At 67.7% G+C, this 56495-nt stretch carries 57 protein-coding genes and 1 tRNA gene (2 of these 58 running past the window's edge); 35 read left to right on the top strand and 23 right to left on the bottom strand.

Going from position 1 to position 56495, the window contains the following annotated elements; translation table 11 throughout:
* On the top strand, positions 1–482 hold the 3' portion of the coding sequence (locus tag ACOGW9_RS05665; RefSeq protein ID WP_419909207.1) for a phosphotransferase family protein. Its footprint begins 589 nt before the window's first position; only the last 482 of its 1071 coding nucleotides appear in the window; the start codon falls outside the window, past its left edge; its stop codon occupies positions 480–482.
* 6 nt (positions 483–488) lie between these two features.
* A complete protein-coding gene (gene ung, locus ACOGW9_RS05660; protein WP_419909205.1) occupies positions 489–1154 on the top strand; it encodes a uracil-DNA glycosylase in 666 nt (221 codons plus the stop codon).
* Positions 1155–1169: 15 nt separating this feature from the next.
* On the opposite strand, the gene ACOGW9_RS05655 is transcribed toward ung, so the two are convergent.
* The gene (locus ACOGW9_RS05655; RefSeq protein ID WP_419909203.1) at positions 1170–1808 is read right to left on the bottom strand and encodes a VOC family protein; all 639 of its coding nucleotides are present in this window, start codon (positions 1806–1808) and stop codon (positions 1170–1172) included.
* 64 nt (positions 1809–1872) lie between these two features.
* Between ACOGW9_RS05655 and ACOGW9_RS05650 the strand changes: the two genes are divergently transcribed.
* Both ACOGW9_RS05650 and ACOGW9_RS05645 read left to right on the top strand, forming a co-directional pair.
* Complete coding sequence (locus ACOGW9_RS05650) at positions 1873–3954, top strand: cell wall-binding repeat-containing protein (protein WP_419909201.1); 2082 nt, start codon at positions 1873–1875, stop codon at positions 3952–3954.
* 16 nt (positions 3955–3970) lie between these two features.
* The gene (locus ACOGW9_RS05645; RefSeq protein WP_419909199.1) at positions 3971–4096 is read left to right on the top strand and encodes a hypothetical protein; all 126 of its coding nucleotides are present in this window, start codon (positions 3971–3973) and stop codon (positions 4094–4096) included.
* On the opposite strand, the gene ACOGW9_RS05640 is transcribed toward ACOGW9_RS05645, so the two are convergent.
* Positions 4080–5243 (bottom strand): flavin-containing monooxygenase, encoded by a 1164-nt coding sequence (locus ACOGW9_RS05640; protein WP_419909197.1) that lies wholly within the window; start codon positions 5241–5243, stop codon positions 4080–4082. The two genes, ACOGW9_RS05645 and ACOGW9_RS05640, sit on opposite strands and share 17 nt — an antisense overlap.
* 46 nt (positions 5244–5289) lie before the next feature.
* On the opposite strand from ACOGW9_RS05640, the gene ACOGW9_RS05635 reads away from it, so the two are divergent.
* On the top strand, positions 5290–6495 hold the full coding sequence (locus ACOGW9_RS05635; RefSeq protein ID WP_419909194.1) for an acyl-CoA dehydrogenase family protein: 1206 nt from the start codon (positions 5290–5292) through the stop codon (positions 6493–6495).
* 40 nt (positions 6496–6535) lie between these two features.
* On the opposite strand, the gene ACOGW9_RS05630 is transcribed toward ACOGW9_RS05635, so the two are convergent.
* Both ACOGW9_RS05630 and ACOGW9_RS05625 read right to left on the bottom strand, forming a co-directional pair.
* Entirely contained in the window at positions 6536–7759 is a 1224-nt protein-coding gene (locus tag ACOGW9_RS05630) for a CaiB/BaiF CoA transferase family protein (RefSeq protein ID WP_419909192.1), read from the bottom strand.
* Positions 7756–8517, bottom strand: coding sequence for an enoyl-CoA hydratase/isomerase family protein (locus ACOGW9_RS05625; protein WP_419909190.1), 762 nt, complete (start codon positions 8515–8517; stop codon positions 7756–7758). The genes ACOGW9_RS05630 and ACOGW9_RS05625 overlap by 4 nt, the downstream gene beginning before the upstream one ends.
* 111 nt (positions 8518–8628) lie before the next feature.
* Here ACOGW9_RS05625 and ACOGW9_RS05620 point away from each other — a divergent pair, with 111 nt between their 5' ends.
* The 3 genes from ACOGW9_RS05620 (at position 8629) to ACOGW9_RS05610 (ending at position 10268) form a co-directional block, all read left to right on the top strand.
* Positions 8629–9462 carry a PP2C family protein-serine/threonine phosphatase gene (locus tag ACOGW9_RS05620; RefSeq protein WP_419909188.1) on the top strand — a complete coding sequence of 278 codons (834 nt, stop codon included), beginning with the start codon at positions 8629–8631 and terminating at the stop codon, positions 9460–9462.
* A gap of 132 nt (positions 9463–9594) precedes the next feature.
* The gene (locus ACOGW9_RS05615) at positions 9595–9840 is read left to right on the top strand and encodes a FitA-like ribbon-helix-helix domain-containing protein (protein ID WP_419909186.1); all 246 of its coding nucleotides are present in this window, start codon (positions 9595–9597) and stop codon (positions 9838–9840) included.
* 11 nt (positions 9841–9851) lie between these two features.
* Positions 9852–10268 carry a type II toxin-antitoxin system VapC family toxin gene (locus ACOGW9_RS05610; protein ID WP_419909184.1) on the top strand — a complete coding sequence of 139 codons (417 nt, stop codon included), beginning with the start codon at positions 9852–9854 and terminating at the stop codon, positions 10266–10268.
* 73 nt (positions 10269–10341) lie between these two features.
* Here ACOGW9_RS05610 and ACOGW9_RS05605 read toward each other — a convergent pair.
* Positions 10342–10414 (bottom strand) — tRNA-Ala (locus ACOGW9_RS05605).
* A 100-nt stretch (positions 10415–10514) separates the two neighbouring features.
* Between ACOGW9_RS05605 and ACOGW9_RS05600 the strand changes: the two genes are divergently transcribed.
* A complete protein-coding gene (locus ACOGW9_RS05600; RefSeq protein ID WP_419909182.1) occupies positions 10515–10901 on the top strand; it encodes a pyridoxamine 5'-phosphate oxidase family protein in 387 nt (128 codons plus the stop codon).
* A gap of 70 nt (positions 10902–10971) precedes the next feature.
* Here the strand turns inward: ACOGW9_RS05600 and ACOGW9_RS05595 are convergent, their stop codons facing one another.
* Positions 10972–11985, bottom strand: a complete 1014-nt coding sequence (locus ACOGW9_RS05595) for an LLM class F420-dependent oxidoreductase (protein ID WP_419909180.1) — start codon at positions 11983–11985, stop codon at positions 10972–10974.
* Positions 11986–12002: 17 nt separating this feature from the next.
* Positions 12003–13049, bottom strand: a complete 1047-nt coding sequence (locus ACOGW9_RS05590) for a phosphotransferase family protein (protein ID WP_419909178.1) — start codon at positions 13047–13049, stop codon at positions 12003–12005.
* Positions 13050–13140: 91 nt separating this feature from the next.
* On the opposite strand from ACOGW9_RS05590, the gene ACOGW9_RS05585 reads away from it, so the two are divergent.
* The 4 genes from ACOGW9_RS05585 to holA are packed head-to-tail and all read left to right on the top strand — an operon-like array spanning position 13141 to position 17779.
* Positions 13141–14298 (top strand): MFS transporter, encoded by a 1158-nt coding sequence (locus tag ACOGW9_RS05585; protein WP_419909176.1) that lies wholly within the window; start codon positions 13141–13143, stop codon positions 14296–14298.
* A gap of 10 nt (positions 14299–14308) precedes the next feature.
* Entirely contained in the window at positions 14309–14989 is a 681-nt protein-coding gene (locus ACOGW9_RS05580; RefSeq protein WP_419909173.1) for a helix-hairpin-helix domain-containing protein, read from the top strand.
* The gene (locus tag ACOGW9_RS05575; RefSeq protein WP_419909171.1) at positions 14976–16826 is read left to right on the top strand and encodes a ComEC/Rec2 family competence protein; all 1851 of its coding nucleotides are present in this window, start codon (positions 14976–14978) and stop codon (positions 16824–16826) included. Before ACOGW9_RS05580 ends, ACOGW9_RS05575 begins: the two co-directional genes overlap by 14 nt.
* Positions 16808–17779, top strand: a complete 972-nt coding sequence (gene holA, locus ACOGW9_RS05570; RefSeq protein ID WP_419909169.1) for a DNA polymerase III subunit delta — start codon at positions 16808–16810, stop codon at positions 17777–17779. Before ACOGW9_RS05575 ends, holA begins: the two co-directional genes overlap by 19 nt.
* A 39-nt stretch (positions 17780–17818) precedes the next feature.
* On the opposite strand, the gene rpsT is transcribed toward holA, so the two are convergent.
* Positions 17819–18076, bottom strand: coding sequence for a 30S ribosomal protein S20 (gene rpsT, locus ACOGW9_RS05565; RefSeq protein ID WP_419909167.1), 258 nt, complete (start codon positions 18074–18076; stop codon positions 17819–17821).
* A gap of 101 nt (positions 18077–18177) precedes the next feature.
* On the opposite strand from rpsT, the gene lepA reads away from it, so the two are divergent.
* The 5 genes from lepA (at position 18178) to hemW (ending at position 23809) form a co-directional block, all read left to right on the top strand.
* The gene (gene lepA, locus ACOGW9_RS05560) at positions 18178–20019 is read left to right on the top strand and encodes a translation elongation factor 4 (protein WP_419909165.1); all 1842 of its coding nucleotides are present in this window, start codon (positions 18178–18180) and stop codon (positions 20017–20019) included.
* 173 nt (positions 20020–20192) lie between these two features.
* Entirely contained in the window at positions 20193–21248 is a 1056-nt protein-coding gene (gene hrcA, locus ACOGW9_RS05555; RefSeq protein ID WP_419909163.1) for a heat-inducible transcriptional repressor HrcA, read from the top strand.
* A gap of 11 nt (positions 21249–21259) precedes the next feature.
* A complete protein-coding gene (gene dnaJ, locus ACOGW9_RS05550) occupies positions 21260–22423 on the top strand; it encodes a molecular chaperone DnaJ (protein ID WP_419909161.1) in 1164 nt (387 codons plus the stop codon).
* Between the two features lies 1 nt (position 22424).
* Positions 22425–22715 (top strand): helix-turn-helix domain-containing protein, encoded by a 291-nt coding sequence (locus tag ACOGW9_RS05545; RefSeq protein WP_419909159.1) that lies wholly within the window; start codon positions 22425–22427, stop codon positions 22713–22715.
* The gene (hemW, locus tag ACOGW9_RS05540) at positions 22712–23809 is read left to right on the top strand and encodes a radical SAM family heme chaperone HemW (RefSeq protein ID WP_419909157.1); all 1098 of its coding nucleotides are present in this window, start codon (positions 22712–22714) and stop codon (positions 23807–23809) included. The genes ACOGW9_RS05545 and hemW overlap by 4 nt, the downstream gene beginning before the upstream one ends.
* Positions 23810–23815: 6 nt before the next feature.
* Here hemW and ACOGW9_RS05535 read toward each other — a convergent pair whose 3' ends face one another.
* The 9 genes from ACOGW9_RS05535 to ACOGW9_RS05495 all read right to left on the bottom strand — a co-directional run bounded on the left by ACOGW9_RS05535 (position 23816) and on the right by ACOGW9_RS05495 (position 30446).
* On the bottom strand, positions 23816–25057 hold the full coding sequence (locus tag ACOGW9_RS05535) for a hypothetical protein (RefSeq protein ID WP_419909155.1): 1242 nt from the start codon (positions 25055–25057) through the stop codon (positions 23816–23818).
* A 73-nt stretch (positions 25058–25130) separates the two neighbouring features.
* Positions 25131–25610, bottom strand: coding sequence for a hypothetical protein (locus ACOGW9_RS05530; protein WP_419909153.1), 480 nt, complete (start codon positions 25608–25610; stop codon positions 25131–25133).
* Between the two features lie 10 nt (positions 25611–25620).
* Positions 25621–26073 (bottom strand): hypothetical protein, encoded by a 453-nt coding sequence (locus ACOGW9_RS05525; RefSeq protein WP_419909151.1) that lies wholly within the window; start codon positions 26071–26073, stop codon positions 25621–25623.
* A gap of 10 nt (positions 26074–26083) precedes the next feature.
* On the bottom strand, positions 26084–26482 hold the full coding sequence (locus tag ACOGW9_RS05520; RefSeq protein WP_419909149.1) for a hypothetical protein: 399 nt from the start codon (positions 26480–26482) through the stop codon (positions 26084–26086).
* A complete protein-coding gene (locus ACOGW9_RS05515; RefSeq protein ID WP_419909147.1) occupies positions 26482–26790 on the bottom strand; it encodes a hypothetical protein in 309 nt (102 codons plus the stop codon). Before ACOGW9_RS05515 ends, ACOGW9_RS05520 begins: the two co-directional genes overlap by 1 nt.
* 63 nt (positions 26791–26853) lie before the next feature.
* The gene (locus tag ACOGW9_RS05510) at positions 26854–27405 is read right to left on the bottom strand and encodes a type II secretion system F family protein (protein WP_419909145.1); all 552 of its coding nucleotides are present in this window, start codon (positions 27403–27405) and stop codon (positions 26854–26856) included.
* A 170-nt stretch (positions 27406–27575) separates the two neighbouring features.
* The gene (locus tag ACOGW9_RS05505) at positions 27576–28433 is read right to left on the bottom strand and encodes a type II secretion system F family protein (RefSeq protein ID WP_419909143.1); all 858 of its coding nucleotides are present in this window, start codon (positions 28431–28433) and stop codon (positions 27576–27578) included.
* Entirely contained in the window at positions 28430–29734 is a 1305-nt protein-coding gene (locus ACOGW9_RS05500; protein ID WP_419909141.1) for a CpaF family protein, read from the bottom strand. Before ACOGW9_RS05500 ends, ACOGW9_RS05505 begins: the two co-directional genes overlap by 4 nt.
* A gap of 19 nt (positions 29735–29753) precedes the next feature.
* Entirely contained in the window at positions 29754–30446 is a 693-nt protein-coding gene (locus ACOGW9_RS05495) for an RcpC/CpaB family pilus assembly protein (RefSeq protein ID WP_419909139.1), read from the bottom strand.
* 217 nt (positions 30447–30663) lie between these two features.
* On the opposite strand from ACOGW9_RS05495, the gene ACOGW9_RS05490 reads away from it, so the two are divergent.
* The 3 genes from ACOGW9_RS05490 (at position 30664) to cysS (ending at position 33301) form a co-directional block, all read left to right on the top strand.
* Complete coding sequence (locus ACOGW9_RS05490) at positions 30664–30957, top strand: helix-turn-helix domain-containing protein (protein ID WP_419909137.1); 294 nt, start codon at positions 30664–30666, stop codon at positions 30955–30957.
* A 155-nt stretch (positions 30958–31112) separates the two neighbouring features.
* Positions 31113–31784, top strand: a complete 672-nt coding sequence (locus ACOGW9_RS05485; RefSeq protein ID WP_419909136.1) for a type II CAAX prenyl endopeptidase Rce1 family protein — start codon at positions 31113–31115, stop codon at positions 31782–31784.
* 86 nt (positions 31785–31870) lie between these two features.
* Positions 31871–33301 (top strand): cysteine--tRNA ligase, encoded by a 1431-nt coding sequence (cysS, locus tag ACOGW9_RS05480; RefSeq protein WP_419909134.1) that lies wholly within the window; start codon positions 31871–31873, stop codon positions 33299–33301.
* A 33-nt stretch (positions 33302–33334) separates the two neighbouring features.
* Here cysS and nudC read toward each other — a convergent pair whose 3' ends face one another.
* The 3 genes from nudC to ACOGW9_RS05465 form a co-directional block, all read right to left on the bottom strand.
* Entirely contained in the window at positions 33335–34156 is an 822-nt protein-coding gene (gene nudC / locus ACOGW9_RS05475) for an NAD(+) diphosphatase (protein ID WP_419909132.1), read from the bottom strand.
* Positions 34157–34262: 106 nt separating this feature from the next.
* Complete coding sequence (gene lexA, locus ACOGW9_RS05470; RefSeq protein ID WP_419909130.1) at positions 34263–34919, bottom strand: transcriptional repressor LexA; 657 nt, start codon at positions 34917–34919, stop codon at positions 34263–34265.
* Positions 34920–35033: 114 nt separating this feature from the next.
* On the bottom strand, positions 35034–35762 hold the full coding sequence (locus tag ACOGW9_RS05465; RefSeq protein ID WP_419909128.1) for a dihydrofolate reductase family protein: 729 nt from the start codon (positions 35760–35762) through the stop codon (positions 35034–35036).
* 182 nt (positions 35763–35944) lie between these two features.
* Here ACOGW9_RS05465 and ACOGW9_RS05460 point away from each other — a divergent pair, with 182 nt between their 5' ends.
* A complete protein-coding gene (locus ACOGW9_RS05460) occupies positions 35945–38770 on the top strand; it encodes a vitamin B12-dependent ribonucleotide reductase (RefSeq protein WP_419909327.1) in 2826 nt (941 codons plus the stop codon).
* Here ACOGW9_RS05460 and hemH read toward each other — a convergent pair.
* A complete protein-coding gene (gene hemH, locus ACOGW9_RS05455) occupies positions 38767–41139 on the bottom strand; it encodes a ferrochelatase (RefSeq protein ID WP_419909126.1) in 2373 nt (790 codons plus the stop codon). The two genes, ACOGW9_RS05460 and hemH, sit on opposite strands and share 4 nt — an antisense overlap.
* A gap of 126 nt (positions 41140–41265) precedes the next feature.
* On the opposite strand from hemH, the gene ACOGW9_RS05450 reads away from it, so the two are divergent.
* The 5 genes from ACOGW9_RS05450 to era all read left to right on the top strand — a co-directional run bounded on the left by ACOGW9_RS05450 (position 41266) and on the right by era (position 45414).
* The gene (locus ACOGW9_RS05450) at positions 41266–41517 is read left to right on the top strand and encodes a DUF3039 domain-containing protein (protein ID WP_419909124.1); all 252 of its coding nucleotides are present in this window, start codon (positions 41266–41268) and stop codon (positions 41515–41517) included.
* A 160-nt stretch (positions 41518–41677) separates the two neighbouring features.
* Positions 41678–42652: a PhoH family protein gene (locus ACOGW9_RS05445; RefSeq protein ID WP_419909122.1), complete on the top strand. Its 975-nt coding sequence runs from the start codon at positions 41678–41680 to the stop codon at positions 42650–42652.
* On the top strand, positions 42645–43166 hold the full coding sequence (gene ybeY, locus ACOGW9_RS05440; protein ID WP_419909120.1) for an rRNA maturation RNase YbeY: 522 nt from the start codon (positions 42645–42647) through the stop codon (positions 43164–43166). Before ACOGW9_RS05445 ends, ybeY begins: the two co-directional genes overlap by 8 nt.
* The gene (locus ACOGW9_RS05435; protein ID WP_419909118.1) at positions 43163–44521 is read left to right on the top strand and encodes a hemolysin family protein; all 1359 of its coding nucleotides are present in this window, start codon (positions 43163–43165) and stop codon (positions 44519–44521) included. Before ybeY ends, ACOGW9_RS05435 begins: the two co-directional genes overlap by 4 nt.
* A gap of 14 nt (positions 44522–44535) precedes the next feature.
* The gene (era, locus tag ACOGW9_RS05430) at positions 44536–45414 is read left to right on the top strand and encodes a GTPase Era (RefSeq protein WP_419909116.1); all 879 of its coding nucleotides are present in this window, start codon (positions 44536–44538) and stop codon (positions 45412–45414) included.
* Positions 45415–45423: 9 nt separating this feature from the next.
* Here era and ACOGW9_RS05425 read toward each other — a convergent pair whose 3' ends face one another.
* Positions 45424–47373, bottom strand: coding sequence for an ATP-dependent DNA helicase (locus ACOGW9_RS05425; protein WP_419909114.1), 1950 nt, complete (start codon positions 47371–47373; stop codon positions 45424–45426).
* A gap of 41 nt (positions 47374–47414) precedes the next feature.
* On the opposite strand from ACOGW9_RS05425, the gene uppS reads away from it, so the two are divergent.
* Both uppS and recO read left to right on the top strand, forming a co-directional pair.
* Entirely contained in the window at positions 47415–48137 is a 723-nt protein-coding gene (gene uppS / locus ACOGW9_RS05420) for a polyprenyl diphosphate synthase (protein ID WP_419909112.1), read from the top strand.
* A 72-nt stretch (positions 48138–48209) separates the two neighbouring features.
* The gene (gene recO / locus ACOGW9_RS05415) at positions 48210–48926 is read left to right on the top strand and encodes a DNA repair protein RecO (RefSeq protein ID WP_419909325.1); all 717 of its coding nucleotides are present in this window, start codon (positions 48210–48212) and stop codon (positions 48924–48926) included.
* A gap of 73 nt (positions 48927–48999) precedes the next feature.
* Here recO and ACOGW9_RS05410 read toward each other — a convergent pair whose 3' ends face one another.
* Positions 49000–49434, bottom strand: a complete 435-nt coding sequence (locus tag ACOGW9_RS05410; protein ID WP_419909110.1) for a hypothetical protein — start codon at positions 49432–49434, stop codon at positions 49000–49002.
* A 107-nt stretch (positions 49435–49541) separates the two neighbouring features.
* Between ACOGW9_RS05410 and ACOGW9_RS05405 the strand changes: the two genes are divergently transcribed.
* The 6 genes from ACOGW9_RS05405 to ACOGW9_RS05380 form a co-directional block, all read left to right on the top strand.
* Entirely contained in the window at positions 49542–50891 is a 1350-nt protein-coding gene (locus ACOGW9_RS05405) for a glycine--tRNA ligase (RefSeq protein ID WP_419909108.1), read from the top strand.
* Between the two features lie 178 nt (positions 50892–51069).
* Positions 51070–52554: a putative PEP-binding protein gene (locus ACOGW9_RS05400; RefSeq protein ID WP_419909106.1), complete on the top strand. Its 1485-nt coding sequence runs from the start codon at positions 51070–51072 to the stop codon at positions 52552–52554.
* Positions 52555–52700: 146 nt separating this feature from the next.
* Positions 52701–52964, top strand: coding sequence for a hypothetical protein (locus ACOGW9_RS05395; RefSeq protein ID WP_419909104.1), 264 nt, complete (start codon positions 52701–52703; stop codon positions 52962–52964).
* 11 nt (positions 52965–52975) lie between these two features.
* A complete protein-coding gene (locus ACOGW9_RS05390) occupies positions 52976–53374 on the top strand; it encodes a hypothetical protein (RefSeq protein WP_419909102.1) in 399 nt (132 codons plus the stop codon).
* Between the two features lie 74 nt (positions 53375–53448).
* Positions 53449–55581, top strand: a complete 2133-nt coding sequence (gene dnaG, locus ACOGW9_RS05385) for a DNA primase (protein ID WP_419909100.1) — start codon at positions 53449–53451, stop codon at positions 55579–55581.
* A gap of 84 nt (positions 55582–55665) precedes the next feature.
* A protein-coding gene (locus ACOGW9_RS05380) for a RecQ family ATP-dependent DNA helicase (RefSeq protein ID WP_419909098.1) crosses the window boundary here: on the top strand, positions 55666–56495 show its beginning. It continues 3670 nt past the right edge of the window; 830 of the gene's 4500 nt are visible here — the first part of the coding sequence; the start codon lies at positions 55666–55668; its stop codon lies off the right edge, out of view.

The raw sequence follows: 56495 nt of genomic DNA, 5'->3' as shown, positions 1-56495 counted from the left end.
CCCACGAGCTGCACGACTTCCTGCTGGAGCGCAAGCCAATCCAGGGCCCCGCCCGAGTGGTGCACGGCGACTACGGGCTGCACAACTGCCTGTTCAACCCCGCCGGCGAGCTGCAGGCGGTGCTGGACTGGGAGATCTCCACCCTCGGCGATCCGCTCGCCGACTTCGCCTATGCGCTCAACAGCTGGACCGAGCCCAGCGACGACATCCTGGAAGGCTCCGACCCGCCGACGCTGGTGGACGGCTTCGTCGGCCGCGCCGACCTCATCGAGCGATACGAGCAGCGCACGGGTGCCGATCTGTCAGACCTGGCGTACTACGTCAGCTTCAACCACTGGAAGTCGGCCTGCATCATCCACGGCGTGTACGCCCGCTACATGCGCGGCCAGAAGCCTGCCGACGATGTCGACTTGGACCTGTACCGGGCACGCATCGGCCGGGGCATCGAGCTGTCGGCCGCTGCCGCCGAGACGATCTCCTAGCGGGGCATGCCGCGCACCGACTGGAACCCGATCCTCCGGGGGGAATTCGACAAGCCGTACTGGCCGATCCTGCAGCAGTTCGTGGCCGACGAGCGTGCCCAGGGAGCGGTGTATCCGCCCCACGACCAAGTCTTCGCAGCGCTGCACCTGACGCCCTACGCCGAGGTGAAGGTGTTGATCCTCGGCCAGGACCCGTACCACGGTCCCCGCCAGGCGCACGGGCTGTGCTTCTCGGTGCCCCATGGCATCCAGCAGCCGCCGTCGCTGCAGAACATCTTCGCCGAGCTGCGCGACGATCTCGGGATCGAGCCGCCGTCGCACGGGAACCTGGAAGGGTGGGCGCGCCAGGGGGTGCTGCTGCTGAACGCGTTCCTGACCGTGCGTGCCCGCCAAGCTGCCTCGCACCGTTCGGCCGGCTGGGAGACGTTCACCGACGAGGTGATCCGGGCGGTCAGCGCCAAGCCCGAGCGAGTGGTGTTCATCCTGTGGGGCGCGTTTGCCCGTCGCAAGAAATCGCTCGTAGACCTCACGCGCCACGTGGTCATCGAGTCAGCCCACCCGTCGCCGCTCAGCGCCCACAGCGGCTTCTTCGGCAGCAAGCCCTTCAGCCGGGCCAACGCCGCCCTCGCGGCCGCCGGCCGCCAGCCGGTCGACTGGCGCCTGCTCGACTGATTCAGCGCTGAGTGCTCAGCGCAGTGTGACGCACCCGTTGGGTGTGTCGAGCACGGCTTCGACGCTGACCGTGTCGCCGGCTTCAACAGCGACGTCGATGCCGATCGAGCGATGCAGCGCCCGGATGTGATCGGGGTCGGGATGGGTGCCTGACATCGAGACCAGGGTGCAGCCGGTCGGCGTGACCGTCGCCGGATGGGTGGTGTCGCCCCACTCGATGACGAACGGGGCCAGCCCGGCCCCTGCAGCGAGGCCGGCGGGGGACAGCGTCAGCGACCAGTGGATTTCCTCGCCGTCGGGCTTGACACGGCTCATCGAGATGATCTCACCCGGGTCCTCGCCGCAGGAGCACATCGCGGCGACCACGTCCTCGATGGTCTCGCCGTCAGAGGCATGAATGGCGAACGTCACCAGCTTCGGCCCGTCCAGGCTGTCGATGCCGAAGGGCCGCGGGTTAGCCGGCTCGGGCTGGTCGGGGTCGGGAGCGATGATCTCGAGGTACACGTCGTCGCCGAGCGACATGAGCGTGTTGCGGGTGCCGACACCGGGATGGGGCCCGCCGGGCGCGGCCCGCATGCCGACGAGTTCTTCCACCGCGGCAGTCCCGGCCTCGAGGTCGGGCGCCGCGACGACGATGTGATCGATTGCAGCCATGCGGGCACGTTAGCCACGACGGGCCGGTCGGTAAGCTCGCTGTGTGCGCGGATCGTCACGATTCATGGACGACGCGAGTCGGCCGCGGATGCGTCGCCTCGGTCTGGCAGTGCTGGCCTCGCTGGTGACGTTCGGCAGCGCGGTCGTCTCGCCGACGAGCCCAGCAGCAGCGGCTGAGGACGACGGCTCGAGCAACGGCGCGGACGTGTCGGTGACGCGTTATGGCGGCGCGGATCGCTATGAGACGTCGTTGCAGATAGCCGAGGCGGTGGCTGCCGACGCCGGCGGCTCGCTGGAGTGGGTGGTGCTGGTCTCGGGCGAGCGCTGGACTGACGCCGTGGTGGCCGCGCCGTTGGCGGGCGCGCTCGGGGCGCCGGTGCTGTTGACCCAGCCCGATGAGCTGCGGGCCGACGCGCTCGATTTCCTGCGGCGAGTGGGCATCTCGAAGGCGCTGGTGGTAGGGCCTGACGCGGGCGGAGGCGCGCACGGCCCTGGCCGTGGTGTGGGTGCCGAGGTGCTTGAAGCGCTGGGCAAGGCCGGCATATCGGCAGAACGCGTCGCCGGCGATGATCGTTATGGCACCGGGGTGGCGGCCGCTCGGCGGGTCACGCCGGGCGTTGTGGGAGTGCTGGGCCGCACGGCGGTGATCGCCAGCGGGGAGGCGTTCGCGCATGCTCTGGCGGCGGGTCCGTTCGCAGCCCGTGGCGTCTATCCGGTGCTGCTGACGCCTCCAGATGAGCTGCACGTCGGCGTGGCGGACTATCTGGACGACGCCGGCATCGAGAACGTCGTGCTGATGGGCGGCACCGCGGCACTGTCAGACGGGGTGGAGCAGTCGCTCGAGGATTTGGACGTTCCTGTCGTCCGTTTCCGAGGCGTGAACCGCTATGAGACGGCGGGCACGACTGCCCTGGTTGTCGGGGCTCGCTTCGGCGAGCTTCCTGACCGGCCATGTTTCGCCTCTGACACGATCGGGGTCGCCAGCGGCCAGATGCCCTTCGACGCATTGAGCGCTGCGCCGCTGCTGGCCAGGCTGTGCGCCCCGCTGCTGCTCGCGGAGCCAAACGAGATCCCCGACGACACTGCATTCTGGCTCGACGCTGCACGTGAGGTGCACGATGGCGTGAGCTTGCGGGTATTCGGCGGCGACGCAGCAGTCTCGGGGGCAGCAATCGACGCCTATCTCGCCGACCAAGCACTGGACGCCGGCCAAGAACCCGACGCCATGCAAGAAGAGACCGCCGGCGAAGGCGCGGAGACCGCAGAGCCCGACGAGATCGGGCCTGGTGTGCTTCCCCCAGGCACGTGCGGGGGCCCCATCGACGATGAGCCAGTCCAGCTGGTGGCTCACACCAATGCCGAGGACCCGGCGTGGTCGCCCGATTGCAGCCGCCTCGTGTACACCCAGGACGGCTCGCTGTGGACAGTCGGCAACAACGGGGCCGATGCCCGCAAGCTGCTGGACAGCGACGGTGCCTACCTGTACTCCGCCGTGTGGTCGCCCGACGGCACGCGGATCGCCTATGTGCGCGGGCGCAACGACGAGAACGGCATTTGGGTCGCGCACATCTGGACGGTCAACATCGACGGCAGCCACAACAATCAGCGCACCGAGGGCGAGGTGGTCGATCGCTGGCCTACGTGGTCGCCTGACAGCAAGTGGATCGCGTATGAGCGCTCGACGATCAGCGGCCGCGACGAGTACGGCCACGTGCAGCACGACGATCGACACATCGTGGTGATGACGTCGTACGGCAACAAGCCGCGGGCGCTCAACGAAGGCGGGCCGTGGGAGCACAGCCCTGCGTGGTCGCCCGACGGCAGCGAGCTCGCGTTTCAGCGCGACGGGTTCTTGATGGTTTCCGACATCCATGGCGACAAGGCCCGCCGCGTGCGCGCTGGGGTGTATTACGACGGCGGGCTGTCATGGTCGCCTGACGGCACACGCATGGCGTTCGTGCGCGGCGACGGGATCACGACATCGATTGTCATTGCTGATATGGAGGGCATCGACAAAGAGGTGATCTTCGACGAGGGCCTGCGCACGCTCGCTCCACGGTGGTCGCCCGACGGGCAGCTCGTGGCATTCCACACCATCGACGACGAGGGCAGGCACCGCACCTATGTGACCGGGGCCAGCGGCTAGCGATGCGCCAAGTCTCGTGCGAGCCTCGGGACCGGAGATCGAACTCGCATCCGAGCGCTTGTCGGGCACGAGACTCGCCCGGATCGGCGCCGTCGTCTTCGTGGCAGTAGGTGTCATCACCATCATCACCGCCGCTCGGTGATGTGAGGCGGCGTCAGCGCACCTCGAACGCATCGAGGTGAAGGTCGCGCATCTCGCGACGGAAGCGGGCCCAGCTGCCGGGGAAGAACGGCAGGATGCGACCGTTGCGGTCGCGGTACCAGCCGGGGCAGTCGCCCGCCCAGCTTGTACCCGATGCAGAAGATGACGATGTCGACATCGACCTCGGTGCCGTCGGCGCTGACCACGCCGCTCGGGGTCAGCGCGGTGACGCCGTGCGGAACGAGCGTCACGTGATCCAGCGCCAGGGCGGGGTAGTAGTCGTCGGAGACCAGGATGCGTTTGCACCCCGGGTCGAACGAGGGTGTCAGTGCGGCGATCGTGTCGGGATCGGAGATCGCAGCGTGCATCTGGTCCATGACCTCAGCGCGCAGCTCCTCGATGGCATCGGTCTTCTTCTCGAACGCCCGTTGCCACAGCATGGTGTCGCGGTACTGCTGGCGCCGAGCACGGTGCCAACCCTCGTCGGTGGCCAGTTCCGCCTTCTCCTCATCGGTGTAGAAGCGGTTGCGGCGAGGGCGAACCCAGTTGGGCGTGCGCGAGTACACGAAGACCTCGGCCGCGTCCTTCGCCACCTCGGGAACGACCTGCACCGCGGCCGCTGCGCTGCCCACCACCGCGACCCGACGCCCGGCGAGTTCGACGTCGTGGCGCCACGACCCGGCGTGCCACACCAGGCCTTCGAAGGAGTCGAAGCCGTCGAGGGTGGGGTAGTGGGGTTCGGTGAGGCCGCCGGTGGCTGAGACGACGAAGCGGTGGCGGAGTCGTTCGCCCTCTGCCAACTCGAGTTCCCAGCAGGTGTCCTCAGGCTGCCACGATGCCCGTTCGACGGTGGTGTTGAGCCGGATGTGGTCGGCGATGCCGTACTTCTCGGCGCACGACCTGATGTAGGCCTGAATCTCGGGTTGGCCGGAGAACACCATCGAGAAGTCGGGGTTGGGCTCGAAGCTGTAGCAGTAGATGTGCGACGGGAGGTCGCAGTGCAGTCCGGGGTAGGTGTTGCGCAGCCACGTCCCGCCGACATCGGACTGCTTCTCATAGACGACGAAGTCGTCGATGCCCAGACGCTTGAGCTGGATGCCCATCACCACGCCGCTGAGGCCCGCGCCCAAGATCCCGACTAACGCCACGGCACTAGTGTCTCAGCGGAGGCCGCGGGGACGGGCAGGCTCGAACATGACGGTCTACGACGAAGCGCACGAGTGGTACTCGACTCACTGGGATGCCGAGATGCCCGTGGGGGACTGGTGGCGGCTCATCGCCGAGTCCGGATGGGGCTACCCGTTCTGGCCGGCCGATCGGTTCGGTCGCGGCCTCAGCCACGTCGAAGCCACCGAAGCCGATCGCGCCCGAGATGACGTCGGGGCGTTCGGGCCTCCGAACGGGGTGTCGGTGACGCTGGTGGCGCCCACACTGTTCGAACACGGTCCCGACCTGCTCCTCGATCGCTACCTGCCGAAGATCGCCACAGGTGAAGAGCTCTGGTGTCAGCTCTTCTCCGAGCCCGGCGCCGGATCGGACCTAGCAGGGCTGCGGACCACCGCCGAGCGAGATGGCGACGAGTGGATCATCAACGGCCAGAAGGTCTGGACCACTGCCGCTCACACGGCCGATCGGGCCGTCGTGATGGCGCGCACCGACCCCGACGTGACCAAGCACCAGGGCATCTCGTTCTTCTGCATCGACATGGGCCAGCCCGGCATCGAGGTTCGCCCCTTGCGAGACATGACCGGTGATTGCGAGTTCAACGAGGTCTTCATGGACAACGCCCGCGTGCGTCACGACGATGCGATCGGCGGGCTGAACAACGGCTGGCGGGCGGCCATGACGATGCTGGCCGTCGAGCGCGAGCTCGATGCCGTGGGCCACGACGGTGGCGGCGACGTCGTCAACAACGTCGACCTCTCGGCGCCTGTCGGGGTGGTCCAGCATGAGCAGGCCACCAGCACCGGCATCTCGGGTTTCAGCTACACCACAGGCGCCATGAAAGACCGGGTCGTCCGATCGTTGCTCGACGACGAAGATCGAACCGATCCGCTGCTGCGACAGGCGTTGGCCAACGCACACATCGAACGAGCCGTCCTGGACTGGAACGGCGCCAGACAGGTGAATCCGTCGCTCGGCAAGCTTGCCAACTCGCTGTTGTGCCGCACCCTGCGTGATCTGGGCTTCTCCGGCAAGGGCATGCCCGCACAGCTCGGCCGCGACGATCAGCCCGACGGCGGCCACTTCCTGAAGACGGCACTGTTCGCCCAGGGCATGGCCATAGCCGGCGGTACCGACGAGATCCAGCGCAACCTCATCGGCGAGCGCGAGCTCGGTCTTCCCAAGGAACCTGATCCAACCCGGGGTCTGGCGTTCAGCGAACTCCCCGACCAGTAGGACGTGATCGCCACGCCGCTGCGGGCCGCCGCTTCGCCGGTCAGCTGAGGCCCGATGGCACGCCGTCGATCATCACGCCGGTGTCGTGCAACTTGTCGATCTGTTCGTCGGACAGCCCCAGCTCCGCCAGGACCTCGCGGTTGTGCTCGCCCTGGAACGGCGCCAGGCCTGCGGGGGGAAGCTCGCCCGCGCTGAACTTCCAGGGCGGCGATGGGACGCGAGCGGTGCCCCCGGCACGGTCGTCCACCTCGCGGATGGCTCCACGCTCGGTGGCCCACTCGGACTCGGCGATCTCCGACACCGTGCGGATGGTGCCCACCGCTAGCCCAGCCTCACTGACCTGGGCCTCGAGCTCTTCGATGGTGCGGAACGTCAGCACCCAATCGCGGATCTCGGCATGCAGCTCGGCCCAGTTCTCGCGCCGGAATTCGGGGGTGATGAACCGGATGTCGAGCAGCAGGTCGTTGCGGCGCATCATGGCGCAATAGCGCTGGAACACGAACGTGGCGACGGGGCTGGCCGCAATCGTGATGAGCTGGCCGTCGGGGAGCTCGAACACCGGCGATTCAGGCGCGCTGAGGGCCAGCGGTTCTCCTTCGACGTCGATGTCCGACAGCTCGTAGCTCACGCGGTCGTTGACAGCGAGCATCGAGTGCACCATGGCCACGTCGACGTGTTGCCCTTCGCCGGTGCGGTCGCGGTGCGCCAGCGCGGCCAGCGTGGCGATCACGCCCTGGAGGCCGGTGTAGACGTCGGCGTGGTTGTACGCGTCGTTCTCGACCGAGGTCAGCGTGTCGCCATAGTGGCGCGAGATGATCTCTGTGAACCCCGACTCGGCCTGCACCGTCGGGGCGAACGCCGGCCGGTTGCGCCACGGACCGGTCTGGCCGTATCCGCTGATCGACACCATGATCAGCGTCGGGTTGACGGCGAGAAGATCCTGGTATCCGAGGCCGAAGCCGTCGAGCGTGCCGGGCCGGAAGTTCTCCACCACGATGTCGGCCTCGGCCACCAGCTGGCGCACGATGTCCTGGGCTTCGACGAAGTTGAGGTCGAGGCTGATGGCGCGCTTGCCGCTGTTCTGCTGGGCGAAGTAGAGCGACATCGGTCCGACGTGGGGCTGGCCGCTTCGGCCCGTGTCCGGTGCGGGGGGCTCGATCTTGACCACCGATGCGCCCAGGTCGCGCAGTTGCTTGGTGCAATGGGGGCCGGCGAGCACCCGGGTGAAGTCGACGATCTTGACGCCGTCCAGCGGGGCGGTCATCGGCCCTGGAAGATGGCGGTGCCGGGACCGGTCTCGGCGAAAGCGGTCATGCCGGTCTGGAGGTCTTCTGAGGCCCACACGGGCTTCGCGGCCTCGTCCTGGACCACATCAGCGGCTCGCACACCCTCGCTGGTGGTGATAGCAGCTAGGCGTTTGATGGCGGCGTAGGAGACGTTCGGGCCCGTCGCCAGCTGGCGGGCCCACGACAGAGACGCGTTCTCGAGTTCGTCGTCTTCCACCACGACGTTCACGATGCCCCACTTCTCGAGCAGCACAGGATCGTGGCGGCGAGCGAACATTGCGATCTCTTTGCCGCGGCTGGCGCCGGCTCGATCTACGACGCGTTGCACTCCGCCGAGCAACGGCATCAGGCCCAGGGTGGCTTCCACGAGTCCGAGCCGGGCCGACGCCCCGCAGATGATGAAATCGCAGGCCAAGGCGACCTCGAATCCGCCGCCGAGCGCGAGGCCCCCGACGGCGGCGATGGTGGGAAGCGGCACGCCTTCGAGTCGTTCGAGGACGGCGGCCGCGTCCTGGGCACGGCCTTCTTCCGATCCGAACCCGTCGACGTCGGCGCCGGCGGAGAAGTGCTTCATCTCGCTGCGGAGCAGGATCGCGCGGCCACCGGCGTCTGCTGCGCTCTCGAAGGCCCCGATCAGCTGGCCGATGAAGGCGCCGTTGAGCAGGTTGTGCGGTGGCTTGGCCATCGTGACCACGGCGACGGCGCCGTCTATCTCGAGCCGGACATGGTCGGACATGAGCCAAGTCTGCCCGACGCTCGGCTGTCCCCGCAGAACTTCGAAAACCATGCTGCTGGGGCCGAAACACCTCAGTACGGTCGTTGAGGCGATCCTGATCGGAACACGGCCATGCCCAAGAGCTCCCAAGCCCCCGTCTCGACTGACATCGCGACACGGCGCGAAGTCGGTCCTCGGGATCGGCAGGAGGATCGCGTTCGCACAGTCGTGAACGGCGACGGGTCATGGTTGATGGCGGTGGCAGACGGACTGGGCGGTCACCCGTTCGGCGACGAAGCGGCGCAGGCGGCGGTGGATGCGTTGCCGGAACGGATCAGCAGCCCCGCCGAGATGGCGGAGGCGTTCGGTGCGGCCAACGCGGCGGCGTGGGCGCTGCATCCGGAGATGAGAAGCCCCGACGAGGATCTGTCGTCAGTAATCGCATTGACAACGTTGGTGGTTGCTGCGTGGACTCCCGAAAGCGGCCTGTTGGTGTCGTGGGTGGGCGATTCGATGGCGTTTCTGGTGCCGGTTTCGGCCGGGCCGGGCTGGCACAGCACGCCTCACGGCGGCCCGATGGGATTCGTCAGCCGCGGCATCGGCATGTTCCGCGCCAGCCGCGGCGGCAGCTACGAGCTGCCGCCGGGACATCTCGAAAGCCTCAGCGACGACGTGCCCGCCGAGCGAGTCGATGGCTGGATCGGCAACCAAGGGCTGCTGGTGGTGCTCGCAAGCGACGGGCTGTTCGACCCGGTTTTGATGGCTCACGACCGAGGCTGGTTCGGCGATGATCCCGATGACTTGAGCCTCGGCTTCGCGTTGCCGCCCGACCATCGGGGCTCCGCCGACGCCGCGGCCGACACGCTGATGGACACTGCCCAATTCGCTGGCCTGATCGACAACACCACCATCGCAGTGGCCCGCATCACCCGCCACCAAGCAGCGTCAGCGGCGGGGGAGGGCTGAGATGCTTCGCTGGGAGCTATCGCGGCTGCCGGTCGCCGAGGGTTCGGGAGCCGAACGCATCCGTGACGGCGCAGTGCTGATTGCAATGCTGTCATTGCATACACTGACTACTGAAAAGGTGCGGGAGGCCCGATGGCAAGCATCACGGTTCGGAATCTTGATGAGCGAGTGAAACGGCGATTGCGCATTCGAGCAGCTGAGCACGGTTGTTCCATGGAGCAAGAGGCCCGTGACATCCTCGCGGCGGCATTGGATGACGAAACCGCCTCGTCGGGAGATCTGGGCACCGCCATCCATGAACTCTTCCGACCCTTCGAAGTCGAACTTCTGCAGGTCCCGCCCAGAGAGCCGATGCGCGAAGTTCCTGACTTCGATTGAGGACGGCAGCGGTGTTCATTCTCGACACGAACGTCGTTTCTGAGATCATGCGCGTGCAGCCGCATATCGGCGTCGTGGAGTGGATCGACCGCCAGCCGAGCGACAACCTCTACGTCACAGATGTGACCGAGGCGGAGATCCGTACGGGCATCGCCATCTTGCCGGAAGGCGAAAAGCAGCGTGGTTTGGCTGCCGCGGCTGACCAAGCGTTCGATGTGCTCTTGGCAGGACGCGTCCTGCCGTTCGATAGCGACGCAGCACGCATGTACGCGGCGATAGCCGCCGCACGTCGGTCCAGCGGCCATCCGATCAGCCATGCCGACTGTCAGATCGCCGCCATCGCTCGGTCGATCGGTGCGTCAGTCACTACGAGAAATGTGAACGACTTCGAGGGGTGCGGCGTCGAGGTGGTCAACCCCTGGACCTGAGGCTGTAGCAATCACTTGCCCGGATTCTGCGTCCCTCTCTTGGCCAACGCGAGATCCACCTTCGGCTGGAGCGTGGAGCTAAGGGGAATTGAACCCCTGACCTCTTCCATGCCATGGAAGCGCTCTACCAACTGAGCTATAGCCCCGAGGCCTCACGACGATACCAGCGCGCTGCTCAGAACTGAGAGTGGATCGAGGGGCCGATCCGGCGCGCGAACGGTGCGGGGCGGGCATATCGTCGGGCACATGAGCATCCCCGTGGAGCCCGGCGACATCGGCAAGCAGATGGAGCAGTTCGGCAACGCTGCATACGTGCTGACGGTGCGCGACGACGCCACGCCGCACATCGCCCACTTGGCGATGCGGCTCGACGGCGAGGTGCTGCGGTGCGGCGCCAGCCGATCGGCGGCGGCCAACGTGGCGCAGCGCCCGACGATCTCGGTGCTGTGGCCGCCGTACGAGCCCGGCGGTTACTCAATGATCGTGGACGCCGTGGCCCGCACGGTCGACGGGGCCGACGGGCTGGAGCTGGAACTGCGGCCGACCAATGGCGTCCTGCACCGGCCTGCGACGCCGGCCACCCCGGCTACGAACCCCAACTGCGGTTCAGACTGCGCGCCGCTCAGCGCCTGAGCCAACGGGGGCTAGCTCTGCGGGTCGTTGCCGTGTTTGATGCTTCAACGACGCTTCGAGCTAGCGGGCGCTAGCTCTTCAGGTCGTTGAAGATCGTCTCCCAGCGGGAGCGGTCGCCCTTGTAGGGGGCATAGAAGCTGACCCGGTCGACCACGTCGTCGAAGCGGCGCTTCAGCTCGGTGGCCACCTGCTCGGGCTCGGCCACCACGGCGAACGCATCGAGGATGTCGTCGTCGACCAGGTTGGCCATCTCGACCCAGCGACCCTCCTTGGACATGGCGTTCAGCTCGGTCTGCATGTCGCCCCAGCCATGGCAGTCGAGCACTGGCCGGTACGCGGGTGTGGAGCCGTAGAAGGCCACCTGCTGCTTGGTGGCGTCCTTGGCCTTGGCCATGTCTTCTTCGGTGTTGCCGGTCACGATGAACGACGGGCCCGAGATGGTGATCTCGCTGGGATCACGGCCGGCCCGCGCCGCACCCCGCTCGATCGCCGGGATCGTCTCCTCACGCAGGTACTTCTCGGTGGTGAAGCCGTGGCACAGGAAGATGTCGCAGGTCTCGCCCGCCACCTCGGTCATGAGCGGGCCCACGCCGGCCAGTGCCATCCGTGGCGCGCCGTAGGGATTCGGCCCCGGATCGAAGAACGGCGTCATCAGCGTGTGCTCGTAGAAGTCGCCGCGGAAGTTCAGCTTCTCGCCGTTGTTCCAGCAGTCCCAGATGGCCTTGATCGCCATGATCATCTCGCGCATGCGAGCCGCCGGCTTGGACCACTCCATCGAGAAGCGCCGGGTGATGTGCGGGCGGATCTGGCTGCCCAACCCCAGGATGAACCGCCCTTCCGACAGCGTCTGGATGTCGTTGGCGCTGTAGGCCAGCGTCATCGGGTTGCGGGCAAAGCCCACCGCGATGTTCGTGCCGAGGTCCACAGTCTCGGTCGCGTGCGCGATGAGCGGGAGCATCGTGAACGGATCGTGGCTGGTCTCTGGCACCCACAAACCGTCGTAACCCAATGCTTCTTGTTCTCGACTCGACTCCATCAGGTTGTCGAATCCGCTTGTGACTCCGAGGCCGCCGTCTACCTTCATGGCCGGGAGAGTAGCGGCTAGAGGTTTGCCAGCACCGACTCGGCTCGCTCGGCCAGCGACACGATGCTCTGCGGGAACTCATGCACCTCAGGTGGGATCTCGGGGATCGCGCCGCCCACGTAGCGCGCATGCACGCCTTCGAGGATGCAGGCCAAGCGCCAGCTCGCAAAGGCGAAGTGCCATTCGATATTGCTGACGTCGCGGCCGGTCAGCTCGGCGTAGGCATGGGTGAGCTGGTCGCGGGTCCAGAAGCCGTCGGCAGCGGTGGCGTCGTGGCCGAGCGGGTTGAAGCCGTCGTCGGCCCCGACCCAGTAGCCGAGCAGGAATCCCAGCTCCGCGACCGGGTCGCCCAGCGTGGAGATCTCCCAATCCAGCACGGCCGCCAGGTCTCCGTCGGCGGTTGAGAGGCAGTTGTCGAGGCGGTAGTCGCCGTGGACCAGGGTGGCCTCGGTCTGCGGCGGGATTGAGGCCACCAGCACGTCGTGGACGCGTTCGATGATCGGCAGGTCTCGCGAGGTCATGGCGTTGAACTGGCGGCGCCAAACGTGGAGCTGCCGAGCCACGTAGTCCTCCGGCCGGCCGAGGGTGGCGAGCCCGGTCGCCTCCAAGTCGGTGCTGTGGATGGCGGCGAGCACCCCGACCATCCGCCGGCTCAGCTTCCCACGGGCCTCGGGGGTCAGCGCCTCGGCATCGTCAAGCGAGCGCAACACTGTGCCGTCGACAAAGTCGGTCACATAGAAGTCGGCGCCGTTCACCTCGGCGTCGGTGCACAGGCCCACCACCGGCGGCGTGGGGACCTCGGTGGGCTCCAGCGACGACAGCAGGCGGTGCTCGCGCACCATGTCGTGTGCCCCGGCCAGCAGGTGCGCCAGCGGCGGGCGGCGCAGCACCCACCGGCGCCCCGCGGCGTCGCTGACTCGGTAGGTGAGGTTGGAGTGGCCGCCGGCGATGATCTCGAACTGCAGCGGCGGGCTGAGCTCGACTCGTTCGGCCATCCAGGCCGTGACCGGTTCGGGGTCGATGCCGGCGACCGGACCGCTGGCTTCAGAGACTGCATCAGACACCGTCGCTCCCTCCTGTAGTCGACCCCGCAGCGCTCCATCATGGCCGCGGCGATGCCGCGGTGCCTGCTGCCGGCGCCAATACGCTTCGCCGGTGCTGTTCGTGACGATCTACACGACGCAGTTCCTCGTCACGGCATCGATGGGCGTCATCTTCGCCTACCTGGCGGACCTGCAAGATCGATACGGACTCTCCCACTGGGAGCTAGGCATGGTCGCCGCCGCCGGTTTCGTCGCCGGCTTGTTGGCGCAGTTGCTGCTCTCGCCGCTGGTCGACCGGGGCCACCACCGTTTCGTGGCATGGATCTCGGTGACAGCGGCAGTGTTGGGCGCTTTCGGCTTCGTGTTCGCAGAGGAGACATGGTCGCTCGTGACGAGCCGGGCCCTGGCCGGTCTCTCCTTCGGGCTGTTCGGCCTGGTGGCTCGCAAGGCGCTGATCGGACGGGACATCAGCGGCAGCGGCGCCAAGGTGGGCGGCCTGCTGTCGTGCGCTGTGGCTGGCTTCATCAGCGGTCCGGCGATCGGGGCAGCGCTCAGCAGCGTCTCGTTTGAGGCCCCGTTCCTTCTCACCGGCACGCTGATGCTGTTGCTCGGACCGGTCGCAGCCGTGCTGATCTCGAAGTCGCCGATCGCTGCGGCCGCGGTGGACTACTCGGACCTCTCGAACCTGCTCCGCCGCCCTCGGGTTCAGGCGGCCATCTGCGTGCACGTCGGGATCTGGGGACTCATCGGCATCTTCGACGCGACCGTCGACCGTTACCTCACCGACGTGGGATTGTCGTCGGGAGAGCTGGCTGTTGGGCTGCTCATCATCGGCATCCCGCTGATGGCGTTGCCGCCCTACACCGGCGCCCTGGCTGAACGCCTGGGCGGAGGTCGCGTCGCTGTGCCCGGACTGCTGCTCTTCGTCCCGGCAGTGCTGCTGTATGGCTGGATCGGGGGACTGGCGAGCTTCATCGCCGTCGGCATCGCCGAAGCGGTCACCGAGTCGTACGGCGTGATGGGTGCCCAAGTGCTCGTGCTCGAGGCCACGGGTGCCGAGCAGGCGGCGATGGGGACCGGGGTACTGGAAGCTGTCGGTCTGCTTGTCGCGGCCGGCGCCGCATTCGGCGGCCCGCCGCTGTACGGCCAGCTCGGGCCGCGTTGGCTGTTCGGCGGCTGGGCGGTGGCCTGCCTGATTCTCGCGGTGATCGCGATGTTGAGACTGAAAGCTGTGAAAATTCCACCAAAGATCATCAAAATGAGTCACTAAGTTCGCTTGAATGCGAGCGCCGGGCGCTGGGCCTTCAGCAGACGGACCTTCAGCAGATGGGCGCTCGACCGACTGGCGTTCTGTGCTGGCCGAGCTGGCGAGTGTCGCTCGTCGAGCCGGCACGGTGCCAGTGCTGGTCGCGGCCGGGGCACTCGTTGCTGTCGTGGGCGTCGGCTTCCTCGCGGGCGTGCGGCATGGTGCGCCTGCGCCGATCGAGCTGCCTGCGGCCTCAGAGGGCGCACCGCTGCCGGTCGCGACAACCCAGCCGTCGATGCTTCGGGTACATCTTGCCGGCGCCGTCGAGCGGCCGGGGCTGTATGAGGTGCCAGCCGGCTTCAGGGTGGGCGACCTGGTCGACGATGCCGGAGGGCCAGCCGCCGGTGCCGATATGGCAGCGGTCAACCTGGCCGAGCGGATGCGGGACGGCCAGCAGATCTATGTGCCGCGCGTGGGCGAGCAGCCGGTGATCGGCGCTGGCGATGCCGCCACAGGCACCGCAGGGCCGGTCGATGTCAACGCTGCGACAGCGCCCCAGTTGGAAAAACTGCCAGGCATCGGCCCGTCCCTGGCAGCGGCGATCGTGGCCTACCGGGCCGAGAACGGGCCGTTCGCGACGCTGGACGAACTCGAAGAGGTGCCCGGGATCGGGCCGGCCAAGCTGTCGCAGCTCAGGACCCGTGCGAAGGTCTGACGCGCTCGGGGTCGCGCTGGCGGCACCCCGGCGGTTCGGGGGGCTGAGCGCAGTCGACGATCGCTGGATCGTGGCAGGAGCGTTCGGCGCTGCGATCGGGGCGATATGGGCGCCCGACGTGTCGTGGTGGTGGGGAGCTCCGCTGATCGTTGCCGGTATCGCATCTCGCGCGCGGGTGCTCATACCGGTGGCAGCGCTGCTGCTAGCCGCAGCGTCGATGGGCGCTCAGCTCAACCGGCTTGACGCAGCCGTTGGCGGAGATGTCGAGGGCGACGTCGTCCTTGCGGCGGACCCTCGGTGGCGTGCCGGTGCCTTGGTCGTCCCCTTCAGCGCGACGGTCGACGGCGAACGCTTCCGGTGGGAGGGCTGGGCCCGTGGACCGGCTGCATGGGAGCTCGAAGACGCTGCCATGGGGGAGCGCTGGCGTTTGAGCGCCGCGGCTGAACCGGCCGGCGCCGCGGACCGCAAGTTCATGTGGCCGCGCCACCTCGCGGGCGGCGCGCAGATCCACACTGCGCAGCGCATCGACGGCGGTGCTGCGCCGTTCCGTGTCGCCAACCGCCTGCGAGATAGCGTTGCCGCCTCGGCAACGTCGCTGTCGCAGCGCGACGCTGCGCTGCTCGCGGGATTCGTGTACGGCGACGATCGCGGGCAGCTGCCAGAAGTGGTGCACGACTTCCGGGCTACATCGCTGACCCACCTGCTCGCCGTGTCGGGCTCGAACGTGGCGTTCGTGCTGCTGTTGTTTGCGCCGCTGATGGTGCGACTGCGTCCGTCCGTGCGGCTCGGCGCAGTCGGGCTGTTGCTTGCTCAGTTCGCCGTGTTGACCCGCGGGGAGCCATCGGTGCTGCGGGCGTGCGTGCTGGCCACCCTGGCCGTCGGGGCGCATGCGATCGGCCGGCGGGCGTCCGCGCCTCGATTGTTGGCGACGGCTGTCATCGTGCTGCTGCTTGTTGATCCACTGCTGGTGCGTTCGGTGGGCTTCCAGCTCTCGGTAGCCGCCACCGCTGCGATCGTGCTCGGCGCCGGCCGCGTCGCCGGACTGCTCCGAGGCCCTCCCTGGCTGCGACTCGCGCTCGCCGCGACCCTGACGGCGCAGGCAGGCGTGCTGCCCGTGCAGCTCGCCGTGTTCGGTTCGCTCCCGTTGGCCAGCATCCCAGCCAACGTCCTCGCCGGTCCGATCGCGGGGCCGGCCATGGTCTGGGGCCTCGTCGCGGGCCTGGCCGGCGGCGTGACCGGAGACGCAGTCGCGGCAGTCCTGCACCTGCCGACGAGGCTAATGCTGGGCTGGGTCGCCGCCGTCGCCCGCTGGGGAGCGGGACTGGGCTGGCCCTACATCGAGGCACCCGAGCTGGCGGGCATCGTCGCCGTCGCAGGCCTGTGCACGGCTGTGGCGTTGTGGGCACGCCGCCGCGGCGCAGGCTTCAGCGGCTTCGTGGCGGCGTTCGTCATCGGGGTATGGGCAGCGGCAAGCACCCACCGGGCGCCGCCGCCGCAGGGCGCGCACCTGTCCGTGCACAATGTCGAGCCTGCCGTCGTCGTGATAGATCGACCTGATGCAGCGAGGGCGCTCGACCAGCTCGCCACTGCGGGCATCGGCGACATCGACGTGCTGGTCGTCCGCTCGGCAAGCCGGGCTGGCCGCGAAGCTGTGCGGGCGTTGGCCGCACGCCATGAGATACGCAGCGTGCTCGCGCCCGAGCGCCTCGGCGGCAGGGTTCCGTACGCACCGGTGCGCGAGCCGATCACCGTCAGCGGACTGCAGATCGCACCCGCCGGCGAGCGACTCACTGCAGCACCCGCAGTAGCGTCGAAGGAGTGGCAGGCGGAACCGTGAGGCTCATCAGCGGTTCCGACGAGATCCTCACCGCCGAAGCCGTGCTCGCCGCTGTCGACGATCTGGTGGGAGACGCCGACCGGGCCGAAGTGCTCCACGAATTCTCCGGTGAGGAGTACACGGTCGAAGACCTCGCCATCGCGGCGTCGACGCCGCCCATGCTGGCCACGCACCGAGTCGTCGTGGCCCGCGGACTGAGCCGTTTCGGCACGTCCGAGCTTGCAGCTCTTATTGCATGGCTCGACGATCCATGCCCGACCACCGATCTCGTCCTGGAGTGGGACGCCGGCCGCATCCCGCGCAAGCTCGCAGAAGCAGCCGAGGCCGCCGGAGGCCAGCGAATCTCCTCGGACGTACCGGGCGGGGCGCGCAACCAGCGGACGTGGACCGCCGAACGGATCGCGGAATCGTCGGTGGATCTCGATGCCCGGGCCCGCGCGACGGTCGTCGAGCACCTCGGCTCCGACCTCAGCCGCCTGGGTTCGATTCTCGAGACGCTCGAAGCCGTCTATGGCGCTGGGATGCGCCTCGGCCCCGACGACGTGCTGCCCTACCTGGGCGCCGAGGGAGATGTGCCGCCGTGGGAGCTGACCGACGCGATTGACCGGGGCGACGTGGGCGCGGCGCTGACCGTCCTGCAGCGAATGTGGGGCGCCGGTCGTCACCCGCTGGCCGTCGCTGCGTCGGTGACCGGCCACATCACCCGCATGGCCCGCCTCGACGGCACTGCAGCTGCCAACGAGAAGGAAGCGGCGGAAATCCTGGGGCTGCGCGGTTCCACGTTTCCCGCCCGCAAGGCGCTCGAAGCCTGCCGCCGGAGGGGGAGCGACGGCATTGCGCGCGCCGTCGAACTGGCGGCAGCCGCCGATGTGGACCTGCGCGGGCGATCAGGGCTCAACCCCCGCTGCATCACCGAGATTCTGTGCGCCCGGCTCGCTGCCGGCGCTCGTTAGTGCCGGCTGGGAACCCGGCGAACGAGGGCTAGGTCGGGCTCAAGCGCCGCGAGCGGCCCGGGTCGCCAGCCGGGACTTGCGCCGCCCGGCCTCGTTGCGGTGGATGACGCCCTTGGCGGCCGCCTTGTCGAGGCGCTTCTGAGCGAGGCGCAACAGCTCGTCGGTGGGCTCGCCGGCAGCGGCTGCGCTGGCGACGGCCTTCTCGCGGGTCCGCAGCTCGGAGCGCACGGCACGATTGCGCACGCGGCGCACCTCGTTCTGGCGGTTGCGCTTGATCTGGCTCTTGATGTTGGCCACGCGGGCGAGTCCTTCTGCGAGTCGTTGCGGCAGGCGAGAGGCCTGACGAGCAGCTCCGAGCTGTCGCTGAACCGGCCCCGCAGGGTACCGTGCGGCCTGCAATGCCCAACGTGCCCCCTGAGCCGGACATTCGGCAGGGTTCCGGGGCCTCAGGATCCTCCGGCCCCGGTTCGATACGCAATTTCTCGATCATCGCTCACATCGATCACGGGAAGTCCACGCTGTCGGATCGGATCCTGGAATTGACCGGCGCGGTGGAGGAGCGCTCCATGCGCGCCCAGTACCTCGATTCGATGGATCTCGAACGCGAGCGTGGCATCACCATCAAGGCGCAGAACGTGCGGGTCGGCTGGCGCGGCCACACCCTGCATCTCATCGACACCCCCGGTCACGTCGACTTCGGGTACGAGGTGAGTCGCTCCTTGGCCGCGTGCGAGGGCGTCGTGCTGCTCGTCGACGCTGCGCAGGGCATCGAGGCGCAGACACTGGCCAACTGCTATCTGGCTCTCGAAGCGGATCTCGCCATCGTGCCGGTGCTCAACAAGATCGATCTGCCTGCGGCCGACCCGGACCTGTACGCGTCGGAGATCGAGCGGGTGCTGGGCATCGATGCCGGTGAAGTGCTGGCGGTCTCGGCGAAGACCGGCGACGGTGTCCCCTCGCTGCTCGACGCCATCGTCGAGCGCATCCCTCCGCCGAGCGGCGACCCGCACGGACCGTTGCAGGCGCTGATCTTCGATTCCCACTTCGATCAGTACCGGGGCGTGATCTCCTCGGTGCGCGTGATGAACGGCCGGCTGGGCACCGGCGATCGCCTGCGCTTCATGCATGCCGGCGGGATCCACCTTGCCGAGGAGGTGGGCGTGCGAGTCCCGGCGGTCACGCCGGCCGACGAGTTGGGTCCCGGCGAAGTCGGGTATCTCATCGCCGGCATCAAGGACGTCGCGGAGGCCCGGTCCGGCGAGACCGTGACATCTGCTGCGGCGCCCGCGGACGCTCCGCTCGAGGGCTACGACGATCCGAAGCCGATGGTCTTCTGCGGCCTGTATCCCATCGACGGCGATGAGTACCCCGAGCTGCGCGACGCCTTGGCGAAGCTGCGGCTCAACGACGCGTCGGTCTCGTTCGAGCCCGAGACTTCGAGCGCTCTGGGATTCGGATTCCGGTGCGGGTTTCTCGGCTTGCTGCACATGGAAATCGTGCGCGAACGGCTCGAGCGCGAGTTTGACCTGTCGCTCATTGCAACAGCCCCCTCAGTGGCGTACCGCGTGCGGACCAGCGACGGTGACGATGTCGAGGTCGACAATCCCTCGGACCTGCCGCCGGCGGCGCAGGTCGACGAGATCGCAGAACCCATGCTGAACGTGTCCATCCTCACGCCGAGCGCATACACGGGTGCAGTCATGGACCTGTGCCAGTCGCGGCGGGGCTCGATGTCGCAGATGGACTATCTCTCACCTGAGCGTGTCGAGCTGCGCTACGAACTGCCGCTGGCGGAGGTTGTCACCGACTTCTTCGACCAGCTCAAGAGCCGCACGCAGGGCTACGCCAGCTTGGACTACGACCACGCCGGCTACCGGGCGGAACGCTTGGTGCGGGTCGACATCCTGCTCAACAGCGAGCCGGTCGACGCGTTCTCGGCCATCTGCCACCGCGACGGGGCCTATCCCTACGGCAAGGCCATCACAGCGAAGCTGGCCGAGCTCATCCCGCGCCAGCTCTTCGACGTGCCGATCCAGGCGGCCATCGGGGGCCGGATCATCGCTCGCGAGACCGTCAAGGCCAAGCGCAAAGACGTGCTGTCGAAGTGCTACGGCGGCGACATCACCCGCAAGCGCAAGCTGCTCGAGCGGCAGAAGGAGGGCAAGAAGCGGATGAAGGCCATTGGGCGCGTCGAAGTGCCGAACGAGGCCTTTGTTTCCGCGCTGCGTCTCGACCAGTGACCGGTGCCCGCTGCGGAGGCGACGGAGCCCTCTGCTCCAGCGATCCAGCAGGTCGCAATGTCGCAGAGTTCTCCGCCGCCTCCTCCGCTGTTCCCCCTGCTGGCAGGGAGAGGCATCGGTAGCATCGCGAGGCAAGCTGCCACGGTCCGCACAGGATTGGCTGCGGAGGTGTGATGGACGAGCGCAGAGCCACGGTGCTGCGAGCGGTCGTGGAGAACTTCATCGAGAGCGCGCAACCGGTCGGCTCAGCCGCCGTGCTCTCGGGGACTCGTCTCGACGTGTCGCCTGCGACGGTGCGCAACGATCTTGCTGCGCTCGAAGCAGGCGGCTACCTGATGCAGCCGCACACCAGTGCCGGGCGAATTCCCACCGAGGCGGGCTACCGCTACTTCGTAGACGGCCTCGGACCGGGCTCGCTGGACAGCGCCGAGGTGCAGCAAGTGCGTGCGTTCTTCGCCCATGCACAGGGACAGATCGAGGAATTGCTCTCCGACACCAGCCGGTTGCTGTCGGATCTGACCGAGTATGCGGCGATGGTCGTGGCGCCCAGCCACGATCGGGACACGATCCGCTCTGCCCAGCTGGTCGACCTCGGAGGCGGGCGCCTGCTGGTCGTATTGGTGATGTCGTCGGGGGCGGTCGAGCGCACCTACGTCGACGTCTACAGCAGCCCCGAGCTGGTGGCCGCTGCCCAGGAGCCTGCGACCGGCGCTGCCTCCGCGGTCCTCAATGAGGCGCTCACCGGTCGGGCACGGTCTCGCCGGCTGGATGTCCGCGCAACCGGTGACGCGGCGACCGACGCGTTGGTGGATGCGGCGCTGTTGGCCCTCGCCGCCGACGAGCCCACCTCGGGTGAGCTCTACGTGGGCGGCACCGCGAAGATCACCGAGCAGTTCGAAGCCGTGTCGTCGCTGCGGTCGGTGCTGTCGGTGCTCGAGGAGCAGCTCATGGTGGTGACGCTGCTGCGCGGCCTGGTGGATCGGGGGCTGAGTGTGGCCATCGGCTCAGAGACCGGCATGCAGCCGCTCGCCGAGTGCTCCGTGGTGGTCGCGCCGTACCAGGTCGATGGCGAGACCGTCGGCAGCGTGGGACTGCTGGGCCCGACTCGCATGGACTACCCGAAAGCGCTCGCAGCGGTGCACACGGTGAGCCGGAGGCTGTCGGCCTCTCTCGGTGACGGCGACGGCGCTCACGTACCCGCTGACGCAGCGCGCACCGCCCCCCACTAAGCCCACGCCGGATGCCTGCCGACTACTACGAGTTGCTCGGCGTCAGCCGCGATGTCGGCGAGAGCGAGCTCAAGCGTGCGTATCGCCAGAAGGCACGTGAGAACCATCCCGACGCGAATCCGGGTGACGCCGGCGCCGAGGCCCGCTTCAAGGAGATCAGCGAGGCATACGCCGTGCTCTCTGATCCCGAAGCGCGAGCAAGGTATGACCGGTTCGGCCACGAAGGCTTGCGCGGCGGCATGGGCGGACCGGCCTTCGACTTCGATCTGAGCGACATCTTCGAGTCGTTCTTCGGAGGCAACCCGTTCGGGGGGTCCCGATCCCGCCGGCCGGCGGGGCCGCCTCGCGGCGACGACCACGAGACCGTCATCGACCTGGATTTTGCCGAGTCCGTTTTCGGAGCTGATCGTCCCATCGACATACGGGCTCAGGTGCGATGCGACGACTGCGGCGGCTCGGGCGCTGCACCGGGCACAGTGCCGACGGTCTGCAGCGTCTGTGAAGGCGTGGGGCAGGTGCGCCAGGTGCGCCAGAGCTTCCTGGGGCAGATGGTGACTTCGGCACCCTGCCCGCGATGCCGCGGGATCGGCGAAGAGATTGCCGATCCGTGCCGATCATGCAGGGGCGAAGGGCGCCGCGCCGAGCAGGTCTCGCTGGTCGTGCGGGTGCCGCCGGGCGTGGAGGGGGGAGCCACACTGCGACTGAGCGGCCGCGGCTCTGTGGGACCCCGTGGCGGACCGCCTGGCGACCTCTATGTGCACCTGCGCGTGACGGAGTCCGATGTGTTCGTGCGCCAAGGCGACAGCCTCGTGGCCGAACTGCCGGTGACGATGCTGCAGGCAGCGCTCGGCACGACCCTGACCTTCGAAACGCTGGATGGACCCAGGGAACTACGCGTGGCGGCAGGCACGCAGCCCAACGACATGATCCGCTTGAACGGGCTGGGCGTGCCGCGCTCAAACGGTCGGGGCCGGGGCGATCTGCATGTGGTCGTGAGGGTGGACATCCCCAAGAAGCTCTCGAAGGCCGAGGCTGCGAAGCTGCGAGAGGTGGCGGCCGAGCGGGGCGAGACCGTGGTGGGAGGGCCAGACCCTGAAGGGCCCTCGGAGAATGTGAATCAAGTCGACGGCGAAGCGCACGCCCGCAACCGTCGCAAGCGTCGCAGCAGACGTTGACATGATCAGTCGCCGCCAGCACATCGATGCGCTGGTCGGGGAGCGCTTGCGTTGGGCGCGCAAGCGACGTCGCATGACGCTGGGCGATGTGGAAGCAGCCTCCGGCGGCGAGTTTCGCATCTCGGTGCTCGGGGCATACGAGCGGGGCGCACGTGGGGTGGCGGTACACCGCTTGCTGCGGCTGGCAGAGATCTACGGCGTGCAGCCCGCCGAGCTGCTGCCGGACGATGATCAGGGCAGTGATCGGGATCATGCGGCATCGCAGCGCTACCCGCCCGATTCAGTGCTGTGACTGACGTCGACCGCGCGACGCCCGCATTCGGCGTCTATGTCCACGTGCCGTTCTGTCCCCATCGCTGCGATTACTGCGCGTTTGCGACCTGGACCGACCGCAGTCATCTCATGGCCGACTACATGGAATGCTGCCGGGATCAGGCACGAGCACTGGCCCCGGGCATGCCGGCGGCGACGTCGGTGTTCTTCGGCGGCGGCACGCCCAATCTGGTTGTGCCATCGATGCTTGCTGCCGTGCTCGGCGAGCTGCCGCTGGCCCCCGGCGCAGAGATCACCGTCGAATGCAATCCGGACCTGGTCACGCCTGCGGGGATGCGGTCGTACAGCGACATGGGCGTGAACCGGATCAGCCTCGGCGTGCAGTCGATGGTGCCCCACGTGCTGGCAGCGCTGGGCCGCCAGCACGATCCGTCCATGGTTGCCGCGGCGGTCGATGCCGTCCGGAGCGCCGGCATCGGCCTGCTCAATCTCGATCTCATCTTCGGCTCGCCCGCCGAGTCGATCGCCGACTGCGAGCGCTCGCTGGCTGCTGCGATCGCGTTCGGACCTGATCATCTCAGCGTGTACGGGCTGACCCCTGAGCCGGGCACGCCCCTGGGGGACGATCCTTCCCGCCACCCCGACGATGACGACATGGCCGACAAGTACGTGATCGTCGACGAGATGCTGGAGCGGGCCGGCTTCGAGATGTACGAGATCTCCAATTGGGCTCGCCCCGGCGCGCGATGCCGGCACAACCTGCTGTATTGGCAGCAGGGCTCCTACGCGGGCATCGGCTGTGCGGCGCACAGCCACCGCGACGGCCGCAGGTTCTGGAGCGTGCGCACTCCCGAGCGCTACATCGATGCGATCAGGTCAAGAGCATCGGTCGAGGCGGGAAGCGAGTCGCTCGACCCCGACGAGCGCCGGCTGGAGGCGCTGCAGCTTGCGCTGCGCACATCGGCAGGTGTTCCCGCAGAAGCGGTGCCAGACGACCTGGCAGATCTGGTCATGCCGGCCGGCGACGGCCGTCTCCGGCTGACCGTGCGGGGACGGCTGCTGGCAAACGAGGTCGCCATCCGCCTGCGCCACTCGCCGCGCGAGGCCGAATAGGACCCCTCAGGAATCGCTGCCGGGCCGGGGCGGAACGGATTGCCCAGATTCGATGCTCAGTTCGCCGTAGTGCACCACCACGACATCGCAGCTCAAGCTCGGCAGGTCACCCGCCTCGGCGAGCGACCATTGCCCGCTCGGCAGCGTCAAGAGGCCCGCGAGGGCGTCGTGAACCGGATCCGTACCCGGTTGCGTTTCTGGGCAGTCGACGTTGCTGGCATCGTCGTCACCGGTCTCAGGCGTGTCGCCTGGGGGACACTCATGGCGGGCGGTGCCGTAGAGCAGCGTCGCGCCGCTGCGGGCGGCTTCATCGGAGCTCGGCATTGTGCCAGGAGGCGCCGGAGCGCTGTGATCGGCGTCTGGTTCGGTCGGCGGCACACCGGCGGGCTCGTGCGAAGCCGTTTCGGACGCGTCGATCGAGGTGATGGGGGCGATCGGATCGTCTGCGGCTTGCAGCGTGTCCACAGCTTCGGGAATTTCCCCGCCGCTCAGCGCACGCCAGCCGATGACGGCGACGATGACGAGCGCGACTGCCACGGCCGGAGCGGCGATCCACCGGCGATCCCGCGCCGATAGGCCCCGCTCAGTCCCGAGGAGGGGGAGGCGGATGTCGGTGTCATGAGGGGCCGAACTCGCAGCGTGACGGATTGCTTTGAGGCGTGCGATCCAGGACTGCAGCGCGTCGCCGTCATGGGGTGCTTCAGCCGCCGCGGCAGCGAGATCGCGGCTCGCGATCAGGGCGTCGCCGCAGTGGCGGCGCTCTGAAGCAACCGCGAGAGCACGATCAGTGCGTGTGAGTTCCGCCTCGGCGACCGCGGCGATGCCGGCGAGGTCTGTTCCGGGCGGATGCTGTTGGGGATCGGCCGGCCCCGTGGCATCGCCGAATCCGCACAGCACGGGACGCAGGGGTCGGGCGAGCAGGACATGGTCAGGGCTGAGTGCGCCGTGACGGACGCCCCGGTGGTGCAGTTCGGCGAGAGTCGTGCCCGCGGCGATGAGCACATCGAGCACATCGGACAGATCGAGGGGTGGGTGTTCGGCGAGCGTGGCCGCTTCGAGATATTGCAAGCGAAGCTCGCAGCGGCCATCGACATCGTCGAACCCGACCGCCGTGACCACTCCCTCGACGCGAATGGTGTCGAGCAGTTCGGCCTCGTGGCGCAGCCGGGAACGTTCGACCCCCGTGGCGTGCTTCACCAGGACAGCACCGCCGGTCCCATCATCGCGGACTGTCGGACTCCTCAGCATCATGGAAAACTACAAAAAGCTATAGAACAAACTCAAATCAATTGACCAGTGATGACTTCTGTGGCGCATCCGGTCATCCCGAGAGCCGGATGCGTCCCGTTGTCTCGGCCTCGATGCGTCTCGTCGCCGAGCCTTGAACGCTCCCGATCAAACCGATGATCCGCCGTGCCGAGCCGGAGACGGAGACACGCACCGCCGCAGGGCCTGCCTGCGACACGGTCACCGTGATCGAGCCGGGCTCGAAGACTGCAGACACACGGTTGGAGATCCTGCGCTGAGCCCATGCTCGCAAGTGCCGAAGGCGGGAAGGATCCAGCCGATACACGCCCTGGAGACGCAGGGCACTCTCGTCGACGGCGAGTGTGGCCAAGTCGTTCGCGAGCGACGACGCTGCTGAAGTGGCTTCGCGCTGGGCAACGAAGGCGGCGGCGCTGTCGACGGTGATGCTCGCCAGCAGCGTCACGATCAGCACGCCGACCGGCACCAGCAGCAGGGCCGTGCCCCGCTCACAACTGCTGCTGATCGTCGTTGCGGTATCGCGTTGGACCGTCATCGCGAGTTGTTCAAGACGGCAGTCGGCAAGGCGCCCGCCCGCCGAGTCCGTGCCGGAACGGATCGACAATCTCGCTGGCGCGAGCACGCACGACAACCGGAGACCGGCGTACGTGCGGCAGGGCGAGCTGGGGGACTTCCAAGCTGGCTTCGAACGTCACCCGCTCACAGCGACGCAGACGCGGCGTGCCGACCGCAGCGATCGCCCCATCGCCGTTGATGGAGTGGCCGGAGATCGCCCGCGTGCCCGCGACGACGGCAGCGCCGGTGGCATCCGCTGAATCCCGGCCGGGGTGCTCGACGAATGTCCGGACGGCTTCGCGAGCCGCGGAGGCGGCGGCCAGCTTGGCATCCAGTGCCGCCCAGGCTTGGGCGAAAATCAGTGTGCCGACGACAAACACCAGCACCACGAATGGCAGCACTTCAGCCCCGACGACACCGGATTCGTTTCGCGACTCGGGCACCGTGCGCTGCTCACCCAGCCGGGCCGAAACGAGCCAGCTCTCGACGCATCTCGAACCGGCGCTCGATGCTCCGCAGGCTCGAGAGCGCAGTTGTGTCGAGGAGCAGGTTCGGGGGTCTCGCCACCACATCCAGCGCGACGACGTCGGGGGTCGTGGTCCACCGGATCGACTCGATGTCCATTGACGATCCGATGCGGGATCGCAGCCATCGTTCAGCATCCGCGAGGGCTGCTGGGCTCCCGCCATCGAACGCGGCACGGCGCGTTGCCTCGTGTCCCGTTGCGGTGACGATCGAAGTGGCATAGAGGTGCACCGCGACCTGGACCGCGAGCATCAGGAACGCGCCGAACGCCAGCACGCTCCAGGGCAGCGCCACGAGCCCGACGCCGTCTTCGCCGCGGGACCGCATCATTTGCCGATCTTGGCGATCTCGGAATTGGTGGTCTCCTCGGCGCTTTCCCAAAGCGTCTTGAAGCCGACCCACATGAGGGCGCCCAGCGAGGCGATGATCAGCACGGCGATTGCCGCCGAGATCACCCCCTCCCCGTGTTCATCGGGTCCAGGTTTGCGGCGTCGCCACAGCAAGGTGGGTGTGCTGTGGACCTCGAACACGCAGAGGCCGCTGCTGGCACACACTGCGCTCAGCGCGGCGAGGCCGTATTCGGGCGCAATCGCGAGCGCGGCTTGCCCGAGAATGGTCAACAATGTCACTTCCATCACATGTCCTTTCGCTGGAAGCCGGTACTTGAGCCGGCCGGAGTCGGCATGGCCTGGTGACCGTCACAGCGCCGCATAGCCGCGCAGGGCATCGCTGAAGGGAATCGCCAGCAGGACCGCTCCAGGAACCAGCGCTGCAACCGTGACGGGAATCCACACCTGCTCATTGCGGCGCTCGATGCGCTCGACGAGGCGACGGTGGCCCTCCATGCGGGCGGAACGGGCCTCGTCCGCCACCAGTGCGGCGATGTCCGTCGCATCGGAGTGCAGGGTGAGCACGCCGACGAATCTTCGGATCTCGGCGGAGCCGGCGCCGTCTGCCCATTCGGCCAACGCCATCTCGACGGAGCTGCCGCCCGTCACCCGGGCGGTGACCCGCTCGAGATCGACAGCGCAGAATCCCTCGCCGCGCCGAGCTGCCGCTCGCAGGGCGCCGGTCAGCGACATGCCGCTGGCAAGCAGCATGCCGATGTGCTCGGCGACGATCGGCAGCTCCTCCGTGATGTGCGCGCGCCGGGCTGCTCCCTGCGCATTCAGACGCTGCTCAAAGATGACATACGTTGCGCCGCCGGCTGTCAGCGCGCCGCCCAGGGCGAGGGCAGCGCTTGCGCCCACAATGCCAAGCCCTGTCGCGCAAGCTGTGAGCGCCCCGACGGCGCCGCCGAGCTGCCGTGCGCGAAAGCTTGCTGGAGTCCGCGAGAGACCCGCCGCCGACAGCCGGGAGGCGAGTTCGGCATCCGCGTCGAACAGGGCGGCGACTCGTCGGGGGAGTTGCTTACGGGCGGTCACTGCAGGAACACCCGTTTGCGCAGCGGGATCGCCATGATCCGGCCCGCCCACCACCAGCAGCCGACCACGGCCAGCACGCTGAGCGCCGCGAGCCACTGGCCGTCGGGAGCCTGATAGGCCTCTCGACCGCGCCCGATGCTCAGGCCGATGACGGCCATGAACCCTGGCACCAGGGCAACGAAACTGCGCGCAAAGCGAGCACCGGCCTGCTTGGCACGGGCATCGGAGCGGGCAGCAGCCTCAGAGTGCGCGGCCTCAGCCAGGGCACGCAGGCGAGCATCGAGTCGCACCCCGCCGATCTGGTGAGCGGCCAGCAGCGTCTCGCAGATGGCGTCGGCGGTCGGGTCTGCGAGCGAGTGCTTCAGAACACGCAGCGATGCCTCGAAGTCGGTGCTCAAGGCCCACGTTCGAGCCGCTTCTTCGAACGCCGCGCGCATGTCTGCGGGGGCGTGGGCCCCTGCGGCGAACAGCGCTGAGGGGATGGACTGATTCCGGTGTGCCACGCCGATGCGGATCTCTGCGAGCAGGCGCGGCCACGACTGTCGAGCATTCGCGGCGCGACTCCGGCGGCGATCCGCCATCGCGCGTCCAGGCAGTGCAGCGCTGCAGGCAGCAGCGAGTGTCGGCGCCATGAATCCTCCGAACAGTGCCCAGGTCGCGGTCCACCCAGCCAGTGCTGCCGCGATAGCGCCGAGCGCACCCAGCAGCAGGCGCCGCGGCGTCGCGTCGCTGGCCCCAGCGGGCGAACCCGGAGCCTGAGATCTTCGGCGCGGACCAAGCGGCACGCCCGCATACGCGGCTGTCAGGAGCCACAGACCCAACGCGCCGCAGACCACAATCACAATCCCGGTCACGACATCGTCCGTGCCGGCGCATTGCGCCGGCCATCGGCACTCGCGAAGTTGAAGCCGACGGTCCCGAGTTGTGATGCGATCCGCCGCGGCACATTCTGCGTACGGCTCGCCGGCTCGCCAGGCCGCTCGCTGGCGTACAGCAGTGTCGTCTCGAAGCTGACTGCACCGTCGCTGCCCTGGGGGTCTTCGGTCGCCGCGATCTCGCTGACATGCACCCCGCGCGGACCTCGTCGCGTGTGCACCACCAAGTCGATCGATTCGGCCACGAGGTGGGTGATCGCGGCCACCGGCATGTCGCGCACCTCCGGGGCGAGCTGACACATGAGCCGGAGCCTGCCAAGTGCCTGGCGGGCCGATCCTGCATGGATGGTGGCGTAGCCCGTCACGCCGCTGGAGAGCGTCAGCAGCAGCGGGACGGCCTCGCGGTCTCGGACTTCGCCCACGATCGCAACGTCTGGCGCCATGCGGAGAAAGCCGGTGACCAGACGCCTCAAATCCACCGGCGCGCGCTCGACGTGTCCGGGTCGGGTCTGCATGGCAGCGACGTTCGGCAGTGGTATGTCGAGCTCGAACACCTCCTCGGCGGTGACGACGCGCAGATGCGGTTCGAGTTCGGCGGCGCAGCAGCCGAGCAGCGTCGTCTTGCCGCTGCCGGGTGCCCCGGCAAACAGGATCGATGACCGGGCTCGCACCGCAGCGCCCAGGAATTCGGCGATGTCACTGCTCAGCGTGCCGTTGGCCGCCAGATCCTCCAGGCTCGAGAACGGGATCCCGGTGAACTTCCGGATGTTGAAGATCAGGTTGCCGCCGCGGCCGATGTCGGGGTGGACGATGTGGAGCCTCGCGCCGTCGTCGAGCTGCGCGTCCTGGAGTCCTTCCCCCGGATCCAGCTTGCGATGCGACGCAGTCGCGTCGTCGATGATGCGCGTCAGCGTGCGCCGGACGTGCTCGCTGTCGTGGAAGACCTCGCTGTGGCGACCGGAGGGTCCGTGGTGGCGCTTGACGAAGACTTCGTGCGGCGCATTGACCATGATCTCCCACACATCGGCATCGTCGAGCAGCGTTTCGAGCGGTCCGTACCCCAGCAGGTCGCGCCGTACACGCTCGGCGAGAGCATCGGCGTCGGTCACCGCGCGGCTGCGGACACCGCGCTTGAAGTCGAGATTCCACTTCCGGATCTCCTCATGAGCGAGCGACCTGATCGCTGCGTCTGCCCCCGGCGCGCGGGGATCCACCCCGGAGTGGCGAGCCCGTTCCGACACCGAACGCTCGATCTCCGCAAGCGACTCGAGTTCTGTCATTGCGCGAATGCCTCCCGGATCACGGGATGCCCCAGGTCCGGATCAGGGTGATGGCGCCCGCGTCTGCGGCGGCGACCACATCGGTCGCAACCGAGAGATCGGGCACCTGCAGCGTGACGATGAGGGTGGCCGCGAGATGCTGCGCGTCGGAGCGATCGTCGACATCGAGCACTCTGGCATCGCTGGCCACGACAGTTGCACCGAGCGACTCGGAGGGATGGGTGGCCACCACGTCCACCCGCTCGCCCGGTCCGAGCAGGCCGTTGAGTGCGCGAGGGCGGTCGAGTTCGACAGAGACGGCGTAGCCGCCCTGCGCGGCCTGCGCGAAACGAGGCGAGGTGACATCGCTGCGCGCCAGCAGTTCGCCGGGGCGCACGGTGCCCACGATGAGACTGCCGACGACATCGTCGGGGTTGTCGAACACCGTGGCCGACACCTCGGCCGGCAGTCGGATCGGCGCGAGCGCAACGTCGGCGGCATCGACGATGACGCCGGGCGCGAGTTGCGTGCGTGCTATAGCAAAGTGCGTCTGGGGCTCGGCCGCGGATTGCTCGAACGCCCACCACAGGCCGATCGCTGCGACCCCGCAGAGCGCGCCGCCGGCGGCGACTCGCGAGCGGACGGCGCGTCTCGATATGCCGCTACCGCCCCCTGGCTCTGTCGCGCCCATCCCGGCGTGGCGACTGGCCGACGGCAGGGGTTCGCGAGACACACCGAGAACATAGCTAAGTTAGAATGAAACTCCAAGAAATTTATTGAAATAAATAGAAATTATGCCAATATGTTGCATAGATATGGCGATACAGCACGCAATATCAATGATCCATGTCGAAATGCACGATGCCCCGAAGCGTGCCCACTAGCGTTGCCGTCAGGAGATCGGCAGTGTTCCGGCAATGTCGACGGCCAAGGGACTGCAAGGAGCGATCATGCCCGACGAGCCGGAGGAGCCAGACGACAACGGCGGAACGAGCCAAGTCGCGTATGAGGACATCACCTGGCTGTCCACGCTGAAGGCAGCGGATCGCATGGGCATCACGACGCGGACCCTGTATCGCTTCATCGACCGCGGCGACCTGCCCGCCTACCGCTTCGGGCGCGTCATCCGCTTGCGTCTGTCCGATGTTGACGAGTTCATCGAACAGTGCAGGGTTGAACCGGGAAGCCTCGAGCATCTCTATCCCGAAGCGCGCCCGGACGATCCTGACGAAGACGACGAGTAAGTCGGGTAGGTCGACGGCGATTGAGCAACCCCGAGCTTCCACCCGCTGACGCCGGCGCGCCAGGGGGCGTGTGGAGCACGATCAGCCCGCGATTCGCACTGCGACCCGATTGGCACCGTTCGGCGGCCCCACGCCTATGGCCGGCCGGACTCGCCGTGCTCTTCTTCATCGGCCTCGGCGGTTCGATCGTCCTGCTGATGGTCTCATTCGCGGCGGGAAGCGTGGGCTTCGAGAACACGCTGGCGGACGAGCTGCTCGAACGGTCCGTGATGGAGCAGTTCCTTCTGGTGGCGCTCTTCGCGCCCGTGCTCGAGGAATTCCTGTTCCGGCTCGCGCTGGTCGGCCGCCTTCGATTGGGGATGCTGGCGGCCGTCGGCGCGGTCGGCTTCGTCAACTTCGTGTTCGGCGACGGAGCGGTACTGGCCGTCGCCGCGCTGTTTGGCGCCGTCGCGATTGCGTCTGGTGTTCTGTGGATCCAGTCGCTGATCGTCGGTGTGGCGCATGCCGATCGCGACCGCGACGCCGCACCGGCGAATCGCGCGTGGCGCGATGGAGCCGCCCGCTGGTGGGCGTCGCACCCGCGCTGGCCCATGTGGATCGCATTGGCGGCGTTCGGACTGGTGCACCTCAGCAACTACGACGTGAACTGGTCCGCTTCGGCGGTCGTCGTGGTGCCGCTCGTCGTCAGCCCGCAGCTATGGCTGGGCCTGATGTTCACGATCGCGCGGGTGCGATACGGATGGTGGGCCGGCTTGGTCCTGCACGCAATCCACAACCTGGCTGTTTGGGGCGTCTCGAGCTTGCTCAGCGAATTCGAGCTGTCGTAGTCAATTCACCACGTCCTGGGGAAAATCTGCAGCGTCGCCGCCCGGACCATCGGTACCCTTGCAGCGCTATCGGGACCCTCGGCACATTGCAGATCTTCGACACGATGACGCGGCGCAAGACCGCCTTCGTCCCGCGAACGCCGGGCGAGGTCTCGATGTATGTGTGCGGGCCGACGGTCTATGACGTGCCGCACCTGGGCCATGGCCGCACTGCGCTGACCTACGACATCATCCGGCGGTACCTGGAGTGGGCAGGGTTTGCGGTGACGTTGGCTTCCAACGTCACCGATATCGACGACAAGATCGTGGAACGCGCCCAACGCGAAGGTCGCACGGAGGAGGCCGTGGCGACGGAGTTCACGGCCGCATACGACGCCCAGATGGATCGGCTCGGCGTACTCCCGCCTGATTCTCGTCCCCACGCCACCCACTTCATCGACCAGATGATCGAGGTGATCTCCGAACTGCTGTCCATAGGAGCCGCGTACGAGGTGGCGGGCAAGGGCGTGTACTTCGCGGTGGACTCGGCCCCTGGATACGGACAGCTCGCAGGCCGCACCTTGTCCCAGCTCAACGCCGATGCCGGCGCGCGCATCGACGTCGACCCCGACAAGCGCTCGCCGCTCGACTTCGCGCTGTGGAAGGCGGCCCAGCCGGGTGAGCCCCGCTGGGATACCCCATGGGGGGAGGGACGGCCCGGTTGGCACACCGAGTGCGTGGCGATGTCGCTCAGCGCGCTCGGACCCGGCTTTGACATCCACGGCGGCGGAGACGACCTGGTCTTCCCGCATCACCAGAACGAATGGGCGCAAGTGACGGCTGCAGGCGAATCGTTCGCCCGCTACTGGGTGCACAGCGCCATGGTGAATGTCGGCAGCGAGAAGATGGCCAAGTCCCTCGGCAACTACACGCAGCTGGCCGACGCGATCGACGCAGCCGGCGCTCGCGCCGTGCGACTGCTGGTGCTGCAGACGCACTACCGCAGGTCGATGGAAATGGGCCCAGAGGCGCTCGACGCGGCCCGCAGCGCCGTCGGCCGGCTCGACGCGTTCGCTCGCCGAGCCGCCGCAGCGGGCATCTCGACCCAGCGGTGGGCCGAGGCACGGCGGCCTGGCATCGAGAGCGGGGCTGCGGTGGGGCTGGACGTCGAGGCCGCACGTGCATTCGCCGCGGCGATGGATGACGACTTCGCTACGCCCACGGCGCTCGATGTCGTCTTCCGCTTGGTGCGCCGTGCCAATGCTGCGCTCGATGCTTCCGGAGACGGCGCGGCACGTGATGCCGCCACGGCGCTGCACCTGCTCGGAGTCCTCGGCCTCGAGGCCGGCGAAGAGGGCCCCGAGACTGCCACGGTCGACGGGCTGACCGATGTCGAGGTGGAAGCACTCCTCGAAGAGCGGGCAACGGCGCGCGCTGCACGAGACTTCTCGACAGCTGATCGGATCCGCGACGAGCTCGCCGCGAGCGGCATCGTGGTGTCCGACAGTCCCGATGGGGCGACCTGGCACCGAGGCTGACGCGTGCTGGCCAGATGGGCTGTTTGACGGCCCTCAGCCGGCACCCATGCGTTCGAGCCAGTCCTCGATGAGCCAGCCCGAGATCGACATGCCGCCGCGCGGCACCGGCGGCAGGCTGTCCGCGGTGTACCAGCCGGCGTCGACGATCTCGTCAGGATCAGGGTCGATCTCACCGGCCTCCCAATCGCAGGTGAAACCGCACATCAGCGAATGGGGGAACGGCCACGGCTGGCTGCCGAAGTAGCGCACGTTGCCGACCGTGATGCCGACTTCCTCGCGAACCTCACGGACGACGGCGTCCTCGAGGCTCTCACCGGGTTCGACGAAGCCGGCGAGCGCGCTGTAGAAGCGACCCGGGAACTGCCGGCCCCACGCCAGCAGCACCTCAGGACCTCGCTCGACCAGAACGATCATCGCGGGACTGAGCCGCGGGAACGCCATGTGCCCGCACTTGTCGCAGATCTTGGCTCGGTCCGAAGCGTTGGTGCTGGTCGGGCTGCCGCAGCGCCCGCAATAGCGGTGCGTTCGTTCGAACTCCACGATCTGCGCTGCACGCCCTGCGATCTGCCAATGCTCGTCAGGAATCCGGCCGTAGAGCTTCCGCAGCGGGACCGGTTCGAGGTCGCCTTCGTCCAGCGGCGGGCCGTCGGCAGGATCCAGATCGACGGCCCAGACGCCGTGTCCGTCGAGCACGCCCAGAAACGCCCCTTGGGCCGCAACGTCTCCGACGGGTGAGACTGCGTCACGCCACAGGCCGCCGCCGGGCTCGGTGTACACCGTTCCCGAGCGGATCGGGATCCACACGTTCAACGTGTCGTCGAGGTCTGCGGGCGGCTGCGTCATGACCGTGAACACGGGTCAAGTTGAGCACACGGCCGCGGTCCCGGCCGGGGCCGCTACAAGCGCCGCTGTGTTTGATGCTCCGTCGCCTAGAGGCGACGCAGTGTCTGATGGTCCGGCGCTACAAGCGCCGGATCACCGTCACGACCTTGCCGTAGATGGTGACCTCGCCGGCGGCGCAGACGATTGGGCGATGATCGGGATTGGCCGGCTCGAGAACGATGTCGTCGCCAGAGAGCCGGAGCCGCTTGACCGTGCCCTCTTCGCCATTGATGCCAGCGACAACGATGTCGCCGCTCTCGGCGTCTGGCTGGTGCCGAGCGACGACGTAGTCGCGGTCCCAAATGCCGGCGTTGATCATCGAGTCGCCCCGTACTCGCAACATGAACAGTTCGCCGCTGCCGGTGAAGTCCGCTGGCAGCGGAAGGAGTTCTTCGACGTTCTGCTGGGCCAAGACATCGGTTCCCGCCGCCACGTCGCCGATGAGGGGAACGTGCCGCGTGGGCCTCCGTTCTCCCTTGACCCCCGTCTGCCAGTCGAAGTTGACGATGAGCGCCCTCGGCCGTGACGGATCTCGCCGGATCCAGCCATCTGCCTCCAGCGCCCGCAGATGCCGGTGCACGGTTGCAGGCGATTTGAGATCGACCTCCTCGCCGATCTCACGCACCGACGGGGGATAGCCACGCTCGCGCTGTATCTCGTCGATGAACTCGAGCATGGCGCGCTGGCGTTCTCCCAGATGCGCGACTCGCTGGTCGGCAGCGCTGGCATTTCTCATGGTGATCCTCCTGGGGTGCTGCTGGTTGCAGCGGAGCGTCGGGCGGATGGAACCCTCGTTCCGCGCACTACACTAGCAACAAGTGTTCGATATTACGAGCATTTGTTCGGAACCTCAGTCGCGGGCGCGAAGCCACCGCACGAAGAGCACGCCCTCGTGCGTGACGACTTGGGTCAGCGCGAACGCTCGCGGGGTTGACTTAGCCGCTCCGGTCGTCAGCCCATCGACGATGCGTGGCGCCGCGGCACTGATTGCCAGCGGAGCGTGCGTGAGATTGATCTCGTCGACAAGGTCGCAAGCCAGCAGGCCCGCATTCAGCGTCGGACCGCCCTCGCACAGCACCACGCGGGCGCCGCGCGCGCCGAGTTCGGCCAGCGCAGCCCGCAGGTCGACGATCCCGTCTCCTGCGCGTAGCAGTTCGGCGCGGCCCTCGAATCGTGCGGCACACGAGGCATCGGCGCTGCCGGTCGTCACGATCAGCGGCAGCGGCACCGTCGCAGGCTCCGCGTCAGCTGCGAACAGCGGCAGCTCCGGATCGACGCTGAGCGATCCGCTGACGACCGCGATGCGAGCACCCGAACGTCGAGCCCGTCCATACCGTTCGGCATTCGCCGTGCCAGCGCCGACGAGGATGACGTCGGCTCGAGCTCGCAGCGCCGCGAACATCGCTTTGTCGGCTGCGCCAGAGAGTCCTGCGGACAGGCCGCCCAATGCTGCGGCCCCGTCGATGCTCGCCACCATGTTGAGCAGCACCCAAGGCCTGCTGGAGTGCGGCGAGCGCGGCAGGCTGGCAGCTTGGTGGGGGTCGACAGTCTCTGCCGGCGACGGGAACAGCCGGTGCACGCGACGAGTCTGCCACCGTGGGCCTCAGAGCAAGCTCTGCATGACGGCATTTGCCCACAAGGGCTGTGGACAACTTGTCCACAGCCCTGCACAGTTGTACACAGGAATATCCCCATGAACGCCTCGATGTCGACCCCTTTTGTTCCACAGGGCCGAAGCCATAAGGTCGCGGGCTCGTGGCGATGACAGAAGCGCAGCGGGTGCAGGGCCCCAGCCCCGGCAGCGGGCCTCTGGGCGCGCCGCTGCGGCTGCGCCGGCACTTCACGACGGCCGGCACGCACCCGTACGACACGGTGACGTGGGAGCGCCACGACGCCTCGATCACCAACGCGACCGACGGCACGGTGGCGTTCGCCCAGCCCGACGTCGAATTCCCGGCCGACTGGAGCCCCACGGCGGTCAACATCGTGGCGCAGAAGTACTTCCGCGGCACGCTCGGCACACCTGAACGCGAGCGGTCGTTGCGACAGGTCATCGACCGCGTGGCAGGCACCATCACCCGCTGGGCGTCCGACGACGGCTGTTTCTCCTCGCCCGACGAGGAGGCGATCTTCGAGGCCGAGCTTTCATGGCTGCTGCTGCATCAGCGCGTCGCCTTCAACAGCCCGGTGTGGTTCAACATCGGCGTGAATGGCGTACCGCAACAGGCTTCAGCGTGCTTCATCCTCGCGGTCTCCGACGAGATGGAATCCATCTTGGAGTGGTACGTCACCGAGGGCCGCATCTTCAAGGGCGGCTCCGGCGCCGGCGTCAATCTCTCGCTACTGCGGGCGTCGTCCGAACCGCTGTCAGGTGGCGGCACGGCCAGCGGACCGGTCAGCTTCATGCGCGGTGCCGACGCGTCGGCAGGCACGATCCGCAGCGGCGGTAAGACTCGGCGCGCCGCCAAGATGGTGCTGCTCGACGCCGACCACCCTGACATCGAGGCGTTCGTGTGGTGCAAGGCGCGTGAGGAGCGCAAGGCACGAGCCCTCGCCGCGGCCGGCTTCGACATGGATCTCGACGGTGCCGATTCGTTCTCGATCCAGTACCAGAACGCCAACAACTCGGTGCGGCTGTCCGACGAGTTCATGGCGGCGGTGGAGAACGACACCTCGTGGGAGCTGCGTGCGCGTACCGGCGGCGAGATCACCTCGGTGGTGGGGGCGCGTGAGCTGCTCCGCCAGATCGCCCAGGCGGCGTGGGAGTGCGCCGATCCCGGCGTGCAGTTCTCGACCACGATCAACGACTGGCACACCGCGCCGGCTCATGGCCCGATCAGTGCCAGCAACCCGTGCAGCGAGTACGTCCATCTGGACAATTCGGCCTGCAACCTGGCCAGCGTCAACCTGCTGCCGTTCTTCGGGGAAGGCGCGGGTCCCGAAGGTGGCTGCGAGTTCGACATCGAGGGCTTGCGTCAGGCGGTGCGCATCACGTTCATCGCCCAGGACGTGCTGGTGAGCCACGCGGACTACCCGACAGCACTCATCGGCGAGACGTCTCGCAACTTCCGCCAGCTCGGCCTGGGCTTCACCAACCTGGGCGCGCTGCTGATGGCCGCCGGCGCCCCTTATGACTCGCCGCCGGCCCGGGCACTTGCGGCAACGGTCACTGCGCTGATCTGCGGCGAGGCATACGCCACCTCCGCCGATCTGGCGGCGCGTCTGAGCCCCTTCGACGGCTTCGCTGCGAATGCCGGGGCGATGGCCGGCGTCCTGCGTCGGCACCGTGGTGCGCTCGAGCGCATCGAGCCGATCTCGGCCGAGATCGGTGCTGTCCCGACGGCGTCCGGCTTGGGCGCTCTGACCGAACAGATGCGCTCTGCTGCACGCGAGCGTTGGGATCACGCCGTGGCCGGATGTGATGCCCACGGTGTGCGGAACTCGCAGGCGACGGTGATCGCGCCCACGGGAACAATCTCGTTCATGATGGACTGTGACACCACCGGCATCGAGCCCGACCTCGGCCTGGTGAAGCACAAGAAGCTGGTCGGCGGCGGCGACCTGCGCATCGTCAACTCGACGGTGCCGGTGGCTCTGGGGCGCCTGGGCTACTCCCTGTCGGAGATTGCCGACGTCGAGGCTCACATCCTCCAGAACGGTCGCATCGCCGGGGCCCCTCACCTTGCGGATGACCATCTCGCAGTGTTCGCCTGCTCGATCGGCGACGACGCGATCTCACCCCGTGGCCATGTCGCGATGATGGCTGCATGCCAGCCGTTCGTCTCGGGCGCGATCTCCAAGACGGTCAACTTGGCAGAGGACGCCACCGTCGCCGACATCGAGGACCTGTTCATCGAATCGTGGCGGCTCGGGCTCAAGGCCGTGGCGATCTATCGCGACAACTGCAAGGTATCCCAGCCGCTGTCGGTCGGGCCGGCGGCATCGGGAGCCGATGCTCCCGCAGCGGCTGCTGCGGCGCTGCAGGGGGCGGTGGTGCCGCCGCGCAACCGGCTGCCTCGCAGGCGCCGGTCACGCACGTTCTCGTTCCGGGTCACCGACTGCCATGGTTTCATGACCGTCGGCGAGTACGACGACGGCCGGCCCGGCGAGATCTTCCTCACCGTGGCCAAGCAGGGCTCGACGCTGGCCGGGATCATGGATGCCTTCGCGATCTCGGTGAGCCACGGCTTGCAGCACGGGGTGCCGTTGCGCTCCTACGTCGAGGCGTTCACCAACATGCGATTCGAGCCCGCCGGGCTCACCGACGATCCCGAGCTGCGGATCGCCACCAGCATCGTCGACTACATCTTCCGCCGTCTCGCGCTCGAATACCTGTCGTTCGACGAGCGCAGCGAGCTGGGGGTGCTCAGCGTGGACGAACGTACCGATCCGCCGCTGCCCGGCCTCGAGAGTGCCTCGGTCCCCACAGCCATCGGTGCTGAGCCCGCACCCGATCCGCCGTCGCAGCCTCCCGAGCCGGCCGGGCACCGCGATGCACCGCTGTGCATGACGTGCGGCGATCGGATGGTGCGTGCCGGCTCGTGCTTTGCCTGCCGGTCCTGCGGGGCAACTAGCGGCTGTGGCTAGCTGGCTGGCTGGCTAGGGACACAGCATCCGGGGGCGCAGCTGTCAGGCCGCGGGCCGAGACGTCCGACCGCGGGCCGATCGCTGCGCAGACCGGCTGTCTCCTCGACGAGGTCGACGAGTGCCTCGACGAACAGCGGGTGGGTGCCGACCGTGCGGGCACGCACCATGGTGATGCCCGCCCGCGCTGCGGCGAATCGTGCCCGGGTGTCGAGGTCGACCAGTACCTCCATGTGATCGGAAACGAATCCGAGCGGCACGGTGAGGACCGAACCGACCCCCTCGGACCCAAGCTCGACCAAGCGGTCGCTGACGTCGGGCTCCAGCCACGGCACCTGCGGCGGGCCGCTGCGTGACTGGTACACGATCTCTGTCTCGCCGGTGAGCCCGGCCGCAGCAGCAACGGATTCGGCCACATCAGCCAATTGGGCTTCGTAGTCACACGCCGCCGCCATCGGTACAGGCACGCTGTGCGCGGTGAACAGGGTGTGCACGCCGTCGCGCAGGTGCGCGCCGTCGACTGCCTCGCGAATGCGCCCGGTCATGGCGTTCGCGAATCCGGGGTGATTGCCGTAGACGCGGACCCGTGTGAGCCTCGGTGCCCCGTCCACCTCGGCAGCGGCTCGGGCCAGATCCTCGTGGTACTGGCGGCAGCCCGAGTACGAGCTGAATGCGGAGGTGACGATGACGGCTGCGTTCCGTCGGCCCTCGGCGGCCATCTGGCGGACTGTGTCGGCAAGGTAGGGGTGCCAGTTCCGGTTGCCCCAGTAGCAGGCGAGCGGTGTACCCCTGCGGGCGAGCTCTCCCGACAGGGCCGCCAGCAGTGAGCGGTTCTGCTCGTTGATCGGGCTCACGCCGCCGTGACGCAGGTACTGCTTCTCGACCTGTGCGAGCCGCTCGGGCGGAACATCGCGTCCGCGGGTCACATTCTCCAAGAAGGGCCGGACGTCGTCGGGGCCTTCGGGGCCGCCGAACGACAGCAGCAGCACCGAGTCGATCGACGCGGGCCCCAGTGCCGCCTGGGCTGGGGCAGCCCGCATCGGCTGCACCGTCACCGGCTTGCTGGGTCTGACTGTCGCCGCGGGCATCGCATCGCCCGGCCGAGCCGCAGGCCCAGATGCGGGCCGCGTGCGAGGCGCCGCTGGGGGAGATGCTGCGCCGCCGCCGACCGTCGCGAGCGGAACCGCGTGGGCTCTCGATGCGGCAATCAGCAACGGCACAGACGTGAGCGCAACGATCATCGCCGCCACGATGGTCACGCGAAAGCCGGCGTTGTCGATCAGCAGCCCGGCCAGGGGAGGCCCGGCGAGCCCCCCGACGCCGGCTGCGGTATACAGCGCGCCCAACACGCCGCCGAGACCGGCGAGTCCGAAGAGCTCGGCGGCGACCGCGGGGGACAGCGCGATGAACCCGCCGTAGCTGCAGCCCATCACCAGCGTGTAGATCACGAGGACCGTGTAGTTGTCGCCGGCGAAGAGCCAGATCAAGTAGCTCAGCCCCATGATCGTGAAGGCGAGCTGGTACAGGCGCATGAGCGGCAGCACGGCCCCGAGCGCTCCGAGCAGCAGCCGTCCGAGCAGCGACGCGAGGCCGATGATGCTGATCAGCCACTGACCGCCGGGCTTGCCGAGGTCGTCGAGGTAGTCCTTGATGTAGATGATCGGGACGAACAGGCTGGAGCTCAGCAGCATCATGGAGAAATAGAGCAACGTGTAGCGCCGGTTGTGCATGAGCCTGCGCAGCGACGGCATCTCGCTCTGGGGCGCCACGTGGGGCGGTCGCCGAGCGGGGATCGCAGCCATGATGAGCAACCCCGTGGACGCGACAGCCAGCACTTGGTAGGTGTCCCGCCAGCCGTAGAGGTCGATGAGCCGTTCCGCCCCCCAGGCCCCGGCAAAGTGACCGAGTCCGATCCCGGCCACAGCGACACCCAGTGCTGCAGTGCGGTGGCGCTCGAACCATCCGCCGACCACCGAGACCATCGGGACATATGCGCACGCCACGCTGATCCCGACGCCTGCCACGTAGGACGTCATCGCTACCCACAGGCTCTGAGCCACGCTCGCAGCCCACAGGCCGGCCCCGAGGGCGATGGCGCCGGCAATCAGAACACGTCGGGGTCCGTAGCGATCGCCGAGGCGACCGGTGAACACACCGAGCACGAAGTAGAGGAACGTCGGAATCGCGAAGAGCAGCGAGGCCAGGCCGGTGCCGATGCCGAACTCGTCCCGGATGGAGCCGAGCACGACCCCGAAGCTGTAGGCCACGCCGAAGACGGCGAACGTCGCGAGCGATGCGGAGAGCGCGACCGTCCACCCGGCCGCTGAGTCCAGCCGGCCGCCGGGGGCGGGTGTGGAATTCGTCGTGGCCATGCTGGGTGTGGGCTGCCCTTCGGCGCACGCGTCGGCTGTCGATTCAGCAGCGGCGCGAGTGGGCAGATTACTGCCGTACCGTTGGCCCTGGCAGAAGCCGATGCCGTACTGAACGGGAGCAGCGCAGTGGCCGTACAGACTGTCGCCAGCAGTGGATCGGGTGCTCCCGATGTCATCGAGCGGCCCGACACTCGCGAGACCGAAGGCGATCACGATCGCTTCTCTCACTACGTCAACAAGACCGCGCTGACTCGCTCGGCCGTCAGCGGCGAGGCGGTCGTGGCGCTGTGCGGCAAGAAGTGGGTGCCCACCCGCGACGGCGAGCGCTTTCCGGTGTGCCCGGCGTGCAAGGAGATCTACGCCGGCCTGCGTTCGTAATGCGCGAAATTGGGCCGCGCGAAATAGGACAAGGACCGATCACCGGACGCGACTAGCCTTGAAGCCATCGTGACCGAACCAACCGTCGGCAAGCCTGATTGCCGTCTGTGCGCCATCGATTCATGAGCGCTGCGCCCCCGATTTACTGCGCCGGAGCCCAGTGACCGACACCCAGGTTCGGATACATGTTCCGGGCAATCACCTCATGGTCGGGGTGCTGGGCCAGCGCGATGAGCACCTGCGGCTCGTGGCCGATCATTTCGCAGATGCCGACATCCACGTGCGCGGCAACGAGATCACTGTTGCGGGACCCAGCGCCGCGCTCGTCGGACAGGTCTTCGAGGAGATGGTGCAAGTCCTCGAAGCCGGCCAGCGCATCGAGCCCGAGATGCTCGACCGCGTCATCGACATGGTCGAGGCCGATGAGAGCCCGAGCGACGTGCTGTCTGCCCCGATCGTGCGCGCTCCCAACGGCAGGGTGGTGAGGGCAAAGAGCGCCGGCCAGAAGCGATACGTGGAGATGATCCGCTCCAACATCGTGACGTTCGCGGTCGGGCCGGCCGGCACCGGCAAGACATGGCTGGCGGTGGCGCTTGCGGTCGACGCGCTGATGTCGAAGGCCGTGCGGCGCATCGTGCTCACCCGGCCTGCAGTGGAAGCGGGCGAGCGGCTCGGCTTCCTGCCGGGCGACCTGATGGCGAAGATCGACCCGTACCTGGCCCCGCTGTACGACTCGCTGTACGACATGCTCGACGTGGAGACCGCCGCCAAGCTGCTCGAGCGCAAGACGATCGACGTGGCGCCGCTCGCGTTCATGCGCGGCCGCACCCTCAATGACAGCTTCATCATCCTCGACGAGGCGCAGAACACCACACCCGAGCAGATGAAGATGTTCCTGACCCGCATCGGCTTCGGCTCCAAGGTGGTAGTGACCGGCGACCGCACACAGATCGATGTGCCCGGCGGCAAGAGCGGCTTGATCGACGTCGAACAGTCTCTGGATGGCATTCCCGGGCTTGCATTCGCGCGCCTCGGTAGGCGGGACATCACCCGGCATCGCATCGTCGGCGACATCGTGGCGGCATATGACCGGCGTGATGCACAACGCAACGGCAACGAGCGAACGCGTGACTGATGGCAGTGTCGTCGCCGACGGCGTGCTCATAGCGGATCGTCAGAACGACGTGCAGCTTGATCCGGGGCGCTACCGCGCACTGGTGCGGCAGGTGCTGGAAGCCGAAGGCGTGCCGCCGGGCACCGAGACCGCGGTGACGTTCGTGGGTCGCGACGAGATGGCGGAACTGAACGAATCACACATGGGCCACGCCGGGCCGACCGATGTGCTCGCGTTCCCGCTGGATCTCGTGCCGGGTCTGCGGGCGCACAACGATCCGAGTACTGGCACCGATCCGACTGGCCCAGCCCTAGCGGGCGACATCGTCGTGTGCCCCGCTGTCGCTGCGGTGAACGCTACAGCCAGCCGAGGTTCCCGCCCGGGACACGACGGCACCGTCACCGCGGAAATCGACCTGCTCGTCGTGCACGGTGTGCTGCACTTGCTCGGAATGGACCACGACGAGCCCGTGGCGACCGCTGCCATGCGCGCCCGCGAGGCTGAGCACTTGCGCAGTCTGTGGAGCCGCTCATGAACTGGGTGCTGGGCGCTGTCGCGGCTGCGATCCTGCTCACGGCGGCCATGTTCCTGCGCCTGATCGAGGCAACCTTCGTACGGCTGGGTCGAGCGCGCGCCTCCGGTCTGGACGAGTCCAACGGAAACGGCGAGCGTCACAACGGCGACCGCGACAACGGCCATCCGAGCGCCCCGCCGAAGGCCTCGCTGGAAGAGCTGGTTGAAGACCGCGAAGTCGTGCTGGGTCCCGTCTCGCTGCTGCGCGTCCTGACCCAGGTCACGCTGGTGGGCGGTGTCACCTGGGTCACTGCGAGCACCACCGGAACAGCCGGCATCATCGCAGCCATCGCTGTCACCACGGTGGCGCTCTTCGTGGTGACCGAAGCGCTGCCTCGCCGCTGGGGAGTCGAGGCGAACGACCGCATGGCGCGGGTGCTCGCGCCGGTTGCACGTGTCCTGAGCCGCGCCGCGCCGCTGGTCTGGCTGGCTCGTTTGCTGACCGCCCCCGCACGAGCGCTCGGCCCCGCAGCAACAGAGAGCGACAGCGGCGAGATCACCGAGGACGAGCTGGTCGCACTGGCGTCTGCCGCAGCGCAGGCCAGCCTGATACGCGACGAAGAAGCCGCGTTGATCGGCCAGATCATGGAGCTGGACGACACGATCGTGCGCGCCGTGATGGTTCCACGACCTGACATGGTCACCGTGAGCTTGGACGACAGCGTTGCCGACGCTCTCGAGACGATCATCGACTCCGGCTTCACGAGGCTGCCCGTGATCGGCGACAGCGTGGATGACCTGCGAGGCATCGTGCTGGCGAAGGACCTGGTTGCGGCCCACCTGCACGGCGTGGCCGCCCCCGGATCAGCGCAGCCCGGACTGGAGCGGCCCGAAGGCATCGCACAGCACGACGATGAGGCGGCAACCTGCGCGCATGTGCTGCGCCCCGCCAACTTCGTTCCCGAAACAAAGCGGGTCGGCGATCTGATGCGTGAGATGCAGGAATCGAAGTCTCATCTGGCCATAGCCGTCGACGAGTACGGCGGCGTGGCAGGGCTGGTCACGCTGGAGGACATCATCGAGGAGCTAGTGGGCGAGATCGCCGACGAGTACGACGTCGACGAGGCGCTCGTCGAAGAGGTCGGCGACGGCGCGTTCATGTTCTCGGGCCGGCTGCCGGCGTCCCGGCTTGCCGAGGTGCTCGAGCTGCGCCTGCCCGAGGGCGACTGGGACACGGTCGGAGGGCTCGTGCTGGACCGAGCCGGACATGTGCCCGTGCCAGGCGAGACCGTCGAGCTCGACGGTTGGTGCTTGTCTGCTCTCGAAGTCGAGGGCCGGCGCATCAATCTCGTCGGGGCCCGCCGCGGCGCTAGCTAGCCGCCCTTCCAGCGATGCGCTCGGGCTTCGTGACCTTGGTCGGCAGGCCGAACGCAGGCAAGTCCACATTGCTGAACTGCCTCGTGGGCACCAAGGTCAGCATCACCTCTGACAAGCCCCAGACCACACGCTTGCGTGTGATGGGCGTGCGGCACCTGCCTGATGCCCAGATCGTGTTTGTGGACACTCCCGGCATCGGCAAGCCGGTCACGTCACTGGGCGAGCAATTGAATGAGACAGCCCGCACGGCGATCGCCGAACTGGAACCGCCCGACGTCATCTGCATGGTCCTCGACGCGACCGCGCCGCTGGGCCGAGGCGATCGTTTGATCTGGGAGTCACTGCCGGCGGGTGCCAAGACGGTGGTCGCCGTCACCAAGTGTGACCGGGCGTCGAAGGCGCAGATTGCCGAGCAGCTGGCCGCTGCCGCAGAATTCGACGCCGGCGCGTATTTCCCGGTGTCGGGACGCACAGGCGAGGGCACTGATGCCCTGCTGGAGCACTTCGTGGCAGGTCTTCCGGAGGGGCCGGCCTATTTCGGGCCCGAGAGCATCACCGACCTGCCCGAGGCGTGGCGCATCTCTGAGGCGGTGCGCGAGCAACTGCTGGCGCGGCTCGGCGATGAGCTCCCGTACAGCATCGCGGTGCGCGTCACCGAGTGGGAACCGAAGCGCATCCGCTGTGACATTGCTGTTGAGCGTCATTCCCAGAAGGGCATCGTGATCGGTTACCGAGGGGCCATGCTGCGTGAGGTCGGCACGGCGGCGCGGCGCGAGCTCGGCCTCGACGGCGTGTACCTGGAACTGCGGGTCCGTGTCGAGCCAGACTGGCAGCGCACCCCTGATGCAGTCGCCCGCATGCTCGCACCGGAGGCGCCCTTCAGCCCTGAGTAATGGGACGGCTCAGCTTCGGGTGATCTGCTGAGCCCGGATGGAAGCGAGGAATTCGATCGCTTCGGCCTGATCGACGCTGCGGCGCATAGGCGGCAGGGGATCGAGCAGGCGCGATCGGTAGCCGGCAGTTGCGAGCCGCGAGTCGAGCACCGCCACCACCCCGCGATCAGCAGTTGTGCGGATCAGCCGGCCCACACCCTGGGCCAGCATGTCTGCCGCGTTCGGCACGTCGACGGTCATGAAGGCATCGCTGCCGGCGGCCTCTCGCCGGGCTGCCGCGAGCGGCTCGTTGGGCCGCGTGAACGGGAGACGGTCGATCGCCAGCAGTGACAGGGCCGGTCCGGCGACGTCCACGCCCTGCCAGAAGCTCATCGTGCCGCACACCACCGTCGCGGCATCGTCGCCGAGCGCGTCGAGCAGTGCAGCGTTGGACAGTTCGCCTCCCTGGCGCAATACCCGGATGCCGCTGAATCGTTCGGTGAGCGCATCCGCCGTGTCATTGAGCGCTCGCCAGCTTGTGAACAGTGCGAGCGTGCGCCCGCCCACAGCGGTGACGAGTTCCGCCAACTCGTCGACCGCCGCTGCCCGGTAGGCATCGGAGGTGGGTGCGGGCAGATGCCGGGCGCAGTACAGCAGCGCGTTTGCGCGGTAGTCGAACGGGCTGTCCACCGAGAGATACGTGTGGTCAGCAGTGGGCACGCCGAGTCGCCCGACGACGTGCGGGCCGAGCGTCGCGCTGGTGAGAATTGACGATTGCCGTCCCCACAGCCGGCTTGCGAGCAGGTCTCCCACATCGAGCGGGGCGAGGCGGAGCCGGCCGCGGCCTTCGACCAGGATGACCGTTCCCTGCGGAGGGTCCAGCGCAGTTCGCAACGCGTTGAGCGACTCCGCTGCGAGCCGCCCGACGCGCAGTCGTTCCAGATCCGCTGCGTCGTCATTGTCCGTCGACCGCAGCTCCGTAGCAAGATCGGCGACCCTGCTGTCGGCGGCTTCGAGCAGGCTGGCCAGGTCACCGGTGATCGCCCCCAAGCGCGTGTCGCGCAGAGGGCCGAGCTCCTCGGCCAGACGGTTCGACACATCAGCGACGGCATCCGCAGTTGTGCCCGCGGCCCCCACCGCCCGCGCTTCGGTGGCCAGTCGCGTGAAACCCGCGGGTGTGATCTCGAATCCGGCCACTTGGGTGACGACAGGTTCGAGCTGGTGGGCCTCGTCGAAGACGACGGCGTCGTGCGGCCCGAACAGGTAGCCGTCGCCGAACAGGTCGATGCAGTACAGATGCTGGTTGGTGACCACGATCCCGGCCCTCGCTGAGCGGGCCCGGGCATCCTCGGCAAAGCAGCGGTGACCTTCGGGGCAACGGTCGGCGCCGATGCACTCGGTGCTGGTCACCGACACTGACGACCACACGCGCGCGTCGGGCGCGACCACCAGCTCCGAACGGTCGCCGGTACGCGTTCTGGGCACCCATTGCTCGATCTCGGCGAGTTGCTGCCGCCTGGCCAGCTCTGCGGCGGTCGCGACACCGCCCTCGAGCTCGAACTGCTGCTGGGCGTGCTCGCCGAAGCGATGGCGGCAGAGGTAGTTGTTGCGACCCTTGAGGACTTCCCAGCGGACGGGGCGTCCGAGTCGTTCGCTCATCCCGGCAGCCACGAGCGGAAGGTCCTTGCCGACGAGCTGATCCTGCAGCGCCAGGGTCGCGGTGGCGATCACGATGCGCTTGCCGCCAGCGGCAGCGAGCGCGGCAGGAATCAGGTAGGCGAGCGACTTGCCCACACCCGTGCCCGCCTGGCATAGCAGCGTGCCCCCGCCGCCCATCGCCTCACCCACCGCGGCTGCCATCTCGGCTTGGCCGTCGCGCCGCTCACCGCCGCCGGGAAGCCCTGCGATGACCTCGCCGAGTGCCGCAGCGGCATCGTCGGCGTCGGCTGCAGGGGCAAGATCCCATGGTTCGTCGGACATCTGCCTCCCTCCTTTCGCGCTCTGGTTCTACCCTGCGCAGTGTGAAGCGAGGTGCGGGAATCGACGTGTCGTGTCTGCCGACTCACGTGGCCTGTGTGATGGACGGCAACGGGCGCTGGGCGCAGGCGCGCGGGCTGCCGCGCACCGAAGGCCATGCTGCGGGCGAGGAAGCCCTGATCGACACCGTCGAGGGTGCGGCCGAGATCGGCTTGCCATGGCTCACCGTGTACGCGTTCAGCACCGAGAACTGGCGTCGCCCGCCGTCCGAGGTGCGCTTCCTCATGGGCTTCAACGAGTCGTTGCTGGTGCGTCGCAGCCATGAGCTGCACGAGAAAGACGTGCGGATCCGCTTCGTCGGCCGGCCTGACGCCCGTATCCCGCGTCGAGTGCGGGCACGCATCGACGAGGCCGTCGAGCTGACAGCGGCCAACACGGGCCTCACCTTCACGGTGGCGTTCAACTACGGCGGCAGGGCGGAGATCGTCGACGCTGCGGCCGGTCTGGTGCGCGCCGGCATCCCTGCAGACGAGGTCGACGAGGCTGCGCTCGTCAAGCATCTCTACGACGCCGAGATGCCCGAGGTCGACCTCATGATCCGGACCTCAGGCGAGAACCGGCTGTCGAACTTCCTGCTGTGGCAGATGGCCTACAGCGAGCTGGTGTTCACCGACACCCTCTGGCCGGACTTCCGGCGGGAGGACTTGTTCGACGCAATCTGCAAGTACCAAGCGCGTGACCGGCGATTCGGGGGCCTGAACCGCTGAGGTCGGGCGACCAGGGCGTCAGTCCGGCGCTCGCCGGCATTGAGGCACGATGACGAGGGGGTGTCCCCCCAAATGCAGTACCGGGATCGAGGAGTCGTGCTCCGCACGATCAAGCTCGGCGAAGCCGACCGGATCGTCACGATCATCACCTCGGGGCACGGCAAGGTTCGTGCGGTCGCAAAGGGAGCGCGGCGCACTCGAAGCAAGCTGGCCGGTCATGTCGAGCCGCTGCGGCATGTCGACCTGCATCTGTACCGGGGGCGCGGCGAGCTCGACATCGTGACCGGCGCGCTGACGCTGGACCGCTGGGGGAGCCTGCGTGACGATCTCGGCCGTCTGGGCACTGCGATGTCGCTGGCCGAGGCAGTCGATCAGATCGTGCACGACCGCGGCGAGGACCCGGTGCCGTACCAGATGCTGGTGGGGGCGCTGGGCCGCCTTGACCGTGGGGGTGCCGAGATGCTGCTGCCGGCATTCCTTCTGCGCCTCTTGGCTCATGAGGGCACCGCTCCGATGCTCGACGAGTGCGTTGTGGGCACCGGCTGCGACGGCGGCGCCATGGTGGCGTTCGATCCGGCGCTCGGCGGCGTGACCTGTGAGACCCATCGGCGAGGCCGCCCGCTGTCGCCCGGTGCGCTTGAGCTGTTGCGCTCGATCATGTCCGGGCAGGTCAACGCAGTTCTCGGAGCGCCGCCATCGGCAGACTCCCACGAAGCCGCGGCCGTCGTTACTCGCATGTGGGAGTACCACACGGACCGGCGCCTGCGGAGCACGGACCTGCTCGGCTGAGGCTCAGGCTGGCGCCGGTCCCAGGGAACTCAGTCCGGCGCCTGCGGAGCACGGACCTGCTCGGCTGAGCCGTCTAGCGGAAGATCCGGGGGCCGCCCTGGGGGTTGTTGACGCTCTCGTGGAGCCGCTTGAAGCGCTTTTCTGCACGTGTGCCAGCGGTTGAGCGCCACCACCTGCGGCCACGCCAGAATGCCCCGGCCAAGGCGAGCAGGGCCAGCACGACCTGCGTGCGAGCCAAGCTGCCGCACAACGGATGGCGGCTCTCAGGCGGGACATAGCGCTGGCCGCTGGCGAGTTCCGTCGCTCGGGCATCGGCGACTGCATCCCGCACCTCGTCAATGTCCACGTCGGGCGGGGCCAGGCTCAGCAGCGGGGTCGAGCAGGTCCAGTCGACCTCGCCCTCGCGAAGATCCTCATACGGCCCGTTCAACACCGGCAGCGGCAAGAACAGCACCGTTATCCCGAGGAACGCACACAGGCAGACCACTGTCGTGTCACGCAGCCTCATGGCCTTGATCCTAATGAGCGTCCTCATGGGGGCGTGCAGCCGCCGCGGCGTCCGCTTGGCGAAATTCGCCCCTATGCCTCGGCAGCCCGTCAGTACCCTTGCCGCCCGTGACGAGTACCTCCGGCGCCGAAGCCGAACAGCCGGACACCGATCCCGCGCTGTTCGACAAGATCGTCAATCTGTGCAAGCGCCGCGGCATCGTCTTCGGCTCCGCCGAGATCTACGGCGGTTTCCGCAGCGCCTACGACTACGGCCCGATCGGTGTTCAGCTCCTGCGCAACGTGAAGGATGCGTGGTGGCGCTCGATGGTCCAGTTGCGCAGCGACGTCGTGGGCCTGGACGCGTCCATCCTGGGCCCGCCCCAGATATGGGAGGCCTCGGGGCACCTCAAGAACTTCACCGACCCGCTGGTCGACTGCACCTATTGCAACACCCGCCACCGCCAGGACCAGCTCGACGACCCGGACGTGTGCCCTACGTGCGGCCGACGCGGCACGTTCACCGAGGCGCGGGCGTTCAACCTGATGTTCCGCACTCAGGCGGGGCCGGTCGAGGGCGCCGGTGCCGAGGTGTACCTGCGGCCCGAGACCGCCCAGGGCATGTTCGTCAACTTCAAGAACATCCTCGAGACGAGCCGCAAGCGCCCGCCGTTCGGCATCGCTCAGGTCGGCAAGTCGTTCCGCAACGAGATCACCCCGGGGAACTTCGTGTTCCGCACCCGCGAGTTCGAGCAGATGGAGCTGGAGTTCTTCGTGCCGCCAGACGACGCCCCGCAGTGGTACGAGTACTGGCTGGCCGAGCGGCTCGAGTGGTACGCCGACTTGGGGATTCCCACCAACCAACTGCGCCTGCGAGCCCATGACGCCGACGAGCTCAGCCACTACTCCAGCGGCACCAGCGATGTTGAGTTTCTGTTCCCGTGGGGCTGGGGCGAGCTGGAGGGCATCGCCAACCGCGGCGACTACGACCTGCGCCAGCACGCCGAGCACTCGGGTCAGAAGCTGGAGTACTTCGACCAGGCCAGCGGCGAACGGTACGTGCCGCACGTCATCGAGCCCGCGGCCGGCGCGACGCGAGCGCTCATGGCGTTCCTGCTCGCTGCGTACCGCACCGAGACCGTCAACGACGAAGTCCGAACGGTGCTGGGACTGCACCCGCGCCTGGCGCCGTACAAGGTTGCGGTGCTGCCGCTGTCACGCAAAGAGCCGCTCCCCGGGCTGGCAACCGAGGTGCTCGGGCTGTGCCAACCGCACTGGATGTGCGACTACGACGAAACCCAGGCCATCGGGCGCCGCTACCGCCGCCAAGACGAGATCGGCACGCCGCTGTGCGTGACCGTCGATTTCGACTCCATCGACGACCGCTGCGTGACCGTGCGAGACCGCGACACGATGGCCCAGGACCGTGTGCCGATCGGCGCTCTGGTCGAACATCTGACCGACCGCCTGGATCTCTGAGCGCCATGGCGGAAGCACGGAGGCTGCGCCGGCAGGCGAAGCCGTGGCCCGAGCGGCCCGTGAGCCCGTGTCCAATTGAATTCGGGAACAAGAGCGGCAAGTAATGGCGGCCCAGCAGCTGGGTGATCCGAGCAGCGCACGCTCGCGAGCGGGGCTGAGCGCTCGCCAGCAGCAGGCCGTGGACGAACTCAGCTTTGAGGAGCTGACCGCGGCTCTGCACCCGACGTTCACGGGCGGTGGCGGAGCGGTGCTGACGACCGGTCTGGCGGCGTCGCCGGGCGCAGCATCGGGGCTTGTGGCGGTCGGCTCGGACGTTGCGCTGGATTTCGCCGCGGCAGGCAGCACGGTGATCCTGGTTGCCACCGAAACAACGCCCGCCGATGTGGCTGCGATGGGTCTGTCGGCGGGGATCCTGACTTCTCGGGGCGGCATGGCGAGCCACGCTGCGGTGGTGGCACGGGGCTGGGGCATTCCCGCCGTGTGCGACGCCCGCGAGATCACGGTCGAAGCTGACAGCTTCGTTGTCGGCGAGCGGCGCATCGCAAACGGCACGCCGATCTCGATCGATGGGTCTACCGGCGAGGTGACGCTGGGAGACCGTGCGATCGCCGGGTCGGCTGTCGGCGAGGTCGGGGAAGGCTCGGGGCCGGTCTCTGCCCTCCCGGCGGAGATCGCTGAGGTGCTCGATTGGGCGGATCAGGTCGCGGCCGGCCGGTTCGCCGTGCTGGCCAACGCGGACACGGCGGCTGATGCGACGACGGCGCGGGCGCTCGGGGCGCAGGGCATCGGGCTGTGCCGCACCGAGCACATGTTCTTGGAGCCGGACCGGCTGGAGATCGTCCAGCACGTCGTGCTGCGAGGCCACGACGAGCATGTCGACGAGCTTGCAGCGGCCCAGCGAGCAGATTTTCGGGAGCTGCTGTCGGCCATGGACGGGCTGGCGGTCACCGTCCGGCTGCTCGATGCGCCCATGCACGAGTTCCTTGCCGGCGCAGATCCCGACGAAGCCGCACAGTGGCACGAGCACAACCCGATGCTCGGCGTGCGCGGCGTGCGGCTGGGTTTGCTCCGCCCCGAGCTCTATGCCGCGCAGGTGGAGGCGCTCGCAGGCGCCGTGTCCGATTGCCGTGCCGCAGGTGGCGATCCCCGCGTCGAGATCATGGTGCCCCTCGTGTCTACCGCTGCCGAGCTGACGGCCGCGGTCAACGCCGTACGTTCAGCGTGGGAAGGCGCAGATGCCGGCGGGACACCGCCGATCGGCACCATGATCGAAACGCCCCGCGCCTGTCTCATCGCTGGCCAGTTGGCAACCGGCGTATCGTTCGCCAGCTTCGGCACCAACGACCTCACCCAGATGACGTTCGGCTTCAGCCGCGATGACACGGCGGCGCAAGTCATAGCGCCCTACATCGCGGACGGACTGCTGGAGACCGATCCGTTCACCGGGCTGGACCGAGCCGGCGTCGGCGAGCTCGTGCGCATTGCCCTGGTGCGAGGGCGCGCAGCCAATCCAAGCCTGCGTGCCGGCATCTGCGGCGAGCACGGCGGCGACCCGGACAGCATCGATTTCGTTGTGCAAGCAGGGCTGGACTACGTGTCCTGCTCGCCCTACCGCGTGCCCATCGCACGCCTCGCCGCCGCCCAGGCGCTGCTTACCGCGTAGGCAGCGGCCAAGGGCGACCTGAGGACGACATTGCATTGTGCTGCAGCGAGAAATCGTGCGCCAGCAACCCGAGAATCCGTCCCCATCGGTACAAGAAATTGTCGTGCGTCGGGAGGGCAGCTGTGCCAAGGTGTGGATGTCGGCATGTGCCCGACGCGGAGCTGCGTATGCCTTCCCAAGCGCTGTCAAACCATGACGCCTACCAGCGCTTCCATCGTGAGCAGATGGAGGCCGACCACTTCGGAAAGATCGCCCTCCTGCACAACGGTGACGTGGTCGGTGTCTACGAGGACAGAGAGTCCGCCTACTCAGTTGGCATCACGCAGTACGGGCCGGGCGAGTTCTCGTTCGAAGAGATCGGCGCTCAGCCCATCTTCGTGAGCCTGCCCATGGTGGGCCAGGAGCGTTGAATGGACTGACAGTGGCCGTTCAGAACCGGCAGGTTCTGACCGAGACGCTCGTCGCCGCCACTCCCGAGGCCCAGGGCCGTCGATTCTTGGGGCTCGTTGACACGGGAAGCCAAAAATCAGCCGTGTCTGAGCGCGTCATCAACGCGGTGGAATTTGCGGGGAACCCAGTTGAGTACCTCGACGTAGGTGGAATTGGCAGCTCTGCCCAGTCGACACCCGCGTTCTGGCTCTGGCTGGGCAGCGAACTCGACCCGGGACACGGCCAGGTGGTCCCGCACGGTCGGCAACTTTCCGTGTGGCAACTGCCGCCGCCAGCGCCGCCCAACTTCGACGTGCTGCTGGGTATGGACTTCCTCAGCCTCTTCGAGCTTGTGCTCAACGATCGGACGTGCACGTTCAAGCGGAGCTAACAGATCATGTTGCTCGGCCGTGGTCACCTCCATCGCCCGAACGTGTCACAGGCGCTCACTAGCGTCATCATCAGATGAGTATTCGGGACTCCGACGTGCAGCGTGTGCGCGAAGCGACCGATCTTGTCGCGCTCATCGGCCGCCGGGTGAGCCTGAAGCGTGTCGGCAGCCGCCATGTGGGGCTGTGCCCGTTCCACACCGAGAAAACACCGTCGTTCAGCGTCGACCCTGCAAAGGGCTTCTACTACTGCTTCGGCTGCAAAGCCTCGGGCGATGCCATCACCTTCTTGCGTGAAACTGAGCACCTCGACTTCGCCGACGCAGTCGAGCAGCTCGCGGCAGCAGCGAACATCGAGCTCACCTACGACGCTCCCAGTGCGCAGCGCGCCAACCAGCGCCGCAAGGAGCTTCTGGACCTGCTCGAGCGCGCCGCCCGCTTCTATCACGAGCGCCTGATGAGTAGTCCCGATGCGGGTGAAGCGCGCGCCTACCTGCGACGGCGGGGCTACGACCGCGAGACTGTCGTGAAATGGAGATTGGGCTACGCGCCGCCACTGCGGGAGGAGTTGTGCCGGCACCTTGGTGCGCCAACAAGGCAGATTGTGGCGGCCGGGCTGGCCTATGCGGACGCACGGAACACGAGTGAACCGTCTCATGGCGTCCGAGCAGACTCCGAGGAGGAATTTGAGCCTGCCAACGCGTCTAGCGGTGCAGGAACCGAATACGCAGGCGCAGGGTCCGATTTCTTCAGGGACCGAATCATGTTCCCGATCTGCGATGCCAGCGGCCGGGTGGTGAGCTTTGCCGGCCGCCTGCTGCCCCGGCCGAACGAGCCAACGCCGAAGGGCCCGAAGTACAAGAACACGGCTGTCACCGACGTATACGACAAGAGCAGGGTGCTTTACGGCTTGAACCTTGCGAAGCAGCCCGCACGCAAAGCGGACCGGATCGTGGTGTGCGAGGGATACACCGATGTCATCGGCTGCGACCTCGCTGGGATCGCCGAGGCCGTTGCTACCTGCGGCACAGCGCTGACCAAGCAGCACGCCGAATCGCTCTCACGCTCCGCCAAGCGCATCGTGCTGGCCTTCGACGCAGACGCCGCAGGCCAGACCGCCGCTGAGCGAGTGCATCAGTGGGAACGCGAATACGGGCTTGACATCTTCGTCGCTGCGCTCCCCGCGGGTTCCGATCCGGGCGACCTGTCAGCAACGAACCCGCCGGCGTTGCGCCGTGCGCTGACCGAAGCACAACCCCTGCACGCCTTTCGCGCCGAGCGCATTCTGCGGCGGGCCGAACTGAACAGTCCCGGCGGGCGTGACCGGGCTGCAGACGCGGCAGCCGAAGTGCTCGCCGTCTATCCGGACGATGTGCTTCGCGATACCGACCTCGAACCGATCGCCAGCCGCATACCCATGACCGTGGAAGATCTGAGCCGCCGTGTTACGGAAGCTCGAAGGCGGTTGGCAGATCATCCGCCACCCACTCGACCGGCACCTCTCGAGGCCCCGCCACCACCTGACCCGGGCGACGACTACTTCGCTGTCGAGTACGGAGCGGATTGGGAGCCGTCGTATGAGTCCCGGCTCGGGGCTGTTGCGCTGCCGCTGGCTAGGCGCGTACAGGTGCGAATCGATCAAGCGAATCGGCACCGAGCCATGCGTGAGCGGGAGCTGCTGGAGGCCGCAATGGCCCCCGAAGGCGATGCTCTGTCCTTGATCAGTCCGGAACTGTTTGCCAGCGACGCTGGGAAGGAAGCATTCTTGCGCATCGCCGCCCGCAAGAGGACCGACACGGGCGTCGTGCCGCCCCTTGCCCAGTCGGGTATGGGCTGCGGGCCCGCACCACCCGACGAGCCCGATGACAGCGTGCGAGTTCTCCTACATTCAGCCACAGCAGGTGGCAATAATCTGTCATCGGCCGATGCGCTGGAACGGGTGGCGAATGAGCTGCGCCACTTCGTTGTCGACGCAATTCGCAGAGTAAATGAAGGCGCCGAAGTTCCCTTCGCTGCTCTTGGGCCAGATGCATCGGACGAAGAGCGGTACCACCATCGACGAGAATGGCTCCTCTGGCTCAGGGCGCGAGATAGTGAATTGCGTGACCCTCAGCATCAAGTTGGCGCTGCGCAGGTCGTCGCGAAGTGGATCAAAGGGGGACCTCCCTCTAGGAAAGGCGACTCGTCGGAAATGGCGCCAGCGCCGTGAACGCCTGGTCGGAGTTTGCGTTTACGGCAGTGCGCAGGTAGCGATTGCCTGCACGAGGCCCCATTTGGTCAAGATGTCCTAACCATGTCCGCCGGTGAAGAAGAACTATCGCGCGTTCTTGCGCTGGATCTGGAAGTCGCGCGTGACGGCGACCGCATCTACGCCCTTGCGGGCGTACGGGCAGACACGGGCCACAGCGTGGTGTGGGCCAAGAAGAGCCGAACCGTCGATCAGCCCGATGAGTGCGTCATTGCCTATGACGGCAACGAAGTCATCTGGACCAGGACGGCAAAGTCGGCCAATCAAGCACTCGCTGAACTCGACAACCTGGCTGAGGGAGCGAGCTGTGTCCTCGGTCACAATCTGATCCACTTCGACCTGCCTCGGCTGCAGGCCGCGGATCCTGAGTTGCAGCTGCTGACACTGCCTGCGTTGGACACGCTGTGGCTCAATCCGCTGGCATTCCCGCGCCACCCGTATCACAGCCTCGTCAAGCACTACAAGGATGCACGACTCGTTCGAAGTGACCTCAACGATCCCTATCTGGATGCGCAGCTCGCACTTCAGGTGCTGTCGGATCAACGGTCGGCATTGGCAGAGGCGCCTGCACCTCTGCTGACGGCATGGCACTGGCTCACAACCGGCAGGGAGCATTCGGCCGGTTTTGATCAATTCTTCTCCGCAATCCGCGGATCTTCACGACCTGATGTCGCCACAGCGCGCGAGGCGATCCGAAGCCCACTAGGCGGCCATACGTGTCGGACGCAGCTGCGTTGGGCGGTCGGCGACGCGGCTGAGCACGGTTGGGCGCTCGCATACGCGATGGCGTGGATCTGGGTGTCAGACGGGAATTCGGTGATGCCGCCATGGGTGCGCTACCAGTTTCCCGAGGCGGGACGGCTTGTAAGGCGCTT

The sequence above is a fragment of the Candidatus Poriferisodalis sp. genome, assembly GCF_965203655.1.
Lineage (GTDB): Bacteria > Actinomycetota > Acidimicrobiia > Acidimicrobiales > Poriferisodalaceae > Poriferisodalis.
Note: the sequence above shows the minus strand (reverse complement) of the source record. Positions and strands in the feature narration are given on the sequence as shown.

What these genes read in the sequence shown, in the direction of transcription:
- ACOGW9_RS05530 (WP_419909153.1), bottom strand. Translation starts at nt 25,610, where the DNA reads ATGACGGTCCAACGCGATACCGCAACGACGATCAGCAGCAGTTGTGAG.
- ACOGW9_RS05545 (WP_419909159.1), top strand. Translation starts at nt 22,425, where the DNA reads ATGATCAGTCGCCGCCAGCACATCGATGCGCTGGTCGGGGAGCGCTTG.
- ACOGW9_RS05600 (WP_419909182.1), top strand. Translation starts at nt 10,515, where the DNA reads ATGAGCATCCCCGTGGAGCCCGGCGACATCGGCAAGCAGATGGAGCAG.
- ACOGW9_RS05615 (WP_419909186.1), top strand. Translation starts at nt 9,595, where the DNA reads ATGGCAAGCATCACGGTTCGGAATCTTGATGAGCGAGTGAAACGGCGA.
- ACOGW9_RS05620 (WP_419909188.1), top strand. Translation starts at nt 8,629, where the DNA reads ATGCCCAAGAGCTCCCAAGCCCCCGTCTCGACTGACATCGCGACACGG.
- ACOGW9_RS05520 (WP_419909149.1), bottom strand. Translation starts at nt 26,482, where the DNA reads ATGCGGTCCCGCGGCGAAGACGGCGTCGGGCTCGTGGCGCTGCCCTGG.
- ACOGW9_RS05435 (WP_419909118.1), top strand. Translation starts at nt 43,163, where the DNA reads ATGAACTGGGTGCTGGGCGCTGTCGCGGCTGCGATCCTGCTCACGGCG.
- hemH (WP_419909126.1), bottom strand. Translation starts at nt 41,139, where the DNA reads ATGGCCACGACGAATTCCACACCCGCCCCCGGCGGCCGGCTGGACTCA.
- lexA (WP_419909130.1), bottom strand. Translation starts at nt 34,919, where the DNA reads ATGAGAAATGCCAGCGCTGCCGACCAGCGAGTCGCGCATCTGGGAGAA.
- lepA (WP_419909165.1), top strand. Translation starts at nt 18,178, where the DNA reads ATGCCCAACGTGCCCCCTGAGCCGGACATTCGGCAGGGTTCCGGGGCC.
- ACOGW9_RS05535 (WP_419909155.1), bottom strand. Translation starts at nt 25,057, where the DNA reads ATGCTGAGGAGTCCGACAGTCCGCGATGATGGGACCGGCGGTGCTGTC.
- ung (WP_419909205.1), top strand. Translation starts at nt 489, where the DNA reads ATGCCGCGCACCGACTGGAACCCGATCCTCCGGGGGGAATTCGACAAG.
- ACOGW9_RS05655 (WP_419909203.1), bottom strand. Translation starts at nt 1,808, where the DNA reads ATGGCTGCAATCGATCACATCGTCGTCGCGGCGCCCGACCTCGAGGCC.
- ACOGW9_RS05490 (WP_419909137.1), top strand. Translation starts at nt 30,664, where the DNA reads ATGCCCGACGAGCCGGAGGAGCCAGACGACAACGGCGGAACGAGCCAA.
- ACOGW9_RS05595 (WP_419909180.1), bottom strand. Translation starts at nt 11,985, where the DNA reads ATGAAGGTAGACGGCGGCCTCGGAGTCACAAGCGGATTCGACAACCTG.
- ACOGW9_RS05515 (WP_419909147.1), bottom strand. Translation starts at nt 26,790, where the DNA reads ATGGAAGTGACATTGTTGACCATTCTCGGGCAAGCCGCGCTCGCGATT.
- dnaG (WP_419909100.1), top strand. Translation starts at nt 53,449, where the DNA reads ATGAGTATTCGGGACTCCGACGTGCAGCGTGTGCGCGAAGCGACCGAT.
- ACOGW9_RS05410 (WP_419909110.1), bottom strand. Translation starts at nt 49,434, where the DNA reads ATGAGGCTGCGTGACACGACAGTGGTCTGCCTGTGTGCGTTCCTCGGG.
- ACOGW9_RS05500 (WP_419909141.1), bottom strand. Translation starts at nt 29,734, where the DNA reads ATGACAGAACTCGAGTCGCTTGCGGAGATCGAGCGTTCGGTGTCGGAA.
- ACOGW9_RS05650 (WP_419909201.1), top strand. Translation starts at nt 1,873, where the DNA reads ATGGACGACGCGAGTCGGCCGCGGATGCGTCGCCTCGGTCTGGCAGTG.
- ACOGW9_RS05630 (WP_419909192.1), bottom strand. Translation starts at nt 7,759, where the DNA reads ATGACCGCCCCGCTGGACGGCGTCAAGATCGTCGACTTCACCCGGGTG.
- ACOGW9_RS05425 (WP_419909114.1), bottom strand. Translation starts at nt 47,373, where the DNA reads ATGTCCGACGAACCATGGGATCTTGCCCCTGCAGCCGACGCCGACGAT.
- ACOGW9_RS05635 (WP_419909194.1), top strand. Translation starts at nt 5,290, where the DNA reads ATGACGGTCTACGACGAAGCGCACGAGTGGTACTCGACTCACTGGGAT.
- ACOGW9_RS05580 (WP_419909173.1), top strand. Translation starts at nt 14,309, where the DNA reads ATGCGAGCGCCGGGCGCTGGGCCTTCAGCAGACGGACCTTCAGCAGAT.
- recO (WP_419909325.1), top strand. Translation starts at nt 48,210, where the DNA reads ATGCAGTACCGGGATCGAGGAGTCGTGCTCCGCACGATCAAGCTCGGC.
- era (WP_419909116.1), top strand. Translation starts at nt 44,536, where the DNA reads ATGCGCTCGGGCTTCGTGACCTTGGTCGGCAGGCCGAACGCAGGCAAG.
- dnaJ (WP_419909161.1), top strand. Translation starts at nt 21,260, where the DNA reads ATGCCTGCCGACTACTACGAGTTGCTCGGCGTCAGCCGCGATGTCGGC.
- ACOGW9_RS05460 (WP_419909327.1), top strand. Translation starts at nt 35,945, where the DNA reads ATGACAGAAGCGCAGCGGGTGCAGGGCCCCAGCCCCGGCAGCGGGCCT.
- ACOGW9_RS05625 (WP_419909190.1), bottom strand. Translation starts at nt 8,517, where the DNA reads ATGTCCGACCATGTCCGGCTCGAGATAGACGGCGCCGTCGCCGTGGTC.
- hrcA (WP_419909163.1), top strand. Translation starts at nt 20,193, where the DNA reads ATGGACGAGCGCAGAGCCACGGTGCTGCGAGCGGTCGTGGAGAACTTC.